This is a genomic window from Citrobacter sp. CK189 (assembly GCF_030333505.1).
In the GTDB taxonomy this organism is placed as follows: Bacteria; Pseudomonadota; Gammaproteobacteria; order Enterobacterales; family Enterobacteriaceae; genus Citrobacter_B; species Citrobacter_B koseri.
On sequence record NZ_JAOWFV010000036.1, the window covers coordinates 115,022 to 172,692 of the forward strand.

A 57,671-nucleotide genomic window follows, 5' to 3' on the forward strand; every position below is an offset into this window, starting at 1 on the left:
AAAAATGAATAAAAAATCCATATGGAAGCTAATTATTATATTAGCGATCCCGTGTATTATTGGCTTAATTCCCGCGCCAGCCGGTCTGAGTGAACTCGCCTGGGTTCTCTTTGGCATCTATCTTGCGGCAATCGTGGGGCTGGTGATAAAACCGTTTCCCGAACCCGTTGTATTATTGATTGCCGTCGCGGCATCGATGGTCGTGGTCGGAAATTTAAGTGAAGGGGCGTTTAAAACGACCAGCGTGCTCAGCGGTTATGCCTCTGGAACGACGTGGCTGGTATTTTCTGCGTTTACGTTAAGCGCCGCGTTTGTCACTACTGGCCTGGGCAAACGCATTGCGTATATTCTGATTGGTAAGATTGGGAATACCACGCTGGGGCTGGGCTACGTTACGGTTTTTCTCGATCTGGTTCTCTCTCCGGCAACGCCGTCAAACACGGCGCGCGCAGGCGGCATTGTTTTACCTATCATCAACAGTGTGGCCGTCGCGCTGGGTTCAGAGCCTGAAAAAAGCCCCCGTCGTGTCGGTCATTACTTAATGATGTCCGTGTATATGGTCACGAAAACGACCAGTTATATGTTTTTTACCGCAATGGCAGGGAACATACTGGCGCTGAAAATGATCAACGATATTTGCCATCTGCAATTAAGCTGGGGGGGATGGGCGCTGGCAGCAATGGTGCCGGGTATCATTATGTTACTGGTGACGCCGCTGGTGATTTATACCATGTACCCACCGGAAATTAAAAAGGTTGATAATAAGACGATCGCGAAAGCCGGGCTTCAGGATCTCGGGCCAATGAAAGGGCGTGAGAAATTACTGCTGGGTATTTTTGTCCTCGCGCTGTCAGGCTGGATTTTCAGTAAACAACTTGGCGTGGATGAATCAACCGTTGCGATTGTGGTGATGGGCGCGATGTTGTTACTGGGCGTGGTGAGCTGGGATGATGTCGTTAAAAATAAAGGCGGCTGGAATACATTAATCTGGTACGGCGGTATCATTGGCTTAAGCTCTTTATTATCGAAAGTGAAGTTTTTTGACTGGCTGGCTGAACTGTTTAAAAACAATCTCTCTTTTGATAATCATGGTAACGTGGCGTTCTTCGTCATTTTGTTCCTGAGTATTATTGTCCGTTATTTCTTTGCCTCCGGTAGCGCTTATATTGTGGCGATGATGCCGGTATTCGCCATGCTGGCGAATGTCTCTGGCGCGCCATTAATGCTAACCGCGCTGGCCTTATTATTCTCCAACTCTTATGGCGGAATGGTCACGCACTATGGCGGTGCCGCTGGCCCGGTTATTTTCGGGGTCGGTTATAACGATATTAAGTCCTGGTGGCTCGTCGGCGCGGTTCTGACCATCTTAACGTTCCTGGTACATATCACGGTTGGTATCTGGTGGTGGAACATGTTGATTGACTGGAACATGTTGTAATCAACCGTCAGCGTTCATTTTTATTATTAATGACATGGTCTGTTGTCCGTGCATGGAAACATGCACGGCAATGTGGAGTAATGAATGATTAAGTTATATGACAAAGGGATTTATCTCTCCGGTAACAATGAGATAATTGCAGAAGAACAATATTACGGTAATGTACAAAAAGAGGAAGCCAAAAAAGGCACCATCGCATGGTCCATTCTTGCGTCTCATAATACGTCAGGAAATATGGATAAACTTAAAATCAAGTTTGATTCGTTAACCTCCCACGATATTACCTATGTAGGCATAATTCAGACCGCGAAAGCGTCCGGGATGGCGCGTTTTCCATTACCTTATGTTCTCACAAACTGTCATAACTCATTATGCGCCGTTGGTGGAACCATTAATGGCGATGATCATCTTTTTGGACTCTCCGCCGCGCAGCGCTATGGCGGTATTTATGTGCCGCCCCATATTGCGGTCATCCACCAATATATGCGCGAGATGATGGCGGGCGGTGGAAAAATGATTTTAGGCTCAGACAGCCACACGCGCTATGGCGCGCTGGGGACGATGGCCGTAGGGGAGGGCGGAGGTGAACTCGTCAAGCAACTGTTGAATGATAGCTGGGATATCGATTATCCGGGCGTCGTGGCGGTATATCTGACGGGAAAACCGGCGCCAGGCGTTGGCCCGCAGGATGTGGCGTTAGCCATCATTGGCGCCGTATTTAAAAATGGCTATGTCAAAAATAAGGTCATGGAATTTGTGGGGCCGGGCATTAGCGCAATGTCCACGGATTTCCGTAACAGTGTTGATGTCATGACCACGGAGACGACCTGCCTGAGTTCGGTGTGGCAAACGGATGATGAAACCCGTAGCTGGCTGGCGTTACATGGCCGTGAATCGGACTATCGACAGCTGAATCCGCAGCCAATGGCCTGGTACGATGGCTGTATTTATGCTGATTTGAGCACAATTAAGCCGATGATCGCGCTACCTTTCCATCCGAGCAATGTGTATGAAATCGACACGTTAAATGAGAATTTGACGGATATTCTGCACCAGGTAGAAATTGAGTCTGCACGCATTGCCCGTGGGAAAGCCAAAATCTCGCTGCTGGATAAAGTTGAGAAGGGAAAATTAAAGGTTCAGCAGGGAATTATTGCTGGATGCTCAGGCGGTAACTATGAGAACGTCATTGCGGCGGCGAATGCGTTGCGCGGTAAATCGTGTGGTAACGAGACGTTCTCACTCGCGGTTTACCCCTCTTCACAGCCTGTATTTATGGATCTGGCGAAAAAAGGCGTGGTGGCCGATTTAACTGGCGCGGGCGCAATCATCAGAACCGCTTTCTGCGGCCCATGCTTTGGCGCTGGCGATACGCCCGTTAACAACGGGCTGAGCATTCGCCACACCACCCGTAACTTCCCGAACCGTGAAGGTTCGAAACCGGGTAATGGTCAAATGTCCGCGGTTGCGCTGATGGATGCGCGTTCTATTGCGGCGACGGCAATAAATGGGGGCTATCTGACCTCCGCCGCTGAACTGGACTGCTGGGAAAACGTTCCTGACTATGCGTTTGATCCCACTCCGTACAAAAACCGTGTCTATCAGGGTTTTGTTAAAGGGGCGACGCAGCAATCGCTCATCTATGGCCCGAATATTAAAGACTGGCCGGCGCTGGGGGCGCTGACGGAAAATATTCTGCTCAAGGTGGCGTCAAAAATTCTTGATGAAGTCACAACGACGGATGAGCTGATCCCGTCCGGGGAGACCTCGTCTTTCCGCTCAAACCCGGTTGGTCTGGCGGAGTTCACCCTGTCACGCCGCGATCCAGACTATGTTGGCCGAAGCAAAGCAACCGCGACGCTGGAAAAACAGCGTCTGGCAGGCGAGGTGAGTGAGCTGGAGCCGGTCTTTGCCCGTATTCGCACTATTGCGGGCCAGGAAAACACCGATCCGTTAGCCACCGGGATTGGCAGCATGATTTATGCCGTTAAGCCGGGAGACGGTTCCGCGCGTGAACAGGCGGCAAGCTGTCAGCGCGTGATTGGCGGTCTGGCGAATATAGCTCAGGAGTATGCGACGAAACGCTACCGTTCGAATGTGATCAACTGGGGAATGTTGCCGCTGCAAATGGCGGGTGAGCCTGGGTTTGACGTCGGGGATTATATTTACATTCCTGGCGTCCGTACGGCGCTGGATCAATGCGCAACCACCTTAAAAGGCTATGTGATTCATGACGATGAAATCACGGAAATCAGTCTGTATCTGGAAAGCCTGACCGCCGAGGAACGTGAAATTATCAAAGCGGGAAGTCTGATTAATTTCAATAAAAACCGTCAGATGTAAAAAAAGGTCGTCACGCCCGGCGTGACGACCTTTTCTCTTTTATCTGGCCTGAAGAATAATCGTCAGCAGATATTATTGCTTCGGTTCGGCAACCACTTTACTGCCTAAACCCCGGTTGTTGTATTCCCACATCCGGTTAAAGTTCGTGTCGTTCAGGTTACGCTGTACCTCGTCTTTATCATCCTTCGCGCCAGTATTCCCGGCAAAAGGACGTTTGGAGATAACGGCGTCAGCCCACGGTTTCGCCATATTGAACCCTTCGTTAATCACGCTATCGCGGATAACGACCTGACCGTTGGTGTTGGCATCCACATCCAGCGAACGCCCCAGTTGTGCGACGCCATCACCTGCGGCGGTAAAGCGGCTGTTGGTGGCGAGGAAACCGTAATAAATATTCGACAGCGTTGCCGGAGCGAAAACATACGCTTCCTGCTGGGTACGGGAGTTCACCACGCGGAAATCGGTGTTATCGAACACCACTGCGCCGCGACCGGAAACCATATCCACATCCCCTTCAATGTAACTGTTCGTCACCAGCGTGCGTGGTTGGCGATCGTTTTGCAGGCGGTTCTGTACGCCGCTGTTGGTCACGAAGAAGGTATTCTGGCGACCCAGAATGTTCACTTTATTAATCTGCACTTTGTCGCCGTCAGTGCGTAAGGCCACTGCCGGATGGTTGCCGGCGTCAACGCTGTCACCGAGATTGTTTTCGATGGTCAGATTTTGTAACTGCAAGCCGTCATTCTGTGACCAGACCACCGCAGAACACATCACGCCAATGCTGGCGCCGCGTTTGCTCTGGCAGTTATCAAACATATACCACGCAGGTTTGCCCGGCATGTATTTACCGCCCGGGTTCACTGAACGACGCCAGTCGGTCGTGCTCATTTCGCCGTCAATCGCCTGGCCGATTTTCACATCAATCGCGTTCTCGCCCGTACCGTACAGCGTCAGGCTGCCAGGCGCCGCCGGGATATACACGGTTCCCTGATACTCGCCCGGCATAATGGCGATGTACAGACGCTTGCTGCTGCGCTGCGTAATTGCTGCATCTACCGCCGCCTGAATGGTGGTGTGCGTCACGCCTGGCGTGCCAGCCGGGCCGACAACGAAGTCAGGTTGCGCAGGCAGCGTAATGGCGGAAGGCGTCCACGGCGCCGTATTCGGCGTCAGTGACGAGAAATAGTGTGCAGCAACGAAATTCTGCGCTTCGTTCGCCGACAGGATCGGACGCGAGGAGGTGCCTGGCGCGGTCTGATCGGATGGGATTTGATCGGGCGGCGTAGAGCTACAGGCGGTCAGCGTCACGCCAAAAGCCAGTGCCAGCGCCAGACGGGAAACCGAAAATGTGTTCACAGGTTGCTCCGGGCTTTGAAAGTTAAATTAATTCCATTGAAGCCTGCTTTTTTATACTAAGTTGAGCGAAACGGGAAGGTGAAAAGGTAAAAAGTTCTTTTTTAGACGCCGCGCACCCGATGTTCCAGGCAAGTACATCACAAATAAATAACATTCATGGCCTGTAAGATTGACAACCCCGGCAGAATAAAAAATAAATGTATAGACAACCCATGACAAGTGATGAACCCAATGGCGCAACTTTTACCTGATGACACGATCTGGCGGAATGGCCGACTGGCGACGATGGATACTGAACGCGGTAGCCCTTATGGGATGGTGGACGATCATGCGCTTGTCGTCCGCCAGGGCCGGATTCTGGATATTGTGCCTGCGTCGTCGCTCAACGCCGCGCACCGCAATACCGTGGATCTGCAAGGCCGACTGGTCACGCCCGGATTGATTGACTGTCACACCCACCTGATTTTTGGCGGCACGCGCGCCGGGGAGTGGGAGCAGCGGCTTAACGGCGTGTCGTACCAGCAGATCAGCGCGCAGGGCGGCGGTATCAACGCGACTGTCGCCGCGACCCGGACGGCCTCTGAAGATGAACTTTTAACTGTTGCGCGCGCGCGGATGGCGCGATTGCTGCAAGAAGGCGTTACGTTGCTGGAGGTGAAATCCGGCTATGGCCTGAATTTCGCCACGGAAGAGAAAATGTTGCGCGTTGCCGCTGCGCTGGCGCATGAAAACAGGGTGGAAATCAGTCCTACCCTGCTGGCGGCACACGCGACGCCAGCAGAATACCGTGACGATCCCGACGGCTATATCACGCTGGTTTGCGAAAGTATTCTGCCCGGATTATGGGCAAAAGGGCTGTTTGAGTCGGTGGATCTTTTCTGTGAAAGCGTGGGGTTTAACCTGGCGCAGAGTGAGCGGGTATTTCAGGCCGCTCAGGCGTTGGGCATTCCGGTAAAAGGGCACGTTGAGCAGCTCTCCTTGCTGGGGGGCGCACAACTGGTGAGTCGTTATCAGGGGTTATCCGCCGACCATATTGAGTATCTGGATGAGGCTGGCGTGGCGGCGATGAGTCGCAGCGGCACCGTGGGCGTTCTGCTGCCGGGGGCGTTTTATTTTCTCAAAGAGACGCAGCGCCCACCGGTGGCGTTGCTCCGCCACTATGGCGTGCCAATGGCGGTTGCAACGGACTTTAACCCCGGCACCAGTCCGTTTATCAGTTTGCATCTGGCGATGAACATGGCCTGCGTACAGTTTGGCTTAACGCCGGAAGAGGCGTGGGCGGGCGTGACGCGGCATGCTGCGCGCGCGCTGGGGCGGCAGACGACGCATGGGCAATTGAAAGCGGGATATGTCGCTGACTTTGCCGTATGGGACGCTGAGCTTCCGGTTGAAATCCTTTATGAACCGGGGCGTAACCCGCTCTGTCACCGTGTATTCAGAGGTGAAGTAACATGACGCAATGGCAACCCGCATCCCCCACGCTCTGGCAGGGGCGTGATGACAGCGCCGAGGCGGCTAACGCGCTGCGTCTCTTTCAGACGGTGACGCGCAGCCCGACGTTTTCTCCCGAAATGTATCGTGAAAAAATTGCCTTACTCGGCTTTGCCTGTGACGAAGGCGTGAAGCGAAACCAGGGGCGGCCTGGCGCTGCTGGCGCGCCGGATGCCCTGCGCCGGGCGCTGGCGAACCTGGCCTCTCACCACGGCCACGATCGGCTGGTGGATTTAGGCAACATTATTGCGCAAGCCCCCGATCTGGAAGGCGCGCAGCAGGCGCTTCGCGATGCGGTACGGCGCTGCCAGCAGGCGGATATGCGCACGTTTGTGCTAGGCGGCGGACATGAAACGGCGTTTGGGCATGGCGCGGGGCTGCTTGATGCGCTCCCGCATGCCAGAGTCGGCATTATTAATCTTGATGCGCATCTGGATCTGCGCCGGGCTGACCACGCCACCTCCGGTACGCCGTTTCGCCAGTTGGCGCAATTATGCGATGAACAACAGCGTGAGTTTCATTACGCCTGTTTTGGCGTCAGTCGGGCGGCAAATACGCAGGCGTTATGGGATGAGGCGCAACAACGCGGAGTGACCATCGTAGAAGACGTGGATTGTGATACCGCTCAGGCGCCGTTGGCGCAGGTTATCGACAGCGTGGATAAGATCTACCTGACCATCGATCTTGATGTGCTGCCCGCCTGGGAGATGCCCGCAGTGTCTGCGCCCGCAGCGCTCGGTGTGCCGTTGGCGACGGTGATGCGGCTTGTTGATGCCGTTTGTCGCAGCGGTAAGCTACAGGCGGTGGATATGGTTGAATTTAATCCGCGCTTTGACGATGATGGCAACGCAGCGCGTGTTGCGGCACGCCTCGGCTGGCAAATCGCACACGGGTGGCGTTAATCGCGATGTTTGTCCGGCACAAAATCGCGTTACAGGCCGGATAATGCCATCCGGCAAATAAAATCATACGCTTAAGGAAGGCTTACGCATGCTCCCATCCCGTTCTGCCCCTGTGCCTTTCTATGAAAAGGTCAAACAGACGATCAGCGACAACATCGCCAGCGGCGTCTGGCGCCCGCATGACCGTATTCCCTCGGAAGCGGAACTGGTGGCGCAATTTGGCTTCAGCCGGATGACAATCAACCGGGCGTTGCGGGAATTAACGGATGAAGGGCTGCTGGTGCGTTTACAGGGCGTCGGCACATTTGTGGCGGAACCGAAAGGGCAGTCCGCGCTGTTTGAAATTCGCAGCATCGCCGATGAAATCGCCGCCCGTCACCATCAGCACCGCTGTGAGGTGCTGACGCTGGAACAGACGCAGGCGAATGCGCTTCAGGCCACTGCCCTGAATGTGCGTGAAGGCACGCTGATTTTTCATTCGGTGATGGTGCACTATGAAAACGATCTGCCGGTGCAGATTGAGGATCGCTGTGTGAATGCCGGCGTTGTACCGGATTATCTGGCGCAGGATTACAGCCAGACCACGCCTCATGCATACCTGTCGCTGATCGCCCCGCTAACGGAAGGGGAGCACATTGTGGAAGCCGTGCGCGCCACGGCGGAAGAGTGCGCGCTGCTGAACATTAAGGAGCACGATCCCTGCCTGTTAATTCATCGACGCACCTGGTCTGCGTCGCACATTGTTTCTCACGCTCGCCTGCTTTTCCCCGGTTCTCGCTACCGGTTGCAGGGCCATTTTATGTCCTGAATGACGGCGCGATAAAAAGCGTGATTGCTGACGCAATATAACAAAAATGTATCTCAGTTGTTAAAATCAGCCTTGCGACAAGTTGTATAGACAAGTATATGTTACTTATCTGTCCGATCATCGTAAGGAGTCTGGTGTCATGCCTCAAAGCAAGTATCGTCAGCAGGATATCCGCGCCCCGAGGGGAACAACCCTGACGGCAAAAAGCTGGTTAACCGAAGCGCCGCTGCGCATGTTAATGAACAACCTCGATCCCGATGTTGCCGAGAATCCGCATGAACTGGTGGTTTATGGCGGCATTGGCCGCGCAGCGCGCGACTGGGAGAGCTATGACGCCATCATCAATGCGCTGACCAAACTGGAGGCCGATGAAACCCTGCTGGTGCAGTCCGGTAAACCGGTCGGCGTGTTTAAGACCCACGAAAACGCGCCGCGTGTCCTGATCGCTAACTCCAACCTGGTGCCGCACTGGGCGACCTGGGAACATTTCAATGAGCTGGACGCCAAAGGGCTGGCGATGTACGGCCAGATGACCGCCGGAAGCTGGATCTACATCGGCAGTCAGGGCATCGTGCAGGGCACCTATGAAACCTTCGTTGAAGCAGGACGGCAGCACTATCAGGGGAATTTGTCCGGGCGCTGGGTGCTGACCGCCGGGCTTGGCGGTATGGGCGGCGCGCAGCCGCTGGCCGCGACGCTGGCGGGGGCGTGCTCGCTGAATATCGAATGCCAGCAAAGCCGTATCGATTTCCGTCTGCGTACCCGCTACGTCGATGAACAGGCCACCTCGCTGGACGACGCGCTGGCGCGAATTGAAAAATATACCCGCGAAGGTAAAGCCGTCTCCGTTGCGCTGTGCGCCAACGCGGCGGACGTCGTGCCGGAACTGGTAAAACGCGGCGTTCGCCCGGATCTGGTGACCGACCAGACCAGCGCGCACGATCCGCTGCACGGTTATCTGCCCTCTGGCTGGCGTTGGGAGGAGTATCAGGCGAAAGCGGCGTCAGATCCACAGGGCACGGTACAGGCGGCGAAACGCTCAATGGCGAAGCACGTACAGGCGATGCTGGCGTTCAGTGAAATGGGCGTCCCGACCTTCGATTACGGCAACAATATCCGCCAGATGGCGAAAGAGATGGGCGTAGAGAACGCCTTTGATTTTCCTGGGTTCGTTCCGGCCTATATCCGCCCGCTTTTTTGTCGGGGGATCGGCCCATTCCGTTGGGTGGCGCTTTCCGGCGATCCAGAAGATATTTATAAAACTGATGCCAAAGTCAAAGAGATTGTGGCGGATGACAAACATCTGCATCACTGGCTGGATATGGCGCGCGAACGTATTAACTTCCAGGGCTTACCGGCGCGTATTTGCTGGGTGGGGCTGGCGTGGCGGCAAAAGCTGGGTCTGGCGTTTAACGAAATGGTACGCCGTGGAGAGGTCTCCGCGCCGATCGTCATTGGCCGCGACCATCTGGATTCCGGCTCCGTCGCCAGTCCAAACCGGGAGACGGAAGCGATGCGCGACGGCTCTGATGCGGTATCCGACTGGCCGTTACTGAACGCGCTGCTCAATACCGCCAGCGGTGCGACCTGGGTTTCGCTGCATCATGGCGGCGGCGTCGGCATGGGGTTCTCGCAACATGCCGGAATGGTGATTGTCTGCGACGGCACCGACGAGGCGGCAGCGCGTATCGCCAGAGTGCTGCATAACGATCCGGCGACAGGCGTGATGCGTCATGCTGACGCCGGGTATGAGATTGCGGTTGAATGCGCCGCAGAACAAGGGCTGAACTTGCCGATGATCGCGGCTACTCAAGGAAAACGCTGATATGAATACGCTTACGTTAACGCCGGGTCATCTGAGTTTTGCGCAGCTTCGCGCCGTCTGGCAGCAGCCAGTGCAACTGCGTCTTGATAGCAGCGCGGTTGACGGTATTAATGCCAGCGTCGACTGCGTGAACAATATCGTCGCCGAGGGGCGCACGGCCTACGGTATCAATACCGGTTTTGGTCTGCTGGCGCAGACGCGCATCGCCACGGAGGATCTGCAAAACCTGCAACGTTCGCTGGTGCTCTCCCACGCGGCGGGTATTGGCGAGCCGCTGGACGACGCGATGGTGCGTCTGATCATGGTGCTGAAAATCAATAGCCTGGCGCGTGGTTTCTCGGGCATTCGCCTGAGCGTGATTGAAGCGCTGATTGCGCTGGTCAACGCAGAAGTCTGGCCGCTGATCCCGGCGAAAGGTTCTGTAGGGGCATCGGGCGATCTGGCGCCGCTGGCGCATATGTCGTTGACGCTGCTTGGCGAAGGGAAAGCCCGCTGGCAGGGGGAGTGGCTTCCGGCGAAAGAGGCGTTGAAAAAGGCCGGACTGGAACCGATCACGCTGGCGGCAAAAGAGGGACTGGCGCTGCTGAATGGCACCCAGGCCTCCACCGCCTTTGCGCTGCGTGGGCTGTTCGAAGCGCAGGCGTTGTTCGCCTCTGCGGTGGTCTGCGGGGCGTTAACCACCGAAGCCGTTCTGGGGTCGCGCCGACCGTTTGATGCGCGCATTCATGCCGCGCGCGGTCAGCGTGGGCAGATTGACGCCGCCGGGCTGTTCCGCCACGTTCTGACGGAGACCAGCGCGATAGCACAGTCGCACCATAACTGTGAAAAGGTGCAGGACCCGTACTCGCTGCGCTGTCAGCCACAGGTGATGGGCGCGTGCCTCACACAACTGCGTCAGGCGATGGAGGTGCTGCTCGTTGAAGCCAACGCCGTTTCGGATAACCCACTGGTGTTTGCCGAAGAGGGGGATGTGATTTCCGGCGGTAACTTCCATGCCGAACCGGTGGCGATGGCGGCGGATAATCTGGCGCTGGCGATTGCGGAAATCGGCGCGTTGTCGGAAAGGCGCATCGCGCTGATGATGGATAAACATATGTCGCAGTTGCCGCCTTTCCTGGTGAAAAACGGCGGCGTCAACTCCGGTTTTATGATTGCGCAGGTGACCGCTGCGGCGCTGGCCAGCGAGAACAAAGCGCTGGCGCATCCGCACAGCGTGGACAGCCTGCCGACGTCGGCCAATCAGGAAGATCATGTGTCGATGGCGCCCGCTGCGGGTCGGCGACTATGGGAAATGGCGGCAAACACGCGTGGGGTCATTGCGGTAGAGTGGCTGGCGGCCTGTCAGGGGATCGACCTCCGGGAAGGATTAACCTCAAGCCCGCTGCTGGAGCAGGCGCGAAAAGCGCTGCGCGAGCAGGTGCCGCATTATACTCAGGACCGTTTCTTCGCGCCGGATATTGAGTGCGCGACCGAACTGCTGGCGCGCGGGGACTTGTTCCGGTTATTACCTGATTTCTTGTAAAAAAATGCCGGATGGCGCTGACGCTTATCCGGCCTACGGCGCTGGGTGTCAGGTGCCGCAGGCCGGATAAGACGCTTTAGCGTCGCCATCAGGCAACAACGGCACTTAGCTGAACATTGCGGTAATCGACGCGCTGGCGAGCGAATGGAAATGGACGTTAAAGCCCACCATCGCGCCGCTGGCGCCTGCATCGACATCAATGCGCTCCACATCCAGCGCGTGAACGGTAAAGATGTAGCGGTGCGTTTCCCCTTTCGGCGGAGCTGCGCCGCCGTAGCCTGCTTTACCAAAATCGGTGCGTGTCTGGAGAGTCCCTTCCGGCATCGCCACCAGGCCGGAACCAAACCCTTGCGGCAGTACGCGGGTATCGGCTGGCAGGTTGGCGACAATCCAGTGCCACCAGCCTGAGCCGGTTGGCGCATCGGGATCGTAGCAGGTCACGACAAAGCTTTTCGTACCGGCGGGCACCTCGTCCCAGGCCAGATGCGGAGAGATGTTGTCCCCATCATAGCCCATGCCGTTAAACACATGGCGATGGGGCAGTTTTTCCCCGTCGCGCAGGTCGTTGCTGATAAGTTTCATACCGCCTCCATTAATCTACTGATTAGCAAGGAAGTGTAGCCAGAACCGCTACAGCTTACCGCTGATTAATGGATAAAAAATGTTTCATTGCGCACAGCGTCGTTCACCGCCTGCGTCAGACGATGCAATTGTTCCGGCTGGATGATATAGGGCGGCATCAGGTAGATCAGTTTACCGAACGGGCGCACCCAGACGCCTTGCCCGACAAAGAAACGCTGTAACGCCGCCATATTGACCGGGTGCGTGGTTTCCACGACGCCGATGGCGCCGAGTACGCGCACGTCAGCGACCCAGGACGATGCGCGCGCGGGCGCTAATTCCTGGCGTAACTGCGTTTCAATCATCGCCACCTGCTGCTGCCACTCGCCCGTTTCCAGCAGGGAAAGACTGGCGCAAGCCACGGCGCATGCCAGCGGATTGCCCATAAAGGTCGGGCCATGCATAAAGCAACCGGCTTCACCGTTGCTGATGGTTTCAGCGACCAGACGGGTGGTTAACGTGGCGGAAAGCGTCATCGTACCGCCGGTGATGGCCTTACCGAGACACAAAATATCCGGCGTAATGTCTGCATGTTCGCAGGCAAACAGTTTACCTGTGCGGCCAAATCCGGTGGCGATCTCATCGGCAATCAGCAGAATCCCTTCGCGATCGCACATCTTGCGGATGCGGCGAAGCCACTCCGGGTGATATATCCGCATCCCGCCTGCGCCCTGGACAATGGGCTCCAGAATCACCGCCGCAATCTCATGCCGGTGCGCCGCCATCAGGTGGGCAAAGGCCACCATATCCCGCTCGTCCCATTCGCCATCCATCCGGCTTTGCGGGGCGGGGGCAAAGAGGTTTTCCGGCAGATAGCCCTTCCACAGGCTGTGCATTGAGTTATCTGGATCGCATACCGACATCGCGCCGAAGGTGTCTCCGTGATAGCCGTTGCGAAAGGTCAGAAAACGCTGACGAGACTCGCCTTTCGCCTGCCAGTATTGCAGCGCCATTTTCATCGCCACTTCCACCGCTACCGAACCGGAGTCCGCCAGGAACACGCACTCCAGCGCTTGCGGCGTCATCGCCACCAGCTTGCGACACAGGTTGACCGCAGGGGCATGGGTAATGCCGCCAAACATCACATGCGACATGGCGTCAATTTGCGTTTTCATCGCGGCGTTGAGCTGTGGATGGTTGTAACCGTGGATCGCCGCCCACCATGACGACATGCCGTCGATCAGACGGTCGCCGTTGGCCAAAATCAGTTCGCAACCCTCGGCGCGCGCAACCGGATAAACCGGGAGTGGGGAGGTCATGGAGGTATAGGGATGCCAGATATGGCGTTGGTCAAAGGCAAGATCGTCCGTTGTCATAATCGACTTGTAAACCAAATTAAAAACATTTAGGTTTACGAGTCTACACCGAATCAAGAATTAACAACACCCTTTGGAGAGGCCCTATGGCTCACCACCCACGCTGGACATTGTCGCAAGTTACCGAATTATTTAATAAACCGCTGCTGGATCTGCTATTTGACGCGCAGCAGATCCATCGTCAGCATTTCGATCCGCAACAGGTACAGGTCAGCACGCTGCTGTCGATTAAAACCGGCGCCTGCCCGGAAGACTGCAAATATTGCCCGCAGAGTTCTCGCTATAAGACGGGGCTGGAAGCGGAACGTCTGATGGAAGTGGAGCAGGTGCTGGACTCCGCGCGCAAAGCGAAGAACGCCGGTTCAACCCGTTTCTGCATGGGCGCGGCATGGAAAAACCCGCACGAGCGCGATATGCCGTATCTGGAACAGATGGTGCAGGGCGTGAAGGCGATGGGGCTGGAAGCCTGTATGACCCTCGGCACGCTCAATGAATCTCAGGCGCAGCGCCTCGCCAACGCCGGGCTGGATTACTACAACCACAACCTGGATACCTCCCCGGAATTTTACGGCAACATCATCACGACCCGTTCGTATCAGGAACGTCTTGATACGCTGGACAAAGTGCGTGAAGCGGGGATTAAAGTCTGCTCTGGCGGTATCGTTGGCTTAGGCGAAACGGTTAAAGATCGCGCCGGGCTGCTGTTGCAACTGGCGAATTTGCCGACCCCGCCGGAGAGCGTGCCTATCAACATGCTGGTGAAGGTCAAAGGTACGCCGCTGGCGGATAATGAGGATGTGGATGCGTTTGATTTCATCCGCACGATCGCTGTCGCGCGCATTATGATGCCAACCTCATACGTGCGTCTTTCTGCGGGTCGCGAACAGATGAACGAGCAGACGCAGGCGATGTGCTTTATGGCGGGGGCGAACTCCATCTTCTACGGCTGCAAGCTGCTGACCACGCCGAACCCGGAAGAAGACAAAGATCTCCAGCTGTTCCGCAAACTGGGGCTGAATCCGCAGCAAACGTCGGTGCTGGCTGGCGACAACGAACAGCAACAGCGTCTGGAACAGGCGCTGATGACCCCGGATACAGACGACTATTACAACGCGGCAGCAGTATGACCTGGCAGCAAAAAATCGACGATGCGCTTACGGCGCGTCGTTCTGTCGATGCGTTGCGTCGCCGCTATGCGGTGGCGCAGGGGGCAGGGCGTTGGCTGGTGGCTAACGAACGCCAGTATCTGAATTTCTCCAGCAATGACTACCTCGGTTTAAGTTACCATCCGCAGATTATTCGCGCCTGGCAACAGGGTGCGGAGCGCTTTGGCGTAGGCAGCGGCGGCTCCGGCCACGTCAGCGGCTACTCCGTGGCGCATCAGGCGCTTGAAGAGGCGCTGGCAGGCTGGCTTGGCTATTCGCGGACGCTGCTGTTTATCTCTGGCTTTGCGGCGAATCAGGCGGTTATCGCCGCGCTGATGGCGAAAGACGATCGGATTGTCGCGGACCGTCTCAGCCACGCCTCATTGCTGGAAGCGGCAAACCTCAGCCCGGCGACGCTTCGCCGCTTTACCCACAACGATCCTCAACACCTGGCGCGCCTACTGGACGCCCCGTGCGGCGGGCAGCAGCTGGTGGTGACAGAGGGCATATTCAGTATGGACGGCGACGGCGCGCCGCTGGCGGAGATCCACCGTGTCGCACGGCAGCGTAACGCCTGGCTGCTGGTGGATGATGCGCACGGTATTGGCGTTACGGGCGATGAGGGGCGCGGAAGCTGCTGGCGACAGCAGGTCAAACCTGAACTGCTGATTGTGACGTTTGGCAAAGGCTTTGGCGTCAGCGGGGCGGCGATTCTCTGCTCTGAAAGCGTTGCGGATTATCTGTTGCAGTTTGCCCGCCATCTGATCTACAGCACCAGTATGCCGCCGGCCCAGGCGCAGGCGCTGAGCGCGGCGCTGGCGGTGATCCGAAGCCCGGAAGGCGCAGATCGCCGGGAAAAACTGGCTGCGTTAATTCAGCGCTTCCGTTCGGGCGTTAAGGCCAGCGATTTTACGCTGGCAAATTCGCACAGTGCGATTCAGCCACTGATTGTCGGAGATAATGCGCGCGCGTTACGGCTGGCGGATACTCTGCGGGAGCAGGGATGCTGGGTGAGCGCGATCCGACCGCCTACCGTTCCGGCCGGTACTGCCCGGTTGCGCCTGACGCTCACTCAGGCGCACGAAGCGCAGGATATTGATCGCTTACTGGAGGTGCTGGATGGCGCAGGTTGATAAGCAGGCGATTGCGGCCGCGTTTGGGCGCGCCGCGTCGCATTATGAACAGCACGCTGAACTGCAACGCCAGAGTGCGGACGCGCTGTTGGCGCTGCTGGCAGGGCGCGAATGTGCGCACGTTCTGGACGCCGGTTGTGGGCCAGGGCGGATGAGCCGCTTCTGGCGAGAGCAGGGATGCGAGGTTACGGCGCTCGATCTCTCGGCGCAAATGCTGGATGAGGCGCGTCGTCAGCAGGCTGCTCACCATTACCTTGCGGCGGATATCGAAGCCATCCCGCTGGCGGCGGCGCGGTTTGATTTGGCATGGAGCAACCTGGCGGTGCAGTGGTGCGGCGACTTGCGCGGCGCGCTAAGCGAACTGTATCGCGTGGTGCGTCCTGGCGGCGTGGTGGCGTTTACCTCGCTGGCGCACGGATCGCTGCCGGAACTGCGTCAGGCCTGGCAGGCGGTAGATAACCGGGGGCATGCCAACCACTTTTTGTCGCCGGAGACGATCGGCAATGCAATGCGCGGCTGGCGCGTCCGTCAGCAGATCCAGGCGATCACCCTGTGGTTTGATGATGCGCTCAGCGCGATGCGTTCGCTTAAGGGCATTGGGGCGACGCATCTGCACGAGGGGCGTGAACCGCGCGTGTTAACGCGTTCGCAGTTGCGACAGTTGCAGTTGGCCTGGCCGCAGCAGCAGGGGAAATATCCGCTGACGTATCAGCTTTTTTTGGGAGTCATTGAACGTGATTAAACGGTATTTTGTCACCGGGACGGACACTGAAGTCGGAAAAACGGTCGCCAGTTGCGCCCTGTTACAGGCTGCCGCGCAGAGCGGCTTTCGGACGGCAGGCTACAAGCCCGTGGCGTCGGGCAGCGAGATGACGGCGCAGGGGCTGCGCAATAGCGATGCCCTGGCGTTACAGCGCAACAGCACGCTGACGCTGGCCTATGAAGCGATCAATCCCTACACCTTTGCGGAACCGACCTCGCCGCACATTGTGAGCGCAGAGGAGGGGAGACCCGTTCAGGCCTCGGTGATGTCCGCCGGTTTACGCACGCTGGAACGGCAGGCCGACTGGGTGTTAGTGGAAGGGGCGGGCGGCTGGTTTACTCCGCTTGGCGAAACGCTGACGTTTGCCGACTGGGTTGCGGCGGAGCACCTGCCGGTGATTCTGGTGGTGGGCGTGAAGCTTGGGTGTATCAATCATGCCATGCTGACGGCGCAGGCCGTGCAGCAAGCCGGGCTGACGCTTGCCGGGTGGGTAGCCAATGACGTGACGCCGCCCGGAAAGCGCCATGCGGAATACATGGCGACGCTAACGCGGGTGATTACGGCTCCTCTGCTGGGCGAAATCCCCTGGCTTTCCGGGAAGGCGGAAAGTGCATCAACAGGACAATATCTCGACCTGACGCGCCTGAAGGCGGTGTAAAACAGGTGAAAATGCGAGCAGGATCTCGCCTGCCGCCCGCGTTTCGTTAGCTGATAAAAATCAAAAAAAAGCGATAATTTTTTTTTAGCCCCTCATCAAGGGGCGTCCGCGCGATTTTGCCAGGCGGCAGTCCATACGGGCTGGACGCAGTTATCCACCATTCCTGTGGATAACCTTGTGTATTAGAGTTAGAAAACACAACGTAAGCGAGAGAAGACGCGGCCTGCGACTAAATTGATGCGAAAGGCGTCTTAAGTAAATAGTGCTTATGAAACAATTTGTTAGATAAAAGCAATGGCTGTAAGGAAAGTGTCACGGGTTGCCACAAATCTTTCATCACACATCTTGACAAGTGTTAAAAAAGTCTTTGGTTTGGGGATAACCGCATCTCACTGGTTTTTTATCTCGTCAGGGTCTACATTTTACGTCGCAATGCCGGGTGTTATCCCTTATTTGAGTAATACCTTAAGTCACTACTGTTTTTTCATCCAGTATATTTTGCTGGCAATATTAGCGGCTCCGGGTAAAATTAGTGTCCTGCCCGCCCATTCCTTCAGGTAGCTGCCCATGAGTAAACCGTTCAAACTGAATTCCGCTTTTAAACCTTCAGGCGATCAGCCGGAGGCGATACGTCGTCTGGAGGAAGGTCTTGAAGATGGTCTGGCGCACCAGACGCTGTTGGGCGTAACGGGATCAGGGAAAACGTTCACCATCGCCAATGTGATTGCCGATTTACAGCGCCCGACGATGGTGCTTGCGCCCAATAAAACGCTGGCGGCCCAGTTATACGGCGAAATGAAAGAGTTCTTCCCTGACAACGCGGTGGAATATTTCGTCTCTTACTATGACTACTATCAGCCAGAGGCGTATGTGCCCAGCTCCGACACCTTTATCGAAAAAGATGCGTCGGTGAACGAACACATAGAACAGATGCGACTGTCGGCGACCAAGGCGCTGCTTGAGCGGCGGGACGTTGTGGTCGTGGCTTCGGTTTCCGCTATCTACGGTCTGGGCGATCCCGACTTATACCTGAAGATGATGTTGCACCTGACGGTGGGGATGATCATCGATCAGCGCGCTATCCTGCGCCGTCTGGCGGAGTTGCAATATACCCGCAACGATCAGGCCTTCCAGCGCGGCACTTTCCGCGTACGCGGCGAGGTCATCGACATCTTCCCGGCGGAGTCTGACGATATTGCGCTGCGGGTTGAGCTGTTTGACGAAGAGGTTGAACGTCTGTCGCTGTTTGACCCGCTGACCGGGCAGGTTGAATCGACTATCCAGCGCTACACCATCTACCCGAAAACGCACTACGTTACGCCGCGCGAGCGCATCGTACAGGCGATGGAGGAGATCAAAGACGAACTGGTGGACAGACGCAGGATCATGCTGGAAAACAATAAGTTGCTGGAAGAACAGCGCTTAACCCAGCGTACGCAGTTCGATCTGGAAATGATGAACGAGCTGGGATATTGCTCGGGGATTGAAAACTACTCCCGCTACCTTTCCGGGCGCGGGCCTGGCGAGCCGCCGCCGACGCTGTTTGATTATCTGCCTGCCGATGGCCTGTTAGTCGTGGATGAATCTCACGTCACGATTCCGCAAATCGGCGGGATGTTTCGTGGGGACAGGGCGCGCAAAGAGACGCTGGTGGAGTACGGTTTCCGTCTGCCGTCAGCGCTGGATAACCGTCCGCTAAAATTTGAAGAGTTTGAAGCGCTGGCCCCGCAAACCATCTACGTTTCCGCCACGCCGGGCAACTATGAGCTGGAGAAATCCGGCGGCGAGGTGGTGGATCAGGTGGTGCGTCCCACCGGGCTGCTGGACCCGATCATTGAAGTTCGGCCGGTGGCGACGCAGGTTGATGATCTGCTCTCTGAGATCCGCCTGCGGGCGGCGATTAACGAACGTGTGCTGGTGACGACGCTGACCAAGCGAATGGCGGAAGATCTTACCGAATATCTCGAAGAACACGGCGAGCGCGTACGTTACCTGCACTCGGACATCGATACCGTTGAGCGTATGGAAATCATTCGTGATTTGCGTCTGGGCGAGTTTGACGTGCTGGTGGGGATCAACCTGTTGCGAGAAGGGCTGGACATGCCTGAGGTCTCGCTGGTGGCGATTCTGGACGCAGACAAAGAAGGGTTCCTGCGCTCAGAGCGTTCGCTGATTCAGACCATCGGCCGTGCGGCGCGTAACGTCAACGGGAAGGCGATCCTCTATGGCGATAAGATCACCCCGTCGATGGCGAAAGCGATAGGCGAAACCGAACGTCGTCGCGAGAAACAGCAGTTATACAACGAAGAGCACGGTATCGTTCCGCAGGGGCTGAATAAGAAAGTGGTCGATATTCTGGCGCTGGGTCAGAACATCGCGAAAACCAAAGCGAAGGGCAAAGGGAAGTCCCGCGCAGCGGCGAAATCGGGTGTGGTTGAGATGGATATGACGCCGAAAGCGTTGCAGCAGAAAATTCATGAGCTGGAAGGTCAGATGATGCAGCATGCGCAAAACCTGGAGTTTGAAGAAGCCGCAGAGATCCGCGACCAGTTGCATCAGCTACGTGAGCTGTTTATCGCGGCGTCCTGACGATGCCGGATGGCGACGTAAAGCGTCTTATCCGGCCTACGGTTGTGCCGCCTGTTGTGTGTAGGCCCGGTAAGCGAAGCGCCACCGGGCAAATCTGAACGCTTACCCCAACGCCTGTATCGCTTTCTCCAGCGCGTTATGCAGCAGCTGTCGGTCATGGCGATACGGAATATCGCTGGCTTCCAGCACTTCCTGAATCACAATCCGGCCCGTCACCGCCGAGGCATCTACTTTCGGGCCAACCACAATGGCGTCGATAACCTGTTTCCCGACGTATTGCTCCATAATCGCCAGTTTGTCGACAAGCGTTAAGCTGGCGGCGGGCAGACTCAATTCGCGCCCCAGATTACCGATATAGACCATCGGCGCCGGAGTACGGCGCAGCGCCTGCGCCAGCTCATCAAGCAGCAGAATCGGCATCAAACTGGTGTAGAAACTTCCGGGGCCAATCAGAATCAAATCGGCTTCGCTAATGGCCTGCACCGCTTCCCGGGTGGTGGGGACTTTCGGTGACAGCATCAGCTCCTGCGGCGGCGTCGCCAGTTGATCGATATTCACTTCGCCGTATACTTCATGCCCCTGATCGTCGATGGCCATCAGGTCTACCGGCAGCTCCGACATAGGGATTAAATGCGCATCCACCTTCAACAAATTGCGAATTAAATTTATCGCTTCGAGAGGCCGCACGCTCAGGTGATCCAGCGCCTTTAACATCAGATTTCCGAGGTTATGGCCGGAAAGTTCACCATTACCGCCAAAACGGTACTCAAACATCGCCGACGCGACGCTGGGTTCGGTAATTAACTGGTTCAGACAGTTGCGCATATCGCCCCAGGCGATGCCCCCTTCAGAGCGGCGAATACGGCCTGTGGAACCCCCGTTATCGGTAGTGGTGACAATACCGGTCAGGCGTGAGCCTAATGAAGAAAGTGAAGAGAGAACGCGTCCTAATCCATGCCCTCCGCCGAGAGCGACAACACGATCCAGGTCTGCCAGCGTACGATTGCGCATACAAATTCCTAATATCAGAGATACTGCGCTACAGTAGCGCAAATAGCGCCTTTTCAGCAATTAGCCAACGAACAACGATGGAAAATAAATCCATCCCCTCTACCTCTTTCGGATAGGGTTAGCCTGATGGCTAACTGATGTATATCAATGCAAAAGTGTGATTTTTGCTTATTCTGTAGCGAAATAGCACGATCATGACGCTATATACATGATTATATAGCGTAAAGTGGGAATGGCAAAAATGCTATTTACACGCTAGTATCGGCATAACCACCTTTTTAAGCGATGCTTAAAAAGACACTCTAGCCTCTACGCCTGTGTCAAATTGATATGGTGTTTTGGCCGTGACAAGCCTCGAAAGAGTTTGCCACCAGGGCGCAGGAAGAAATGACTCCGCCTCCCGTATTTGGAAAGGTGTACATGGCCTCACAACTTACCGATGCTTTCGCACGTAAGTTTTATTACTTACGTCTGTCGATTACTGATGTGTGTAACTTTCGTTGCACATACTGCCTGCCGGATGGCTACAAGCCTGGCGGTGTCACCAATAACGGCTTTCTGACCGTCGATGAAATTCGCCGTGTGACGCGCGCGTTTGCCAGTCTGGGCACCGAAAAAGTGCGCCTTACCGGCGGTGAACCGTCGCTGCGTCGCGACTTTACCGACATCATTGCCGCCGTGCGTGAAAACGACGCGATTCGCCAGATTGCGGTGACCACTAATGGGTATCGTCTGGCGCGTGATGCGGCGAACTGGCGCGACGCGGGTCTGACGGGAATCAACGTCAGCGTCGATAGCCTCGACGCCCGTCAGTTTCACGCCATTACCGGGCAGGATAAATTCCAGCAGGTGATGGCGGGCATTGACGCCGCGTTTGACGCCGGTTTCGCAAAGGTCAAAGTGAACACCGTGTTGATGCGCGATGTGAACCATCATCAACTGGACACCTTTCTCGCCTGGATTCAGGCACGCCCCATTCAACTGCGCTTCATTGAACTGATGGAGACGGGAGAGGGGAGCGAACTCTTTCGTAAACACCATATTTCTGGACAGGTGCTGCGTGATGAACTGCTGCGTCGCGGTTGGATTCATCAGCTGCGCCAGCGCAGCGACGGCCCGGCGCAGGTTTTTTGTCATCCTGACTATGCCGGTGAAATCGGTCTCATCATGCCGTATGAAAAAGATTTCTGCGCCACCTGCAACCGTCTGCGCGTTTCCTCGGTCGGTAAACTCCATCTTTGCCTGTTTGGCGAAGGCGGCGTAAGCCTGCGCGACCTGCTGGAAGACGATGCACAGCAACATGCGCTGGAAGAACGCATTTCAGCCGCGCTGCTGGAGAAAAAGCAGACCCACTTCCTGCACCAGAACAATACCGGTATTACGCAAAATCTATCGTACATAGGCGGTTAACGCCTTAACGGACAAGGAGTTTTTATGAGTCAGGTAAGCGCTGAGTTTATCCCTACCCGCATTGCTATTCTTACGGTTTCCAGTCGTCGCGGCGAAGAAGACGACACTTCCGGTCATTTTCTGCGCGACGCCGCGCTGGAAGCGGGGCATCAGGTCGTGGACAAAGCCATCGTTAAAGAGAACCGCTACGCTATTCGCGCGCAGGTTTCCGCGTGGATCGCCAGCGATGACGTTCAGGTGGTGCTCATCACCGGCGGCACCGGGCTGACCGATGGCGATCAGGCGCCGGAAGCGTTACTGCCGCTCTTTGATCGCGAAGTCGAAGGGTTTGGCGAAGTGTTCCGCATGTTGTCGTTTGAAGAGATTGGCACATCGACCCTGCAATCGCGCGCGGTGGCCGGCGTTGCCAACAAGACGCTGATTTTTGCGATGCCGGGCTCCACAAAAGCGTGCCGCACCGCCTGGGACAACATCATCGCGCCGCAGCTTGATGCTCGCACACGCCCGTGTAACTTCCACCCACATTTGAAGAAATAAGTATGTCGCAACTGACCCATATTAATGCCGCTGGCGAAGCGCACATGGTGGACGTCTCCGCCAAAGCGGAAACCGTACGTGAGGCGCGCGCCGAAGCGTTTGTGACGATGCGCAGTGAAACGCTGGCGATGATTATCGACGGCAGTCACCATAAGGGCGATGTTTTCGCGACCGCGCGTATCGCCGGTATTCAGGCGGCTAAACGTACCTGGGAGCTGATCCCGCTGTGCCATCCGCTGTTGTTGAGTAAGGTCGAAGTGCAATTGCAGGCGGAACCCGAACACAACCGGGTACGCATTGAATCGCTGTGTCGCCTGACGGGGAAAACCGGCGTGGAGATGGAAGCGCTGACTGCCGCTTCCGTGGCGGCATTGACGATCTACGACATGTGCAAAGCGGTGCAAAAAGATATGGTGATTGGCCCGGTGCGCTTGCTGGCGAAAAGCGGCGGTAAGTCTGGTGATTTTAAGGTGGATGCGCATGATTAAGGTTCTGTTTTTCGCTCAGGTGCGTGAACTGGTGGGAACGGATGCGTTAGAGGTCGCCGCCGATTTCCCAACCGTAGAAGCGCTGCGTCAGCATCTGGCGGCGCAAAGCGATCGCTGGGCGCTGGCGCTGGAAGACGGCAAGCTGCTGGCCGCCGTCAATCAGACGCTGGTCAGTTTTGAACATCCGCTGACGGTGGGTGATGAAGTGGCCTTTTTCCCACCGGTGACAGGAGGCTGAGATGGCTGAAACGCGAGTGATCGTTGGCCATGCGCCGTTCAGCGTCGGGGAGGAGTACCCCTGGCTGGCGGAGCGTGATGAAGATGGCGCGGTCGTAACCTTTACCGGTAAAGTCCGTAATCATAATCTGGGCGACAGCGTTAAAGCGCTGACGCTGGAACATTACCCGGGGATGACGGAAAAAGCGCTGGCGGATATCGTGGACGAGGCGCGCTCGCGCTGGCCGCTGGGGCGCGTGACGGTGATCCATCGCATTGGTGAACTGTGGCCGGGCGATGAGATTGTCTTTGTCGGCGTAACCAGCGCGCACCGCAGCAGCGCGTTCGAGGCCGGGCAATTCATTATGGATTATCTGAAAACCCGCGCGCCGTTCTGGAAGCGTGAAGCGACGCCGGAAGGCGAGCGCTGGGTGGAAGCGCGCGATAGCGATCGGCAGGCGGCAAAACGCTGGTAGCAGAATGTGATACCCTTATTCAGGGGTATCACTTTTAATCAGGAGATCATCATGGACCGATTCCCACGATCCGATTCTATCGTACAGACCCGTTCCGGCCTGCAAACGTATATGGCGCAGGTATATGGCTGGATGACGGTTGGGCTGCTGCTGACCGCATTTATCGCCTGGTATGCGGCGAATACGCCTGCGGTGATGATGTTTGTCTTTTCCAGCAAAATCACCTTCTTTGGCTTGATTATCGCCCAGCTTGCGCTGGTTATTGCGCTGTCGGCAATGGTGCAAAAACTTAGCGCCGGGATGGCGACCACGCTGTTTATGCTCTATTCGGCGCTGACGGGCCTGACGCTGTCGAGCATTTTTATCGTTTATACCTATTCGTCTATCGCCAGCACGTTTGTCGTGACCGGCGGGATGTTTGGCGTGATGAGCCTGTATGGCTACACCACGAAACGCGATCTCAGCGGCTGGGGCAGCATGCTGTTTATGGCGCTGATCGGTATCATTCTGGCATCGTTGGTCAACTTCTGGCTCAAAAGCGAAGCGTTGATGTGGGCGGTGACCTATATCGGGGTGGTTGTCTTTGTCGGCCTGACCGCCTATGACACGCAGAAGCTGAAAAACATTGGCGAGCAGATTGATGTTCGTGATAGCTCGACGCTGCGGAAATACTCGATTCTCGGCGCGTTAACGCTGTATCTGGACTTCATCAACCTGTTCCTGATGCTGCTGCGTATTTTCGGTAATCGCCGTTAATTGGCGTGAACGCTGTATCCGGCCTACAGGTTAGGCCGGTAATACACCTGATAAGCAGCAAATAACCCGTCACTTCGCTAAGGCTTTCTCGTTTTTCGCCCACAGCTTCTTTGCCCGACTTTCCAGCAGCAGATAGCAAATCAACGCCAGCAATAGCGGAATAAAATAATAGAGCACACGCCAGGCGAGCAGGGCGGCGATAATGGTGCCTTGCGACGTATGCTCACCCGCCAGCAGCGCCATAAACACGGCTTCCAGAACGCCGATCCCGGCCGGGATATGCACGATCACTCCGGCAATACTGCTCACCAGAAGCACGCCAAGTACAAAGAAATAATTAACGTCTTGCCCCATCAGCAGCCAGATAATGGCGCCCATCACCATCCAGTTAGCGCTGGAAATCCCCATCTGCGCGAGGGCGAATTTCCATGACGGAAGCATCAACTTTTGGCCTTTAATCGTGATATGACGCCGTTTCGCAAAGGCGCAAAACCACAGGTAGACGGCAATCACCAGCAACAACACAATACCGAGAATGCGCAGCGTATTTTCATCGATATACCAGTGGGCCGGGAGTTGCACGACGCCGAAAGTAAAAATAATTCCGCCCAGCAGAATATAGCCCAGCCAGTTGGTGGTAATGCTCAGCGAAAAAATACGCGTGATGGTGCTCCCCGGTAAGCCGAGGCGGGAGTACAGACGGTAGCGCATACCGATTCCGCCGACCCAGGTGCTTAACGTCAGATTGAAGGCGTAACAGATAAACGACACCAGCATGACCTGCCGCTTCGCCAGCTTGTGGCCGCAGTAAAAGCGTCCCAGCAGATCGTAGCAGCCGTAAAGAAGGTAGCTGACAACCACCAGCCCAACCGCGCTCAACAGCGCAATCCGGTTGTAATCCCGGATCACCGTCCAGACATCTTCCCAGTTGACCTTTCCGGCATAAATGACCAGCAGGACAATCACCGCGATAAAAAACAGCCAGGTGAGGATCTTTTTCGCCAGCCGCCATCGCGGGTGTGATGTTGACATCAGGGCTTCACCCCCGTGTTTTCCGCTTCGACCCGATCCTGTGTTTCCATCGTCGGTTGAGCGGGCGGTTCAACCTGCGCCAGATGCGGCGTGTGCGCCGGTAGCCAACCGACCAGCGCCGGGAAGTGGCGCAGGAAGTGGAACGCCAGCACGCTTTTGCTCAGATTCCACCAGGTGCGCTTCGGCAGCATAGACTCGTCCACCTGCTTGCAATCATTGGCGATAATGGCGTTCAGGTTGTCGCGCAGCGTCTGGTTAAACGTGCGGTCATGAATAATGACGTTTGCTTCAAGGTTAAGCGACAGACTGAGCGGATCGAGGTTGCTGGAGCCGACGGTCGCCCAGTGATCGTCCATCAACGCCACTTTGCCGTGCAGCGGGCGACGGCGATATTCATAGACATGGACGCCGCCTTTCACCAGATAGTTGTACAGCAGACGCGCGCCGACTTTGACGATGGGCATATCGGGTTCCCCCTGGATCACCAGTTTTACCCGCACGCCGCGTCGGGCGGCTTTGCGCATGGCATGCAGCAGGCGATAGCCGGGAAAGAAATAGGCATTGGCGATAATCACTTCACGTTTCGCCTGCGTAAGCATCTTCAGATAGTGACGTTCAATATCGTTGCGATGTTCATCATTATCGCGCCAGATAAACAGCACCTGCGCTTCGCCGGGTTTCCGGTTTTCTTCGGCGCGATGATGGCGTCGCCACCAGCGGCGCGCGGCGCTTTGCCCCGGCAGGTTTTCCAGCTCAAACTGCAAAATATCCTCCACGACCGGCCCTTCGACACGAACGGCGTAATCCTGTTTGGCTTCCGGGCCGTAATCGGACATATGTTCTGCGGAGTAATTCAGCCCGCCGACAAATGCGACCCGATCGTCAATAACCACGATTTTACGGTGCATACGGCGAAAGAGGTTGGTGCGCATGCCGAACAGGGGAGGACGCGGATCGTAATAGCGGAAGATTATCCCCGCTGCGGTCAGCTCCCCGACGAACGCCTCGCTGAGGTCGGGTGAGCCGTAGCCGTCTAACAGCACTTCCGCTTTTACGCCGCGTCTGGCCGCTTTAAGCAGCGCCGCGTGTAGCTGCTTACCTACGTCATCTTCAAACCAGATGAAGGTTTCCAGGATGATCCTCTGCTGTGCCTGCGCGATGGCGTCAAACACAGCGGGATAGAACTGGTCGCCGTTTTCCAGTAGCTGAATCTGATTGCCTTCACGCCATCCGCATTTCATAGATGTATCTCCGCGCTAAGAGGGGCATGGTCAGATAAATGTCGCCAGTTACGCAACGGCAACGCCGCAGGAGAGCTGGCATTGGCATTCTTGACGTATATACGATCGAGTCGCAGTATCGGCAGCCTGACCGGAAAGGTGCGCGCCGGGCGGCCATGCGCGCGGGTGAAGATCTCCTCCAGCCCCGCAGACGCTTTTAACGGATAGTTGGCTTTCTGCCGCCAGTCGTTGAAATCCCCGGCGACCACCACGGGTTCGGATTCGGGAAGGGCGTTAACCCATTCAACCAGCATATCCAGCTGCGCCTGGCGGTGGCCTTCCCGTAAGCCGAGATGCACGCACATCACATGAATTGGCTGAGCCAGCACCGGCGGAACAATACGGCAATACAGCACGCCGCGTTTTTCACTGCCGCCGACGGAGACATCGCGATTTTCATAGTGTTCAATCGGATAGCGCGACAGTACCGCGTTGCCGTGATGTCCTTCCGGGTAGACGGCATTACGACCATAGGCGAAATCGCTCCACATGGTGTCGGCAAGAAATTCGTAATGGGTGGTATCAGGCCAGTTCTCGACGTGCAGCGGATGAACTTCATGCGCGCCCATCACTTCCTGGAGGCAGACAATATCCGCGCTGACGGTTCTGACGGCGTCGCGCAGCTCCGGCAGAATAAAGCGCTTATTAAAGGCGGTAAAACCCTTATGCGTGTTAATTGTGAGCACTTTGAATGAAAAATTTCGCGTTTGTTGGATCATTTTCTTCCTGTCCGCGTCACTATCCTGATTGAAATAGTGTAGTCGTCGTCACAAAAAGATGCGGTCTTACGGAATTTTCCGTAAAGTTCGGTACTCTGAATAATTAGATAAAAATCCTTCAGGAGAAAAAGCCATGAGGTGGCAACAACGTGTTCGTGTCGCAACGGGTCTTAGTTGCTGGCAGATAATGTTGCATTTACTGGTAGTGGCGCTGCTGGTAATGGGCTGGATGAGCGGCGCTTTAGTCCGCGTCGGCCTGGGATTATGCGTGCTTTATGGCGTGACGGTGCTGCTGATGCTGGCGTTACAACGCCACCACGAACAGCGCTGGCGCGACGTTGCGGATGTGCTGGAAGAGCTGACGACCACCTGGTATTTCGGCGCCGCGATGATTGCTCTGTGGCTGCTGTCCCGCGTACTGCACAACAACCTGCTGCTGGCGCTGGCTGGGCTGGCGATCCTTGCCGGGCCTGCTGTGGTTTCGCTGCTGGCGAAGGAGAAAAAGCTACATCACTTTGCGTCTAAACATCGCATACGCCGCTGACCCCGTTGTGGCCGTGATCACCAGTAGCGGCCACAAACTCCCCCAGACGATCTTCAGACTCGCATCTTTCAAATAAATCTGCTTGGTGATGTCCGTAAAATGGCGGATAGGGTTTATCCACGTCAGATTTTGTAGCCATACCGGCATGTTCTCGACCGGAGAAACGTATCCCGATAGCAGGATAGCAGGCATCATAAAGACGAATACGCCGATGAAAGCCTGCTGTTGGGTGGAGCAGAGCGACGAGATTAACAAGCCAAATCCAACCAGCGACAGCCCGTAAATCACCATTGTGAAGTAGAACAGCGCCAGCGAACCGGCAAAGGGGATGTGGTACGCCCAGATGCCAATAGCCAGTACGATCGTGGCCTGAAAAGTGGCGACAATCAGCGCGGGCACCGCTTTACCGATGAAAATTTGCCAGGTAGTGAGAGGGGAAACCAGCAGTTGATCCAGCGTACCCTGTTCACGCTCGCGGGCAACGGAGAGCGAGGTGACGATCATGACGCCTATCGTGGTGATCATGGCGATCAGGGACGGCACCACAAACCACTTATAGTCCAGATTCGGGTTGTACCAGTTGCGCACCACCAGCTCACTGTTGTTGGGCTTGGGTTTGCCCTCTATCAGCTCCTGCTGATAATCCTTGACGATCTGCTGGAGATAATTGGCGGCGATTTGCGCGCTGTTGGAGTTACGGCCATCAAGAATGAGCTGTAGCGGCGCGGGCTGGAGGTTATCCAGGTGACGGGAAAAATCGGCCGGAAAGCGCACCAGCAGCAACGCTTTTTGCGTGTCGATCGTCGGCTGGATTTCCTGCGGGCTTTTTAGCAGCAGGATATGGGTAAACGCTTTGGCGCGCGCGAACCGTTGTGTCAGCTCGACGGCATGTTTGCCATTATCTTCGTTATAAATGGCAATGGTGGCATTGGTCACTTCCAGCGTGGCGGCAAAGGGAAACAGCAGCACCTGGATCAGCACCGGTAAGATCAGGATCGCGCGGGTCTGCGGCTCGCGTAACAGCGATTGCAGCTCTTTGCGGATTAATGTCCACAGGCGATGAAACATGTTTCTCTCCCTTATGCATGCCATGCCGGATGGCGGCTTCGCCTTATCCGGCCTACAAACTTAATGTCTTTGTCGGATGGCGGCGTAAATGCCTTATCCGGCCTACAAACTAATGTCTTTGCCGGATGGCGGCGTAAACGCCTTATCCGGCCTACAAACTTAAGGTCTTCGCCGGATGGTGGCGTAAATGCCTTATCCGGCCTACAAACTTAATGTCTTTGTCGGATGGCGGCGTAAACGCCTTATCCGGCCTACAAACTTAATGTCTTTGTCGGATGGCGGCGTAAATGCCTTATCCGGCCTACAAACTTAATGTCTTTGCCGGATGGCGGCGTAAATGCCTTATCCGGCCTACAAACTTAACGTCTTTGCCGGATGGCGGCGTAAACGCCTTATCTGGCCTACAAAATATGTGGTCGTAGGCCTGATAAGCGAAGCGCCATCAGGCAGAAAATTTAATCCAGCCGGCGTTTGGTCTTCATCCACGTCAGGCCGATAAACATGGCTGCCGAAGCGATTAAAAATAACGTATTAACGATCAACACAATGGGGATGTTCCCCGCCAGAAACAGGCTTTGCAGGGTGCTGACGAAATAGCGCGCCGGAATAATGTAAGTCACCGCGCGGATGACGGCAGGCATACTGTCTATCTGGAAGATAAAGCCTGACAGCATAATCGACGGTAAAAAAGCGGCGTTCAGCGCGACCTGCGCGGCGTTAAACTGGTTACGGGTAATGGTGGAAATCAGCAATCCCATTCCCAGCGTACTGAGCAGAAACAGGCTGGTGATAAGAAACAGAATCACCAGCGAGCCGCGCCAGGGCACGCCAAGAATAAACACCGACACCAGCATACACAGCAGCATCGCCAGCATGCCGAGGAAGTAGTAGGGGATCAGTTTGCACAGCAACAACTCTGCGCGCGTCACCTCGGTCGAGAGCAGGGCCTCCATCGTTCCGCGCTCCCACTCGCGCGCAACCACCAGCGAAGTGAGAATGGCGCCAATCACCGTCATGATAATGGTGACCGCGCCGGGAATGATAAAGTGCTGGCTGATGGCCGCCGGGTTAAACCAGTAGCGGGTCTGCACGTCGATCAGCGGTTCAAATTCCTCCCCACGATCTTCAGCTCGCTGCATTTGCCAGATCTGCCAGACCCCCTCCACGTAACCCTGCACGAAGTTGGCGGTGTTCGGTTCGCTGCCGTCGGTGATAACCTGTATCGGCGCGGTGTCATTCTCTCGCGCCATTTTTTGCGCAAAATCGACCGGGATCACCACCAGCCCGCGAATGCGCCCGGCCTGCATTTTCTCAATAAGCTCATGGCGGCTATCGCTGATGGTGGCGTCGATATACGGCGAACCGGTCATGGCGTGGGTGAAATCCAGCGCCTCCTCGCTCTGTTGTTCGAGCAGAATGCCGACCCGCAGCTTGCTGGAGTCAAGGTTAATCCCGTAGCCAAAAATAAACAGCAACAGCAGCGGGATCACCACGGCGATCAGCCAGCTACTGGGATCGCGGATAATCTGACGCGTCTCTTTCACGCACAGCGCGCGTACGCGCCGCCAGGAGAGCAGGGCGTTACTCATGAGCATGCTCCTTATCCCAGTCGTGAATGAGCGTGATAAAGGCCTGCTCCATCGTCGGGTCCGGCGTGTCGTCGTCTGCCGCCTGCGCTTTCAGATCGTCCGGCGTCCCGCTGGCGATCAGCTTGCCGCGATAAACCAGCCCGATACGGTCGCAGTATTCCGCTTCGTCCATAAAGTGGGTGGTGACCATCACCGTGACCCCTTTTTCTACCATGCTGTTGATGTGCAGCCAGAACTCACGGCGGGTGAGGGGATCGACGCCGGAGGTGGGTTCGTCGAGAAACAGAATGTCGGGCTCATGCATCAGCGAACAGGCCAGCGCCAGACGCTGTTTAAAACCGAGCGGCAGCGCATCCGTCGCATGAGAGGCGATGCTTTTCAGGCCGAAGGCTTCGCTCATACGGGTGATTTTTTCGTTTTGCGCCCGGCCTCGCAGGCCATAAACCCCGGAAAAAAAACGCAGGTTTTGCTCTACCGTCAGGTTGCCGTACAGGGAAAATTTTTGCGCCATATACCCTAAATGCTGGCGTGCCTTGCCGGAGCTGACTTTCAAATCCATATCCAGCACCAGCGCTTTGCCGGAAGTTGGCACCAGCAGACCGCACATCATCTTGAACGTGGTGGATTTCCCCGCGCCGTTGGGGCCGAGCAGACCGAAGATTTCTCCGCGCTCAACGGCGAAGTTAACGTGGTCGGTGGCGGCGAAGTCGCCGAATTTTTTGGTCAGTTCTTTGGCCTCAATGACCGTCTCACCCGGCGTGCCGTCAACGGTATGCAGGATCGCGCCGAGCGGAGACTCCGACGTACCCGCGCCGCCAAGCAGGTCGATAAAGGCATCTTCAAAGCGCGGCGTGGTGTCGTTAATCGTTATCTCCGGCATCCCTTCGGCCCGGCGGATATCCTCTGCGGTAGCCTCTTTTTTCAGGATCAGCCGTACCGATTTCCCCTGAATCATACCGTCGCTGACCTGCGGCAGTTTCAACGCGCGTTGCAGGAGCTTGCGGTTATTCTCCTGCGGGCTGCTCATTAAGAAACTGCGTCCTGCCATGGTCTGCGTTAGCTTAGTCGGTTCGCCCTGATACAGCAGCTCTCCTTCGTTCATCAGTAGCACGTCGCGACACTGTTCGGCTTCGTCCAGGTATGACGTACTCCACAGGATAAGCATGCCGTCACCCGCCAGTTCATGCACCATTTGCCACAGCTCGCGACGGGAGATGGGGTCAACGCCGACGCCCGGTTCGTCAAGCAGCAGCACTTTCGGCTCGCCGACCAGCGTACAGGCCAGCCCAAGTTTTTGTTTCATCCCGCCCGAGAGCTTGCCTGCCAGCCGTTTGGTGAAGGGGCCGAGGGCGGTAAATTCCAGCAGACGGGCAAACGTTTTTTGCCGCTCCTCGCCCGTTACGCTGCGTAAGTCCGCATAGAGATTGAGATTCTCCATCACGGTCAGATCTTCATACAGACCAAATTTTTGCGGCATGTAACCGAGTACCGCATGCAATTCACTGTCGTTTTTGATCGGATCGAACCCGATCACCGACGCGCTGCCGCTATCGGGCTTGAGCAGCCCTGCCAGCATCCGCATCAGCGTGGTTTTGCCTGCTCCGTCCGGCCCGACCAGACCCGTGACATAACCGGCGTGGATCGTACAGTCGAGCGGGGCGACCGCCGGTTTTTCCATTCCGGCGAAGCGCTTCACCAGGCCGTTTAACGTAATGACGGCGTCATTCATGCCGCGCCTCGTCGCTGAACGTCAGCGTCACCGGCATTCCCTGGCGCAGCGCATCGTCCGCGTCAGTCACCACAATGCGCAGTCGATAGACCAGGTCTGTGCGCAGATCCGGCGTTTCAACGGTTTTTGGGGTGAATTCAGCGGTCGGCGATACGAAGCCGATTTTGCCGTGGTAAGGCTTGTCAGGGCGGCCATCGGTGTAGAGTAAAATTTCGCGGCCGGGCTGCGCCTGGCTGAGGTTGCGTTCATCCACGTAGGCGCGAACCCATACCGGACGAGTCAGCGACAGCGTCAGCACGGTGCTGCCTGCGTTGAGCATACTGCCGGGCTCTACCGCGCGGGTTAACAGCGTACCGTCAGAGGGGGCGATCAGCGTTGTATCCTGTAAATCGAGTTCTGATTGCGCCAGCTGTGCCTGCGCCTGTTCGAGGCTGGCTTTTGCCTGGGCGATATCCTGCTGGCGGTTACCGGTACGGTACTGGCTCAATTTGTCCTGTGCGGATTTCAGTTGCGCCTGCGCCTGATCGCGGGATGAGCGAGCGTTTTCCAGGTCGTTGGCGGAAATCGTGCGGCTTTTCCACAATCCCTGCTGGCGCTGATAAAAGTTCTGCGCATAATCAAATGCGGCCTGCGCCTGTTTCACGGCGGCAGCGGCCTGGGCTATCTCTTCATCGCGATACCCCGCGAGCATCAGATCATACTGCGCCTGGGCGACGGAGACGCCTGCTTTAGCCTGCATCAACGCGTTCTCGTACGGGGCTTTATCCAGCACGCCCAATACCTGCCCGGACGTAATGGCGTCGCCTTCGTCAACGGCCAGCGAAGCCAGCCGGCCTCCGACGCGAAAACTCATATTGACGGTGCGAATATCCACATTGCCGTAGAGCGTCAGCCCGTTATCCTGCCGACTCTGATACCACCATGTACCACCGGCAAGCACGGCGACCAGCGCCGCGACAGCCAGTGCGATAACGACAGGTTTTTTCATTGCTCCTGACTCCTTTGCGTTAAGCCTTGCAGAATGAGATCGATATGACAGGTGATCGTCTGGTAAATCTGTTCTGTTTTCTCTTCATCAAACGTTGACCAGCCGGTACGCAGCAAAATGGTTTCTTTTCCCAGGCGGAAGGCCAGCACTTCGCCCAGCAGCGCGTGCGTGTGGAGAATGGTTTGCGTATCTCCCGGATCGCGGCCGGTATACCCCGCAATCAGGCGCGTCAGATGCGTGTGAAGGGGGTTGAGAACCTGATCGTGTACCCGTTGATAAGCCGCCGTCGGGGAGAGCTGCTCGCGCGAAATAAATTTGCTCAGGTTGACCGTGTCGTCCTGGGTTAACAGCATGATCATATTTTTGCAGGCGCGCAGGATCAGCTCGCGCATTGCGGCGCGATCGGGCTGCGGCTGGGCGAACAGTCGTTCCGCTTCCTCGGCATGAGGGCGAAACTGGGCGCCGATGAAATCGGCTATCCACTGAGCGCAGGCGAGGTATAAATCCTCTTTGGAGCCAAAATAGTAAGTGATGGCGGCGATATTTTGTCCGGCCTGGGCGGCAATGTCGCGCGTGGTGGCATGGAGGCCGTATTCGCCAAACTGCGCCAGCGCAGCGGCGATAAGCTGGCTTTTGGCCTGTTCGCCTTTCGTCGTCATGGTTGGGGTATTCATCGCGCAACCCAATTCTTAATCAATCGATTGATTAAGATTATGACCGATAATTGTTCTTGTCCAGTGTGGTGGTTTATTTTGTTTTTTCCAGTCACGGGGATAATTTATGCGGTATGTCACAAAAACTGCTACACTCCGCCCCTTCATGACATTGTGGTTTTTGTCATCCCTCTTGTGAGTATCTCCCTGAAAACTACACCGGTAACGGTCGGGGCGGTTCGGAGTAGTTATGTCTTTTGATTCCCTTGGGTTGAATCCTGATATTTTGCGCGCGATTGCCGAGCAGGGTTACCGTGAACCTACCCCTATTCAGCAGCAGGCGATCCCTGCGGTGCTGGAAGGCCGCGACCTGATGGCCAGCGCCCAGACGGGGACGGGTAAAACAGCCGGTTTTACGCTGCCGCTGTTACAACATCTGATCACGCAGCAGCCGCACGCGAAGGGCCGTCGCCCGGTACGCGCGTTGATTCTGACGCCGACCCGTGAGCTGGCGGCGCAAATTGGTGAGAACGTCCGGGATTACAGTAAATACCTGAACATTCGCTCTCTGGTCGTGTTTGGCGGCGTCAGCATTAACCCGCAGATGATGAAACTGCGCGGCGGCGTTGACGTGCTGGTGGCAACGCCGGGGCGTTTGCTCGACCTGGAACATCAAAACGCGGTGAAGCTGGATCAGATTGAGATTCTGGTGCTGGATGAAGCTGACCGTATGCTCGACATGGGCTTTATCCACGATATTCGCCGCGTGCTGGCAAAACTGCCGCCGAAGCGCCAGAACCTGCTGTTCTCCGCCACATTCTCCGATGACATTAAAGCGCTTGCTGAGAAGCTGTTGCATAACCCGCTGGAAATTGAAGTGGCGCGCCGTAATACCGCTTCTGAGCAGGTGACCCAGCACGTTCATTTCGTGGATAAAAAACGCAAGCGTGAACTGTTGTCGCAGATGATTGGCAAAGGCAACTGGCAGCAGGTGCTGGTCTTTACCCGTACCAAACACGGCGCTAACCATCTGGCGGAACAGCTGAATAAAGACGGCATTCGCAGTGCGGCGATCCACGGTAATAAATCTCAGGGCGCGCGTACCCGCGCACTGGCTGATTTCAAATCCGGCGATATCCGCGTCCTGGTGGCGACCGACATCGCGGCGCGCGGGCTGGATATCGAAGAGCTGCCGCATGTGGTGAACTATGAGCTGCCAAACGTCCCGGAAGATTACGTGCACCGTATCGGCCGTACCGGCCGTGCCGCCGCGACCGGCGAAGCGTTATCGCTGGTCTGCGTTGATGAACACAAACTGCTGCGTGATATCGAGAAGCTGCTGAAAAAAGAGATCCCGCGCATCACCACGCCGGGTTATGAACCGGACCCGTCAATTAAAGCGGAGCCGATTCAGAACGGTCGCCAGCAGCAGCGTAGCGGCGGTGGTCGCGGCCGAGGCCAGGGACAGGGACAGGGCGGAGCAGGCCGTGCCCAGCAACCGCGTCGCAATGATGGCGGGGCGCCAAAAGCCAAACCGCGCAGCGGAGAAGGTAAGCCAGGCGGCGATAAACCGCGTCCGCCGCGCCGCCCGCGCAGACTGGCGGATTAATTGCGAGCCCGGCCGAAAGGTCGGGCTTTTCTTTTTGCGACCCGCGCCAGAAAGTGCCACAATAGTGGCTGTTTATACAGTATTTCAGGTTTTCTCATGGCATTGACCGCTGCGCTTAAAGCGCAAATCGCCGCCTGGTATAAGGCGCTTCAGGAGCAGATCCCCGACTTTATCCCCCGTGCGCCGCAGCGGCAGATGATTGCCGATGTCGCCAAAACGCTGGCGGGTGAAGAAGGGCGTCATCTGGCGATTGAGGCGCCGACCGGGGTCGGGAAAACCCTCTCTTACCTTATTCCCGGTATTGCCATCGCCCGCGAAGAACAAAAAACGCTGGTGGTGAGCACCGCCAACGTGGCGTTGCAGGATCAGATCTACAGCAAAGATCTCCCGCTGCTGCGCAAAATCATTCCTGACTTGCGGTTTACCGCCGCGTTTGGTCGTGGGCGCTACGTTTGCCCGCGTAATCTGGCGGCGCTGGCCAGCAGCGAACCGAATCAACAGGATCTGCTCGCGTTTCTGGATGACGAACTGACGCCGAATAATCAGGAAGAGCAAAAGCGCTGCGCCAGGCTAAAGGGCGATCTTGACAGCTACAAGTGGGACGGGTTGCGCGATCATACCGATATCGCCATTGACGACGCGCTCTGGAAGCGCCTGAGCACCGATAAAGCCAGTTGCCTGAACCGCAATTGCCATTACTACCGTGAATGCCCTTTTTTTGTCGCCCGACGGGAAATTCAGGAAGCTGAAGTGGTGGTGGCAAACCATGCGCTGGTGATGGCGGCGATGGAGAGTGAAGCGGTGCTGCCGGAGCCGAAAAATCTTCTGCTGGTGCTGGACGAAGGCCACCATCTGCCGGATGTCGCGCGCGACGCGCTGGAGATGAGCGCTGAGATCTCCGCCCCCTGGTATCGCCTGCAACTGGATCTGTTCACTAAGCTGGTGGCGACCTGCCTGGAACAGTTCCGCCCGAAAACCACGCCGCCGCTGGCGAATCCTGAGCGCCTGAATGCGCACTGCGAAGAGTTGTACGAGCTGATTGCCTCGCTCAACAACACCCTGAATCTGTATATGCCCGCGACGCAGGATGCTGAGCACCGCTTTGCGATGGGCGAGTTACCGGATGAGATCATGGCGATCTGCCAGCGACTGGCGAAGCTGACGGAAATGCTGCGTGGGCTGGCGGAGCTGTTCCTTAACGATCTCAGCGAGAAAACCGGCTCGCACGATATTGTGCGCCTGCACCGGGTGATTTTGCAGATGAACCGCGCGCTGGGCATGTTTGAGGCGCAAAGCAAGCTCTGGCGGCTGGCGTCGCTGGCGCAGTCTTCCGGTGCGCCGGTCTCGAAGTGGGCCACGCGGGAGGCGCGCGATGGGCAGATACACGTCTGGTTCCACTGTGTGGGCATTCGCGTCAGCGATCAGCTTGAAAGGCTGCTCTGGCGCAGCGTGCCGCATATTATTGTAACGTCGGCGACCCTGCGTTCGCTTAACAGCTTCTCGCGCTTGCAGGAGATGAGCGGCCTGAAGGAGAAAGCGGGCGATCGCTTTGTGGCGCTTGACTCCCCTTTTAATCATGTGGAGCAGGGTAAAATTGTTATTCCGCAAATGCGCTATGAACCGTTGATTGATAACGAAGAGCAGCATATTGCGGAGATGGCGGCCTATTTCCGTCAGGCGCTGGAAAGCAAAAAACACCACGGCATGCTGGTTTTGTTTGCCAGCGGACGGGCGATGCAGCGCTTTCTGGAGCATGTGACCGATTTGCGTCTTTTGCTGCTGGTTCAGGGCGATCAGCCGCGCTATCGCCTGGTGGAACTGCACCGTAAGCGGGTGGCGAACGGCGAGCGCAGCGTGCTGATTGGCCTGCAATCTTTTGCCGAGGGGTTGGATCTGAAAGGCGACCTGCTGACTCAGGTGCATATTCACAAGATTGCGTTTCCTCCCATCGACAGCCCGGTGGTGATCACCGAAGGCGAGTGGCTGAAAAGCCTGAATCGCTACCCGTTTGAAGTGCAGAGCCTGCCAAACGCGTCGTTTAACCTGATCCAGCAGGTGGGCCGTTTGATTCGTAGCCACGGCTGCTGGGGAGAGGTGGTGATTTACGACAAGCGTCTGTTAACCAAAAGCTACGGGCAGCGTTTGCTGAATGCGCTCCCGGTATTTCCGATTGAACGCCCGGAAGTGCCGGAGGTAAAAAAACGCCCGACAAAAGTGGTTGCCGGGCGTAAAAAAAGCATCCGTGCGAAGAGGCGCGCTCCTACTGATAGGTAAACGTGACCTGTATAACGCTATCGAACGAGCCCGCGCTGACGGGCATGGACGTGGCGTAATAGCGGGCGGCTAACGGGAAAGTGGCCGTGTGATCGCTTTGGTTTATCAGCACGTTAAAGCTTGCCTGCGGGGCGATGAGAATATTGTCCTGCCGATCGGCCAGCTCCAGCGCAAGCCCTTTCGCGCTGCCGCTGTTGGCAAATTTGGTCGGGTGTACGCTATCGGCCTGTCCGTAAAAAAACGCGTTGGCCAGCGTGAGTGTTTTTGGGCAATGCGTTACTTCCAGGGAAAACGCTTTCCATTCGCCGGTATCGCCTACGTCTTTGAAATCACTCGATGACGCCTGCCCTAAATCGACGGTTAAATCTTTACTGGCGCTGTCCACGGAGCAGGTGTTGGCATAGATGTTACCCACCATTTGCACCTGGATATCATCTGCGCAGGCATATGCCATCAGACCTGCGGTGAGTAAGAAAATAATTTTTTTCATCGCGATCACTTATAGGCCAGCGTAATCGTGGCGACGGTATTTGCCGGGCCTGGTGTAACGTCGCCGCTGATTTGCTCATAGCGGACCTGGAACGGAATATCCAGCGTTTCGTTGGCTTTTGCCTCGCTTTGCGTGTTGACGTAGTTGTCGAAGGTGGTGATATTGCCATCAAACAGCATTCTGACGCCGACGCCGGTCGCCATCCCGCTTTGCTGAGTCAGTTTCATCACGCCGGCAAAACCCGATTCGTAGCCATTCGCACTGGTGATCTTCACTTCAGGCTGTACGGTGGAATTACAATTGACCGTAACGTTAAAATTCTGTGCTGGCATCGAGAGGGTGCCTACTCCCATAAAATCACTGATCGGAAAGTCGCCCAGATTGACGGTCAGGTTTTTCGGTAACACGGAGCAGGTTACGGTTTCGAGATCCACATTGCCGGCATAGGCAATGTGGTTAGGACTCCCGATACCTTCGTGACCAAACACGCCAATCCCAAACTCTGTTTGCGCCTGCACCAGTGTACCGGAGGTCACGTCACTGCCGGTTTTCACCAGTTCAAGCGTGACGTTGAAGTTAAATGACTGCTGCCCATCGCTGGATACATAACCGATCGGCGTGCCGCGTGAATCGCACTGTACGCCGCCTGCGCCGCTGATCCGCTGGCCTTGCTCGTTCATCAGCGCGATGCCAACGCCGGGCACCCCGGAGTCGTACACCCCTCTCAGGCCTGGTATCTCAGCGCCTGTTCCGTAATAGCAGGAGACAATTTCCAGACCGCTATCAATACTTTGATCGCACTGTCCGGCAACGTGTACGGTTTGCTCTGTTCCTGGAATGGTCTCACCAATCGCCAGCGTCGTCGGTACGGAAACAGATGCCACGTTGATCATCTTGGGCATATCCGGCGTTGTGCAGGCCGCCTTTGCATGCGGCATAAACAAGGCTGCGCTGGCCAAAATCAGGAGGAAAAAACACTGTTTAATCATTTGCATAATGTTGAGTCTGCATGGTGAATCAATGACACTGCGCGGCAGCGTTAATGATGCTGGTTTTATGTCTCTCATCCGTTAGCGTGTACTCTGCGACGCAGTGTTCGCTGGCATCCTGACCCCACGACACGAAGAGCGTTCCGTGCTGAGGTAAACCGGAGAGATAAGTCTGACCGCCGTTGCCAACAATAAACTCGCTGTCTTTATCGTCGGTGGTGACGGTTGCGCCAAAGGGCAGCGGCTTACCGTTTTGCGTGAGCATCATTAAAACCCTGCTGCCCACGCGGGTGTTAAAGCTGGCGCGGACTACCGCGCCGCGCGTTGGGGTTACTATTCGCGCGGCATGGGTTACGTCGGCATCGTCTGGCAGTGTTTCTGTGTCCAGGGCAATCGTGTTGTGGCGGTAGGCTGATACAAATGGCACAACGGTATAGCCGCGAAAATCGGTTTTGACGCCGGTCTGATTGGTAATGTGCGTGCCATGTGTTCCCGGTGCTTTTACCAGCGCGATGGTTTCACCGAGCGGTTGCGTCAGAGTGATGCCGTTGGCGTGCGCCACAACGCCGCCTTGCAGACCCATATTAACGCTCCGTTGATGGCTGTCCTGGCTGACGCCGCCGCTCACTTCGCCATAGGTTCCTTTGTAATCGACATTCGTACTGGTTGAGTTGCCGCTTCCGGTATTGCTCACGCCTTCCTGGATATTCCAGTTCAGGTTGTCTTCGGCCAGAGCAGTACCGTTAAGGCCAATGTTTTGCGTGGCGCCGTCTTGACTGTTGTTCAGGTTGTACGTCGCCCAGGTGTTGTGCATCCAGTGGTCGAGTGGAACCGAAACGCTCAGCGCGAACTGGTTGTCATGGGTAACGGACTCACCGTTTTCATCGCTGTCGCTGGTGTTTTTGTTCATGCTGTAACTCAGGCTATAGCTCACGCCATGCCAGCTGTTGTTGTAGCTGAGGCTCATGGAGGTCATATCCTGGCGCTGGCTCCAGTAGGTCTCTTTGACCAGACTCAGCGTAAAAGACCCCCAGCTTTCGCCGAGCGTCTGATCGACAGTGGCTTCGGTACGCGCGCGGCGCTGCTGCGGGGCGGACCAGTCGCTGGCGCGGGTATAGGACTCCATTGTGTCTTCCAGGGTGTAAAAACCCTTACTGTTATAGCGATACCCGGCCAGGGAAAAGTTGGTGCCTGCGCCTGCAAAATCTTTGCTGTAACGCATGCGCCATGACTGCCCCGTGCTGGCCTGCTGCTGTTTCAGCAATGCTTTGGCCCGCGTGACGTCGACAGAAAACGCGCCTAAATCCCCCAGGTTTTTCCCTGTGCCGATCGCCTGCGACTGGTAATGGCGGCTTTGCTGTACGCCGCCATAGGCGGTAAAACCATAAGGTAGGCCATAGATTGCGCTCCCCTGAGCAAATGGAGTTTGTTCGACGTCTTTGTCATAGGCGCGATAGCGACCGGCAGTCACGCTGTAGCGCAGGTTTTTTTCACGCTGCAACACGGGTACGGAGGCGTAGGGCACCACGAAATGGCTTTCGCTGCCGTCCGTCTCTTTGACGGTGACCTGCAAGTCGCCGCTGCTGCCCGTCGGGTAGAGATCGTTAATTTCAAATGCGCCTGGCGCTACGGTGTTCTGATAAATGACGTAGCCGTTCTGACGAACCATCACCAGGGCGTTACTGTGTGCGGTGCCACGGATAATCGGCGCATAGCCTTTTTCGCTATCCGGCAGCATGTCGCTGTCGGAATTGAGTTGTACGCCGGTATAAGGCACGCTGTCGAACACGTCCGCCGGAGAGGCGCTTTGCCCTACCGTGAGATCGCTTTTCATCGCCACGATATCGCGCTGCGCGTAGGTATAAACCGACGAGAATTTCTGCTGTTCGTCATGGCCCGTGACGTTACGATTCCAGGTTGAGTAATTGCGCACGCGCCAGGCGCCGATGTTGAACCCGGGACGCAGGTTGACATACTGGCTGCTGTTATCCTGTTCACCCTGTCGGCGGGCGTCGCTCTGACTGGCGTTGGCGCTGTAGTTCAGTAGACCGGCAGTAATGCCTTCATCGAACGTTTTTGGGTCGATATAACCGCGCGGAATCTGGCCCAGCGCTGACTGGGGAATACTGAGCAATAGCTGCTGGTTGCGTACGCGAAACGTGGCGGAGGCGGCGGGAATGGCGCTTAAATCTGCGCATTTCCCTTGTGCCATGAGCCTCGGAAACGCCTTCGTTTTAATGCCGAGACTCTTTAAATCATCCAGGATGAAACAGGGCTGGAGTGAACGGTTGCCCTTAACATCTTTCTGTAATTTAAATGTGACATCGCGGGTGTCGACTTTATTATTATCAATAAAGATTGATACCTGGTATTTTCCTGGTGCTTGTCCTGGACCTTTTTCATATACCGATAAATCGGTTTTTTCCTGTCGGGGATTATCAATATCCAGGAGCGCCGGGTTAAAATAATCATCTGCCCGCGTTTGCTGCGCAAAACAGAACACTGCCAGGCCACATAACAGGGGCAGCAGTGTGAATAATTTGCAGGAAAACGGCTTTTTATCGCGGTACATGATTATTTTAGTTGCCTGTGCGCCGTTATCTTAATGGACAGGCTTAGACCAGGTTCGGCTGATGCTGCCGTAATCAGTAATAATGGAATAGGTCACGGTGTTACCGTCAGTATTGGCGGGCAGAGCCATGTGGGTTGCCGTTTCAGGTACTGCCCAGGTCGCTTTACTGATTTTATGACCATTAATCATCACGCTCTGGAAATTCATATAAAACGGCGTCGGGTTATTGACGACCAGATCGTGACCTTCACGATGCCATTCCAGTTTGTCAGCAACCTCTTCTGGCTTACCTTTCACGGAGGATGGGCGATACAATAATTTAATACGCGTGTTGATCGCGATTTGCAGGGTATTTACCCCCTCAACGTGTTTTGACGATGGAATAGCCTTGATATTCAGCCAGTACAGCGATTCACGATCCTCAGGCAGATTGCCGCCTGTGCGAATAACCCGCAGAGCGTTGTCTTCTTTCGCATTCAGGCGAAACAGTGGCGGCGTAATCAGAAAGGGGGTGTTGCCCGGATTTTTACTGCCGGAATCGACCCAGGATTGTACCAGATAGTCCGTTGAATCTGGGTTTGAAAGACCAAGCGAGGATTCCTTTTTGTCTCCCTGGTAAACAAGACGGGTGCCGTTAATAATAACGCCAGCATGCGCTGTCGCTGCTACCAGAAAAAGAGTGCTCAGTAAATAACCGTGACGCATAAATATTTCTCAGCATGAATAAAAGATATTAGCCCTGAAGAAAGGGCTAATATCTTCGGATGGATAATATCAGTTATAGATAACGGTAAAGGTGGATACGGAATTTGCCGGGCCGGCCGTAACGGCAGCCTGAGTCTGAATATAACGCGCTGCAAATTCCAGATCGTTTACCGTGCTTCCTGCCGTCAGTGGATATTGACGGGAAGGGGTATATAAGCTGACGGGTTGCTCTGACGAGTCGAGCAACTGAATTGCCACACCGGTAGCCGTCTCCGTGTCTGGCGTTAATGCCAGGGTCGTGCTGTTATCCGTATCCGGCGTACCGCCAAAATTAATGGCGGCAGAGGTCACCGTTTCCGGGCAGTCTTTTAGCTGAATATCGAATTTCGTTGGTGTGCTGGTAGAGCCTGCGCCAGAAAATACGGTTTTAGACACTCTGCCCAACTCGACATTTAGCGGGTTACTTAACCCATTAACGACCTGACAAGCGGAGTCAATGATTTCACCCGTAAAGTTAATCTGACCTTCGCCATTTGTTGCCGCAAATGCGGATGCGGAACATCCTACTGTTGCAGCGATGAATAAACCTAAAGCAACCTTGTTCATCATAAATCCTGGTGTATAAGTGGTGAAAACCAGCCTGGACGTTTTCACCGTGGACCCTCAATAACTCTTCGCCAGATATTTAATCAGATTGTTTACGGATTAGAATCGTGTATAAAAATCACAAATATTTGAACTAATGCTTGCGTTTTAATAATTACTACAAAAACAGGTGATTGATGACTGAGATAAAAAACTAACGGCCGGGTCTCCAGAGGGGCTATATTGTTAAAAAAATGTCGCAGTGGAGAATGTCATGGATTATCGCAAAATCATCAAAGAGGTCGGTCGAGGTAAAAATCACGCCCGCGACCTGGATCAGGATACCGCGCGCGGCCTGTATACCCATATGTTGAATGGCGATGTGCCCGAACTGGAAATGGGCGGCGTGTTGATCGCGTTGCGTATTAAAGGGGAAGGCGAAGCGGAGATGCTGGGCTTTTATGAAGCCATGCAGAACCACACGATTACGCTTACGCCGCCGGTCGCCAAACCGATGCCGATTGTCATCCCCAGCTACAACGGGGCGCGCAAACAGGCGAACCTGACGCCGTTGCTGGCGATTCTGCTGCATAAACTGGGCTTTCCGGTGGTGGTACATGGCGTAAGCGAAGATCCGACGCGCGTACTGACGGAGACCATTTTCGAACTGATGGGGATTGCGCCGACGCTGCACGCCGGTCAGGCCCAGGCGAAACTGGATGGGCACGAGCCGGTGTTTATTCCTGTTGGTACGCTGTGCCCGCCGCTGGAAAAACAGCTGGCAATGCGCTGGCGGTTGGGCGTGCGTAACAGCGCGCACACGCTGGCGAAGTTAGCGACGCCGTTTGCGGAAGATGCCGCCTTGCGGTTGTCCAGCGTCTCGCACCCGGAGTACGTTCCGCGCGTCGCGAAATTTTTTGCCGACATCGGTGGGCGCGGTTTGCTGATGCACGGCACGGAAGGGGAGGTGTATGCCAATCCACAGCGTTGCCCGCAAATCAGCCTGATCGACCATTCCGGTGTGCAAGTGCTTCAGGATCGCCAGAGCGAGATGCCCGACGAGCCGGTGCCGCTGCCTGCGGCAAAAGACCCGGAAACCACCGCCCGCTGGATTGAGCGCTGCCTGGCGGGAAGCGAGCCGATCCCGGCTTCCCTGAAAATTCAGATGGCGTGCTGCCTGGTGGCTACGGGAGAAGCGGCGACGTTAACGGAAGGGCTTGCGCGGGTAGCGCAGCATTTTTAAACGTCAGGCAAAAAAAAGCCCGTCCAGTGGCGGACGGGCGAACAAGGGTAACACAGGTTCAATGAGGGTTGGAGCAGTGTGTCTGTCGGCAAACAGACGGGTATAACAGAAACGCGTGAAATTATTTGTAGATAACAGCAGTGCCGCTCATTTTGTTGTTGTTGGTTGCGGAAGTGATGCTATAACCGGTTGCGCCGGCAGCTGCCGCTTTCTCAGCCAGTTTCGCTTCCAGGCCATCCAGAGTGGTGGCGCCTTCCGCAGAAACAACACCGATTTTATTCATGCTTTGCGCCTGGGAAGCCGTTACCGGCTCGGCAGCGAAAACGCCAAATGACAGGGTAGACAGAGCGATAGCAGCAACAGCATATTTGATATTTTTCATGATTAATCTCTCGCAGGTTATTCTTGTGTAGTAAGACGTTGTTCCGTCGATGTGATAAGTATCACGGTTTTTTGCGGGAGATAAAATCGAATAGAATTGACGCCATCCATCAAATAATTTGAATGACAAATAACTTATTGATTATTAATAAATTCAAAACATGGATTTACGCTTCTTGCCGTTTCACTTTACAGAAGAGAGAGTAACGGCACATTTTGCCACGCAGAAGGTGAAAAAGCATGAGAGTAAAAGAACATGCTTACGCTGTTGTTTTACGTAAAGAAAAGTTAGCGTAACTGGCTGTCTTTCGATCCTCTGCGATTATATCCTGAGAATGTTGCGTTATGTAAATCTTTCTCCTGCTGGCAGGCAATGCATAGCCTTACTCCCGGAACGGCTTTACGCCGCGCTTCCGGGATAGGATCGCCGCACTCTTCACACTCATACAGGCTTTCGCCTTGAGGAATTTCGCCGCGAGCGCGGGCGACAGCATCTTCAATAGTATTGTTGATTTGTTCATTAACGGCGTCGTCGTTCGCCCACCCGGATGCCATATACCGGTTCCTCCCCCTTTATTCCACACGGTAAGTGTAGTGAATATGGGGTCAAAAATCGTACAGTCAATAGCGCAGAAGCAGGCCGGTACATCAGTCAGCGAAAAACACCAGTGAATGAAAAAGACGGGGGGACGTTTTCCATGCTAAGGAAAACTGCATTCGGTGGGAATGCAGTTACCTGGTAGGGGGTTATTTGTAGATAGTGGCAGTGCCATACATTTGGTTATCGCCACCAGCAGAATTGACGACAAAACCTTTGGCGCCTTGTTCACGCGCTTTTTCTGCCAGTTTATTTTCAAGTTCGCTCAGCGTCGTCGCGCCCGTTGCTGAGACGGTCCCGGCGGGTCTGAGCTGGCCTGCTTCTGAGCTGCTAAGCGGCTGCGCGGCGAATGCACTAAAACTCATGCCAGTGAGCAGAGCAGCAGCCAGTACGGTGAGGCATTTTTTCATAACGGCATCCTCTTAGAAACAACAGGTGGTGCCTCATAAGTTTAGGACGTTGATGACGCAAAATTAACGCAAAAAATTGATTATGATGTGCTTGTTTTTTGAACGATATTTTTTGACGAATATTGACAAATCAATGACATACAGATTGTTGATTTTCCAGGGTTTTGCCGCTAAGCGCTGCGGAGCGACCCGTGTTCGTCTGCGGTATAAGCGGGCTTTCTCCGTCAGGTTTGTTTACCGCGTTGCGTTATGCGAGTATCTTACGCCGCTGCTAAAAGGAGAATGCCATGTCTGCCCAGAAACCGGGATTGCACCCACGTAATCGCCATCATCATCGTTACGATCTCGCGACGTTATGCCAGGTCACGCCAGAACTGGCGCAATTTCTTACCCGTACGCCTGCGGGTGAGCAAAGCGTTGATTTCGCGAATCCTCTGGCAGTTAAGGCGCTCAATAAAGCGCTGCTGGCGTATTTTTATCAGGTGGCAAACTGGGATATTCCCGAAGGCTTTCTGTGCCCGCCGGTGCCAGGCCGCGCTGATTATATTCACCATCTGGCGGATCTGCTGGGCGAAACCACAGGCGCGATTCCGGCGGATGCGAGCGTGCTGGATGTGGGGACTGGAGCGAACTGCATTTACCCGCTTATCGGCGTGCATGAATACGGCTGGCGCTTTACCGGTAGCGAAGTCCATGCGCAGGCGCTGGCCAGCGCCCAGGCGATCATCAGCGGCAACCCAGGATTAACCCGATCGATTCGTCTGCGTCGGCAGAAAGATCCTGCGGCAATCTTTAACGGCATCATTCATAAGAATGAACAGTATGACGCCACGCTGTGCAATCCGCCGTTCCACGATTCGGCGGCTTCTGCCCGTGCGGGAAGCGAGCGCAAACGTCGCAATCTGGGGCAGGATAAAAACGATGCCCTGAATTTTGGCGGCCAGCAGCAGGAACTCTGGTGCGAAGGCGGGGAAGTGGCGTTTATCAAAACGATGATCGCGGAAAGCCAGGCCTTTGGCCGCCAGGTGATGTGGTTCACCACGTTAGTGTCGCGCGGCGAAAATTTGCCGCCGTTGTACCGTGCGCTGACGGACGTCGGGGCGGTAAAAGTGGTCAAAAAGGAGATGGCCCAGGGGCAAAAGCAGAGTCGCTTTATTGCCTGGACCTTTATGGATGACGATCAGCGTCGCCGCTTTATGGCGCGTAAGCGCTAAAGCGTGGGTTCGCTCGGCGGCAGGGGGTCTGTCGCTGGCGCCTGACCGATCGTCGGTGCGGGCAGTACCTGATACGTTTGCACCGGCGCGCGAACGCCCGCCAGATCGAAGTGTTTTTTCACCTGGCTGTCGAGCGCGAAGCGTACCGTCCACTGTTTTAAGGGCAAGGTGGTAAAGGAGACCCGCAGCGTAAAAGCGGTATTGGTCAGCCCGACGATCCCGGAGAATGACGGTTCTCCGATAATCAACCCGCGAATATCTTCCGTCTCCATCACCGCAGCCACCGCGTCCTTCAATGCCTGATTGGCTTTATCCGCATCTTCATGGCGATCCACGTCATAGTTAGCCACGACCGAACCAATGCCGCGCACAAAGTTCGCGAAGGTGGTAATCGAAGACCACGGAATAATGTGGTACGCCCCGGTATCCTGACGCACGCCTACCGAGCGAATCGACATTCGCTCCACCGTACCGGTCAGCGGGCCGATAGTCACCAGATCGCCGGTATTCATCCCGTTTTCAAACTGGATGAATACGCCGGTAATAATATCTTTCACCAGCGTTTGCGAACCGAACGAAATCGCCAGCCCCAGCGCCCCGGCGCCGGCCAGTAAGGGGGCAATGTTCACGCCAATCTCCGACAGCACGATCATGATAGTGATTGTACTGATGATCACCGCCAGGGCGTTACGAAACAGCGTAAGCAGGGTTCGGGTACGCGCGCTGGGCAAGGGGCGGCCGTGAATATCTGATGCCAGGCGGTTCTCGATCAGGCTGGCGAGGATGGTCCATCCGACCGCAGAGAAAAAGAGGATCAGCGCAATGCGGATCAGAATATCGACGGTTTTTTCTCCCGCGCCGTTGTGCAGCCAGTTCCAGAAGTCGAATAACCCCCAGGCGTTGAGCAACAGCATGATCGCCACGCAAACCGTCAGGATTCGCGCGGCTTTCAGGGCGGTTGACAGCCAGCCGTTCAGCCGTTTTTGCAGCTCAGGATAGTTGCGTTGCGTAGGGGGCGACAGCGTAATGGTTTTGGCTATCCAGCGTGAGAACATGCCGGAAACAAACGCGGCGACACCGATAATGAGCAGGCTACGTACCGTCGCGCCCATCATAAACTTCAGGCTGTTGCCCGGGTCGAACAATGAGAAGAAAAACAGCACGATAAAATAGGCGCTGGCCAGCCAGTGCCACACCAGCGCGAAGGCGCGAATAAACAGACTGAAAAAGGCCAGCGACCGTTCCGCGAGATTCAGCAGATGCTGGGTGATCTCTTTTTTGTTTTTGAAGATCAGATACAGCGCCCACAGCGTAATGCACAACATGATGATGACGTTCGCCATCGCGCCGACCTGGACGTTGACCTGGTTGGAGATAATTGGCACGGCGACGATCAGACCATAGCCTATCAGGCTACTGAGCGAACTCAGACGGCGATTCCAGTAGCGTGCGCTGGCGTCCTGAATCGTGAACGGACGCAACTCCGCTACGTTAGGGCAAAAGATCAGACGCAGAATGGCTTTGAAAAACTCAATCAGGGCAAACGCGTTCAGGAACAGACTTTGTTGAAAGGCGATGGTTCGGCTGCCGGCGTTCATTCTGTCGCTCAGTATCTGCCCGACAAACAGGGTCAGCGCCAGCAGGAGCAGATCGATGATAAATGCGCCGATAATCATTGCGGGAAGCTGTAGCCAGTTGCTGCGGTCGCGATTTTTTTTGCGCGCCCACTGACCCATTTTGCGATACAGCGGCAGTGCGCAAAGTCGTATCAGCCAGTAAAAGACAAACACCGAGGCCGCCAGCATCAGGAAGTGGGTCAGGGCATTGGTAAATGCCTGCGTGTTAAACGGCTTATGCGGCGAGTCGGTGATGTTACGATAAAGCTGGGCAAAGCGCCCGGAGAGGGCTTCTCCGTAATGCCGGCTGATGTCGGTTACGTTCTCCAGTACCGTTTTTTCTTCCGTAACCGTGGGTGGCGTTATCGTAGGGACGGGCTCTGGCGGCGGCGTGGCGGCGACTTTTCGTAGCTGGTCGATGAGCTCCTTGCGAGAGGTCTCGTTCTCCAGCACATCCGCCAGCGCTGCGTAGGCGGCTTTCTTTTGTTCGACATCGGGTTCAGCCGCAGGCGCGGCCTCCTGACTGCCTGAGGCGTCCGTTGTGACGCCGGGGATCGCGACCGCATGCGCGGGGGCGCCCAGCAGTAAAAAGAGGATGAACAGGATCCGCCGCATGACTCCTCCTGTGAGAAATATAAGCAAAAAGATAAGTATAGATGCTTAAAGGGGAGGGATTTGAAATGGGAGGATTCCGGGGAAACCCTCCCTTCCGGGCGGAAGGGAGGGGCATGCCTCAGGAAACGTGCTGCAAGAACTCCTGCAAACGCTGGCTGGGCGGATTTTCAATCAGGGTTTGCGGATTACCGTCTTCCGCAATGCGCCCTTTGTCGATGAAAATCAGACGGGAGGCCACTTTCTCGGCAAAGCCGATTTCGTGGGTCACAATGACCATTGTCATCCCTTCTTCCGCCAGATCCTGCATGACTTTCAGCACTTCGTGACGCAGTTCCGGGTCCAGCGCGGAGGTCGGTTCGTCAAACAGCATCATTTTCGGCTTCACCGCCAGCGCGCGGGCAATCGCCACACGCTGCTGCTGACCGCCGGAAAGTTCGGAAGGGTAGTGATGCGCGCGCTCTGCCAGCCCGACTTTCGCTAATAACTCTTTGGCCTGCTTTTCGGCATCTTCTTTCTTCGCGCCGCGCACGCGCAGCGGCCCGAACATGACGTTTTCCAGCGCCGTCAGATGCGGGAAGAGATAGAACTGCTGGAACACCATGCCGGCTTCCTGACGGATTAACCGCTCATCCACTTTCGGATCGTTCACTTTCAGACCATCAACAATCAACTCGCCGGACGTGATCTCTTCCAGTTTGTTGATGCAGCGCAGCAGAGTGGACTTCCCGGAGCCGGATGGCCCGATGATGACCACCACTTCACCCTGTTTGATGTTCAGATCAATATTGTGCAGCACCTGGGTTGGCCCAAAATGCTTGGAGACGTTTTTAAATTCAATCACAGGATTTTCATCCTTCTTTCCAGACGACGCAGAATGAAGCTCAGCACCAGCGTAATGATCAGATAGAACACCGCAACGGCACTCCAGATTTCCAGCGCGCGGAAGTTACCGGCGATGATTTCCTGCCCCTGACGAGTCAGTTCAGCGACGCCGATAACAATAAACAGCGAGGTATCTTTGATGCTGATAATCCACTGATTACCGAGCGGCGGCAGCATACGGCGCAGCGCGAGCGGTAAAATAACGTGGCGAATGGTTTCGCCGCGAGACAGCCCTAACGCCAGGCCCGCTTCGCGAAAACCTTTGTGGATAGACAGCACCGCACCGCGCGTGATTTCTGCAATGTACGCGCCCGAGTTAATCATGATGGTGACAACGGCGGCGCTGAAGGGATCAATTCGCAGATCGTTAAACGCCATCGGCAACGCGAAGTAGATAAACATCACCTGCACAACGATAGGCGTACCGCGAATCACTTCGATAAAGACCAGCGCAACGTGGTTGGCGATCCAACCACCAAAGGTGCGCGCAAAACCCGCAAGCAGCCCGATGACCAGGCCGCCAGCCAGACCAAGGATTGAAATCCACAGGGTCATTTTGGCGCCTTCAATCAATAGCGGGATGGCGGGCCAGATGGCACTCCAGTCAAACTCCATAAATTGTTCCTGTTACCGTGGTGAAAATACTCAAAGGCCTGTACGCCCGGTAAGCGCAAGCGCCACCGGGCGTAACGAGCTAAAATACAGCGTTATTATTTAGGTTCAGTACCGAACCATTTTTTGTAGATTTCGTTATAGGTGCCGTTTTCACGCAGCGTTTTCAGCGCGCCGTTCACTTTCTCACGCAGTTCGTCGCTGCCTTTCGGGAAGGCGATGCCGTATTGCTGCGCTTCCAGAGACTCACCTACCGCTTTAAACTGACCATTGCCCGCGGTTTTGATGAAATAGAGGATGTTTGGCGTATCGTGCAGAACGGCGTCTGCGCGGTTGGTGCCCAGTTCCATGTAGGCGTTATCGATGTTCGGGAACTGACGCAGATCTTTGGTTTTGATGTTTGCTTTCGCGTAATCGACAGAACCGGTGCCGCTCTTCACCGCAACCACTTTGCCGTCGAGGTCTTTCACGCTTTTCACATCGTTGTTATTGGCTTTCACCATGACCAACAGACCGCTTTTGTAATAGCCGTCAGAGAAGTCGATCGCTTTTTTACGTTCGTCGGTGATCGTGATGCCTGCCAGCGCCAGGTCGACGTTTTTGGTTTGCAACGCCGGGATGATGCCGCTGAAATCCATCGGTTTCAGGGTGTAGTCCAGATTCAGCTCTTTCGCGACAGCGGCCCACAGATCCACATCAAAGCCAACGTATTTGTCGCCCTGTTTGAATTCAAACGGAACGAACGCCGTGTCGGTTGCCACGACGAGTTTCTTATCCGCGGCGTGAGAAGACACCGCAAAAGCCAGGGTAAGTGCAGCCAGTGAAACTTTTAATACAGACTTCATAGCATTTCCTTTTATATCCACGGGGCGATCCCCTGCGAGAACATATGGCGTAATGAAAGAATCGTGCCAATTATGCAACTCATTGTTTTAAAAAGAAGGCGTTTCATTTTAATGCACAATAAGCGTGGCAAAACTGACGGATTGCACCGTTTTGGGGCACTGATTTAGTGCAGACCGAATCAGGTGCAAACGGTATGACTATTTAGCGCAAAAATTGTTGCTAAAACAATCTCTCGTTAACGATTGTGTGAGGTGATTATTACAAATATTTTACTTTACGGCAGGGCGGAAGAAATTTGATGCACTATAAAAGTGCAAAACCCCCGCCGAAGCGAGGGTTCATAGGTCTTACTTATCATGCTGCTTATTCGATGTTGGCTTCGATGAACCACAGGAATTTATCGAGGTCGCGGGAAGCAGCGGTAAAGATATCAGCAGTGTCTTCGTCTTTGGCTTCGCTGATGGCTTTACGGACGTCATTGGCGACAACAGAGTAACGATCCGCCAGCTCTTTCAGGTGATCCTGAACGCTATGGATATCCAGCGGATAGCTTTTCAGCGGTGTTTTGCTGTTAATCACTTGCGTTGTCCCTAATGCCACGCCACCCAGCTGTACGGCACGTTCTGCCATGGTATCAAGGTGGTCGGTCAGCGCTGTACGGAAGCCATCCAGCATCTCATGTACGGCAATAAAGTTAGCACCGCGCATATTCCAGTGAGCCTGCTTAGTGATCAGTGACAGGTCAATGAACTGGATCACCTGACGATTCAGCAACTCAACCGTCGCTTTCTTATCGCTGTCTGATACATCGTTGCGGGTATAAAGCAGATTAGACGCTTTCGTTTTTACCAGTTTAGCGGTACTCATAATCTCATATCCTCTTGATGTTTTGTGTCCCAGGTAATTAACGAAACTAAGTATAGCACCGGTTTTTCATTTTGCTTTTCTGTCTGTGCCTATCACTTTAATAGTGCAGAAAGTGTTTAATATTGAAAATGATTAAAAATCAATATGTTATTAAATTAAGCGTCAGCATGTTAATAATTCTCATTCACTATGAGCGATAAACATAAATAGGTTTGCAGGCAGCAGAAAAATAGCGGAGATAATAATAATGAGAAGGATAAAAGCAATATTCTGCATGATTATGCAAATCATGCAGAATTGTAACGTTAATTAATGTCGACTTGCTGAATTTTCGTTTCTCGCCGGATGGTGAGCGTGGACCCCATCGAGGCGGCAATGATGGCGGCTAATGCCAGAAGCTGCACCAGCGTCAGCGTTTCTCCCAGGAAAATCATCCCCGAAACGGCAGCCAGCGCGGGCTCCATGCTCATCAGCGTCCCAAACGTTCGCGTGGGCAGTCGCGTCAGCGCGATCATTTCCAGCGAGTAGGGCAGCGCCGTTGACAGCACGGCGACAGCCAGACCCAGCGGGAGAATCGACCAGTGCCATAATGCCTCTCCCGCCTGTAGCGCGCCAACCGGAACGAAAACGATCGCCGCAATGAGCGAGCCTACCGCCACGGTCGCGGGGCCGTGTTCTTCACCCGCCCGCTGCCCGGTCAGAATATAGATAGCCCAGCAGGCGCCTGCGCCGAGCGCCAGCGCGGCACCCGTTAAATCAACATGCGATACGCCCTGACCAAGCGGTAACAGGAACCAGAGTCCAAGCACGGCCAGCACAACCCAGATGAAATCGACAGGCCGTCTGGACGAGAACAGCGCGACCGCCAGCGGCCCGGTGAACTCCAGCGCAACGGCGATGCCGAGCGGCACCGTCTCAATCGACAGGTAAAACAGGTAGTTCATCCCGCCAAGCGACAGACCGTAAAACAGGAGCGGCAGCCGCTGTTCTCTGGCAAAGCGCAGACGCCAGGGCTTAAAGAACGCAATCAGGATTAGCGTGCCTAGTGCCAGACGCAGTGCGGTAACGCCCGGCGCCCCGACGAGAGGGAACAGCGATTTCGCCAGCGAGGCTCCGCTCTGAATAGAGGACATCGCAATGAGCAAAACCAAAATAGGCAGCCAGACTGGCTTACGTGACGACCCCGGCATCCTTTCTCCTGTCAATTAATGTCAATCGAAGTAAAAAAGGCAGTGTAATAGAAATAACCTCTGACGGTTGAGTATTCGTTGAAAAAAAATCCCGGAGAATCCGTAAAATATCGATGAATTGATGGATTAATAAACTGCGTAATTAGGAATTATCTGGATGAATGTACCATATTGTGCGCGTAATAATGGTGCGCTTCACCGGAAAAGTGATGTTATTTGAAAGAGATAGCGGGTTATGGAAATGTTCTGTTACACGAAAAGACCCGTTAGACATCGCGAATCGCAAAGAGTTTCTCATCAATTTTTGATATATTTATAACTTAGGATTTACTTGAAGCACATTTGAGGTGGTTATGAAAAAAATTGCATGTCTTTCAGCACTGGCCGCTGTTCTGGCTATTTCCGCAGGTACTGCTGTAGCTGCTACTTCTACCGTTACGGGTGGTTACGCTCAGAGCGATGCTCAGGGCGCAGCGAACAAAATGAACGGTTTTAACCTGAAGTATCGCTACGAGCAGGACAACAACCCGCTGGGCGTAATCGGTTCCTTCACCTACACAGAAAAAGATCGTACTAACGGTGCTGGCGATTACAACAAAACTCAGTACTACGGCCTCACCGCCGGCCCTGCTTACCGTCTGAACGACTGGGCAAGCATCTACGGTGTTGTTGGTGTGGGTTACGGTAAATTCCAGACTGCTGCCACTCCGGCTGACAAACACGACACCAGCGACTACGGTTTCTCCTACGGTGCCGGTTTGCAGTTCAACCCGATCGAAAACGTTGCGCTGGACTTCTCTTATGAGCAGAGCCGTATCCGTAACGTGGACGTCGGCACCTGGATCGCCGGTGTTGGTTACCGCTTCTAATCACTTCGGTGATATGAAAAATCCGCCCCGAGGGGCGGATTTTTTTTGTCTGATGTGTAGGCCGGATAAGGTATTTATGCCGCCATCCGGCAATGCCTGATGGCGACGCTGAGGCGTCTTATCAGGCCTACAACATTATCAGGACTACAGGTTAGCGCTGTTTGGTACTAAAAATATCCGTACCCAGATGGTTGTAATCCACCTTCTGCAACTTGAAGTTGGTGATGAAGACCGGTCCGGCTTTCTGCTCAGAGATAAAACGGTATTTGGTTTTAATCTCTTTCGCGCTGATCCCCGTCCATTGCGAGAAAAAGCCTAAGAAATCATTTGCCGAGCGGCGCGCTTTAATCACGCGATGCGCTTTGTCATCGCTGGAAAGTACCATAAACGGCACCTGAAAATTCTGCTGATACCTGTCGTCATGCGCCAGATACTGCACCTCTTTCCCGCGCTCTTTAAATGCGAGGCCATGATCCGAGAAGTAGACCATAGAGAAGCTGTCGCCGCTGTTACGCAACTGCGCGTACAGTTTTCCCAGCAACGCGTCCGTTTGGGTCATGGTGTACAGGTAGCAAGAGGTCTCTTTCGACTGCACGAAAACGTCGTATTTTCCCTGCGTGCGATCGCAGGCCTGCGGGTGCGAGCCCATCAGGTGCAGCACGATTAACTGCGGCTGCGTGCGTTCTGTCTCCAGTACCTGAGCGGTCATTTTTAACAGCGCATCGTCACGCGTATTCTTGTCAGCTTCGAAGTCTCCGCTTTTCAGGAAGTGCGCTTCATCGGCACGTTTCGCGATGCTGGCGATAGCCGTATCGTATTCGCCGATTTGCCCCTGATTCGAGAACCACCAGGTCTGGAAACCGGCACGGTTGGCCAGCGTCACAAAGTTATCCTGGAATTGCGGCTTGTTGTCGACCACGCGGTTGAGCGTTAAACCGAGCGATTTTTGCGTTGAGCCGCTGGCGGCAACGTAATCCATGAAAAAATAACCGTTGGCGGTACTGGCGAACGGGGTGTTATCCCAGTGACCGCCGAATGCGCCCATTGCGTCACGCCGCGCGCTTTCACCGATCACCACCACGTAGGTATGGTATCGGGGCTTAACCGCAGTGACCGTCCAGGTATCTTTCATCCCGGACAGCTTCGCCATCCGCTCTTGCTCCTCAATCACCTCATTGTTGTTGACGATGACATCCTTCACGAAGCGAAAAACCGGGTAGCCGGTGTCTTTTAATTTAAACACGCCGCCCCACGCCAGGTTTTGCACCGGCGCGACAAAGAAGGCGATGACGCTGAACAGCAGACACACGCTGTCCACAATGCGCCAGGCTTTTTTCTCCGTCTCTTGCTTACGGCGAACGGCAATCACGCCCAGCGCAAAGATAAAGAGGCCTACCAGATAGTTGTACCACGGGAAGATGGTCAGGATTTCGGTGGACTCTTCCACATTGGTCGAATGCAGCGCCAGCAGCGTATTAAAGTTTGGCGAGCCGTAGGCCTGGCCGAACGGAAAATACATGGCGGCGATCAGCGAGCATAGCCCGAACAACACCTTTTGCGCGCGCGGCGCGGTGCGCCAGAGCAACAGCAATAGGCAGGTAAAGGCCGCTGTATAGAACAGGCTAAACGGGTAGCCCGACGCGAGGTTAATCAGCAGCGACTGTAAAAAGTAGAAGCCAGTCCACGGGCTAATGGCCCTGCTGCGGGCAATAAGCGAGTCTTTGAGGGTTAAATTCATATGCCACTATTGCAAAAACGCCATGTGCTCACCCTGGCGTTAAGGGTCAATACCTGCCGGAAAGTGCGTGAAGAGGGGATGGGGTCCGCATCTGCGAGCCGCAATATATGCAGGGCTGCGCAACGATAGAGCGTGTGTATAAGAAGGTCAACTACTACAAGGAAAATGTTTTGCGAAGGGGGCAGCAAAACCGACAAAAAGAAAGGGTATTGAGATAAAACACAGCGCAGAGCGCGCCTTGATGGCCGAGAAGATGGCGTCAAAATGGAGCGGCGTACCGCGACGCCGCGTTATTTTGACGAGGGCTGATCCTGCTCGGGTTTGCCGTTGATCATGTCACACAGCATGGACAGCAGCATTAACCGTACTTTAAAGGGAGAGTGGCTAAACACGCGCATACACCTCTTAAATTCGTTCATAGAAACCTCCTGACTTTACGATCCCATCGATCCGTGAGGGATGCCTGCATTACATACAGATATAGCACAGGCTATATTATATAGCTATTGCTAAAACGTTAAATTTTTGAGCCTGTGCAACTCTGGTTTACAATGGGCCCACTCCAGCCAGATGCAATTAACGCGTCACAGTAACGAGGAAGCAGAATGAGTCGTCGCGCAGGTACGCCAACAACAAAAAAAGTGACGCAATTAGTGAATGTCGAAGAACACGTCGAAGGGTTCCGCCAGGTCAGGGAAGCGCATCGCCGTGAACTGATTGATGACTACGTTGAGCTGATTTCCGATTTAATTATCGAGGTCGGTGAAGCGCGCCAGGTTGATATGGCGGCGCGACTTGGCGTTTCCCAGCCGACGGTCGCCAAGATGCTCAAGCGTCTGGCGTCGGTAGGGCTTATCGAAATGATCCCCTGGCGCGGGGTATTCCTGACCGCAGAAGGAGAGAAGCTGGCGCAGGAAAGCCGTGAACGCCACCAGATCGTGGAAAACTTTTTACTGGTGC

Annotated in this window: 53 protein-coding genes and 1 riboswitch (1 of these 54 cut by a window edge); of the genes, 25 read left to right on the plus strand and 28 right to left on the minus strand. The window is 55.2% G+C overall.

Annotated elements, in window-relative coordinates; translation table 11 throughout:
* Nucleotides 1-4 precede the first annotated feature (4 nt).
* Nucleotides 5-1,438, plus strand: a complete 1,434-nt coding sequence (locus OGV83_RS06990; RefSeq protein ID WP_071259654.1) for an anion permease — start codon at nt 5-7, stop codon at nt 1,436-1,438.
* Between the two features lie 84 nt (nt 1,439-1,522).
* The gene (locus tag OGV83_RS06995; RefSeq protein WP_286463329.1) at nt 1,523-3,781 is read left to right on the plus strand and encodes a hydratase; all 2,259 of its coding nucleotides are present in this window, start codon (nt 1,523-1,525) and stop codon (nt 3,779-3,781) included.
* A gap of 72 nt (nt 3,782-3,853) precedes the next feature.
* On the opposite strand, the gene OGV83_RS07000 is transcribed toward OGV83_RS06995, so the two are convergent.
* Nucleotides 3,854-5,137: a putative acyl-CoA thioester hydrolase gene (locus OGV83_RS07000; RefSeq protein ID WP_012133211.1), complete on the minus strand. Its 1,284-nt coding sequence runs from the start codon at nt 5,135-5,137 to the stop codon at nt 3,854-3,856.
* Nucleotides 5,138-5,368: 231 nt separating this feature from the next.
* Between OGV83_RS07000 and hutI the strand changes: the two genes are divergently transcribed.
* From hutI to hutH, 5 genes are all read left to right on the plus strand, one after another.
* A complete protein-coding gene (hutI, locus tag OGV83_RS07005; protein ID WP_047463727.1) occupies nt 5,369-6,592 on the plus strand; it encodes an imidazolonepropionase in 1,224 nt (407 codons plus the stop codon).
* A complete protein-coding gene (gene hutG / locus OGV83_RS07010) occupies nt 6,589-7,530 on the plus strand; it encodes a formimidoylglutamase (protein ID WP_275148023.1) in 942 nt (313 codons plus the stop codon). Before hutI ends, hutG begins: the two co-directional genes overlap by 4 nt.
* Before the next feature lie 88 nt (nt 7,531-7,618).
* Entirely contained in the window at nt 7,619-8,338 is a 720-nt protein-coding gene (locus OGV83_RS07015) for a histidine utilization repressor (protein ID WP_012133207.1), read from the plus strand.
* Between the two features lie 139 nt (nt 8,339-8,477).
* Nucleotides 8,478-10,163, plus strand: coding sequence for a urocanate hydratase (gene hutU / locus OGV83_RS07020; protein ID WP_286463330.1), 1,686 nt, complete (start codon nt 8,478-8,480; stop codon nt 10,161-10,163).
* A gap of 1 nt (nt 10,164) precedes the next feature.
* Nucleotides 10,165-11,685 (plus strand): histidine ammonia-lyase, encoded by a 1,521-nt coding sequence (hutH, locus tag OGV83_RS07025; protein WP_012133205.1) that lies wholly within the window; start codon nt 10,165-10,167, stop codon nt 11,683-11,685.
* A 105-nt stretch (nt 11,686-11,790) separates the two neighbouring features.
* Here hutH and OGV83_RS07030 read toward each other — a convergent pair whose 3' ends face one another.
* Together OGV83_RS07030 and bioA are read right to left on the minus strand one after the other, a co-directional pair.
* Nucleotides 11,791-12,267 (minus strand): kinase inhibitor, encoded by a 477-nt coding sequence (locus OGV83_RS07030; protein ID WP_049010068.1) that lies wholly within the window; start codon nt 12,265-12,267, stop codon nt 11,791-11,793.
* A 65-nt stretch (nt 12,268-12,332) separates the two neighbouring features.
* On the minus strand, nt 12,333-13,622 hold the full coding sequence (bioA, locus tag OGV83_RS07035) for an adenosylmethionine--8-amino-7-oxononanoate transaminase (protein WP_286463332.1): 1,290 nt from the start codon (nt 13,620-13,622) through the stop codon (nt 12,333-12,335).
* Nucleotides 13,623-13,708: 86 nt separating this feature from the next.
* Between bioA and bioB the strand changes: the two genes are divergently transcribed.
* From bioB to uvrB, 5 genes are all read left to right on the plus strand, one after another.
* Nucleotides 13,709-14,749, plus strand: a complete 1,041-nt coding sequence (gene bioB, locus OGV83_RS07040) for a biotin synthase BioB (RefSeq protein ID WP_012133202.1) — start codon at nt 13,709-13,711, stop codon at nt 14,747-14,749.
* Nucleotides 14,746-15,900 (plus strand): 8-amino-7-oxononanoate synthase, encoded by a 1,155-nt coding sequence (gene bioF, locus OGV83_RS07045; protein WP_286463333.1) that lies wholly within the window; start codon nt 14,746-14,748, stop codon nt 15,898-15,900. Before bioB ends, bioF begins: the two co-directional genes overlap by 4 nt.
* Nucleotides 15,887-16,642 carry a malonyl-ACP O-methyltransferase BioC gene (gene bioC / locus OGV83_RS07050; protein ID WP_153258246.1) on the plus strand — a complete coding sequence of 252 codons (756 nt, stop codon included), beginning with the start codon at nt 15,887-15,889 and terminating at the stop codon, nt 16,640-16,642. The genes bioF and bioC overlap by 14 nt, the downstream gene beginning before the upstream one ends.
* Entirely contained in the window at nt 16,635-17,321 is a 687-nt protein-coding gene (bioD, locus tag OGV83_RS07055) for a dethiobiotin synthase (protein WP_049008951.1), read from the plus strand. The genes bioC and bioD overlap by 8 nt, the downstream gene beginning before the upstream one ends.
* Before the next feature lie 567 nt (nt 17,322-17,888).
* The gene (gene uvrB, locus OGV83_RS07060; RefSeq protein WP_047457991.1) at nt 17,889-19,910 is read left to right on the plus strand and encodes an excinuclease ABC subunit UvrB; all 2,022 of its coding nucleotides are present in this window, start codon (nt 17,889-17,891) and stop codon (nt 19,908-19,910) included.
* A gap of 102 nt (nt 19,911-20,012) precedes the next feature.
* Here uvrB and yvcK read toward each other — a convergent pair whose 3' ends face one another.
* Nucleotides 20,013-20,921 (minus strand): uridine diphosphate-N-acetylglucosamine-binding protein YvcK, encoded by a 909-nt coding sequence (gene yvcK / locus OGV83_RS07065; protein WP_024130513.1) that lies wholly within the window; start codon nt 20,919-20,921, stop codon nt 20,013-20,015.
* Between the two features lie 286 nt (nt 20,922-21,207).
* A riboswitch (molybdenum cofactor riboswitch) is annotated at nt 21,208-21,354 on the plus strand.
* Between yvcK and moaA the strand changes: the two genes are divergently transcribed.
* From moaA to OGV83_RS07095, 6 genes are all read left to right on the plus strand, one after another.
* Complete coding sequence (moaA, locus tag OGV83_RS07070) at nt 21,342-22,331, plus strand: GTP 3',8-cyclase MoaA (protein ID WP_024130512.1); 990 nt, start codon at nt 21,342-21,344, stop codon at nt 22,329-22,331. It overlaps the preceding riboswitch by 13 nt.
* 24 nt (nt 22,332-22,355) lie before the next feature.
* A complete protein-coding gene (gene moaB / locus OGV83_RS07075; protein ID WP_047457988.1) occupies nt 22,356-22,868 on the plus strand; it encodes a molybdenum cofactor biosynthesis protein B in 513 nt (170 codons plus the stop codon).
* A 2-nt stretch (nt 22,869-22,870) separates the two neighbouring features.
* Nucleotides 22,871-23,356 (plus strand): cyclic pyranopterin monophosphate synthase MoaC, encoded by a 486-nt coding sequence (gene moaC / locus OGV83_RS07080; protein ID WP_012133192.1) that lies wholly within the window; start codon nt 22,871-22,873, stop codon nt 23,354-23,356.
* Nucleotides 23,349-23,594 carry a molybdopterin synthase sulfur carrier subunit gene (moaD, locus tag OGV83_RS07085; protein WP_286463334.1) on the plus strand — a complete coding sequence of 82 codons (246 nt, stop codon included), beginning with the start codon at nt 23,349-23,351 and terminating at the stop codon, nt 23,592-23,594. Before moaC ends, moaD begins: the two co-directional genes overlap by 8 nt.
* A 1-nt stretch (nt 23,595) precedes the next feature.
* Entirely contained in the window at nt 23,596-24,048 is a 453-nt protein-coding gene (gene moaE / locus OGV83_RS07090; protein WP_058668823.1) for a molybdopterin synthase catalytic subunit MoaE, read from the plus strand.
* 51 nt (nt 24,049-24,099) lie between these two features.
* Nucleotides 24,100-24,804 (plus strand): Bax inhibitor-1/YccA family protein, encoded by a 705-nt coding sequence (locus OGV83_RS07095; RefSeq protein WP_024130511.1) that lies wholly within the window; start codon nt 24,100-24,102, stop codon nt 24,802-24,804.
* A 69-nt stretch (nt 24,805-24,873) separates the two neighbouring features.
* Here the strand turns inward: OGV83_RS07095 and OGV83_RS07100 are convergent, their stop codons facing one another.
* Genes OGV83_RS07100 through OGV83_RS07110 form a run of 3 tightly spaced genes read right to left on the minus strand, consistent with a single transcriptional unit; the run spans nt 24,874 to nt 27,835 of the window.
* The gene (locus tag OGV83_RS07100) at nt 24,874-25,836 is read right to left on the minus strand and encodes a lysylphosphatidylglycerol synthase domain-containing protein (protein ID WP_286463335.1); all 963 of its coding nucleotides are present in this window, start codon (nt 25,834-25,836) and stop codon (nt 24,874-24,876) included.
* Nucleotides 25,836-27,077: a cardiolipin synthase ClsB gene (gene clsB, locus OGV83_RS07105; RefSeq protein ID WP_012133187.1), complete on the minus strand. Its 1,242-nt coding sequence runs from the start codon at nt 27,075-27,077 to the stop codon at nt 25,836-25,838. Before clsB ends, OGV83_RS07100 begins: the two co-directional genes overlap by 1 nt.
* Nucleotides 27,074-27,835, minus strand: a complete 762-nt coding sequence (locus OGV83_RS07110; RefSeq protein WP_049011126.1) for an endonuclease/exonuclease/phosphatase family protein — start codon at nt 27,833-27,835, stop codon at nt 27,074-27,076. Before OGV83_RS07110 ends, clsB begins: the two co-directional genes overlap by 4 nt.
* Nucleotides 27,836-27,968: 133 nt before the next feature.
* Here OGV83_RS07110 and OGV83_RS07115 point away from each other — a divergent pair, with 133 nt between their 5' ends.
* Entirely contained in the window at nt 27,969-28,379 is a 411-nt protein-coding gene (locus OGV83_RS07115) for a YbhQ family protein (RefSeq protein ID WP_024130510.1), read from the plus strand.
* Here OGV83_RS07115 and OGV83_RS07120 read toward each other — a convergent pair.
* The 5 genes from OGV83_RS07120 to cecR form a co-directional block, all read right to left on the minus strand.
* Nucleotides 28,341-29,447, minus strand: a complete 1,107-nt coding sequence (locus OGV83_RS07120; protein ID WP_012133184.1) for an ABC transporter permease — start codon at nt 29,445-29,447, stop codon at nt 28,341-28,343. The two genes, OGV83_RS07115 and OGV83_RS07120, sit on opposite strands and share 39 nt — an antisense overlap.
* Before the next feature lie 455 nt (nt 29,448-29,902).
* Nucleotides 29,903-31,036 carry an ABC transporter permease gene (locus OGV83_RS07125; protein WP_012133183.1) on the minus strand — a complete coding sequence of 378 codons (1,134 nt, stop codon included), beginning with the start codon at nt 31,034-31,036 and terminating at the stop codon, nt 29,903-29,905.
* On the minus strand, nt 31,029-32,765 hold the full coding sequence (locus tag OGV83_RS07130) for an ATP-binding cassette domain-containing protein (RefSeq protein ID WP_112002203.1): 1,737 nt from the start codon (nt 32,763-32,765) through the stop codon (nt 31,029-31,031). The genes OGV83_RS07125 and OGV83_RS07130 overlap by 8 nt, the downstream gene beginning before the upstream one ends.
* On the minus strand, nt 32,758-33,753 hold the full coding sequence (gene hlyD, locus OGV83_RS07135; RefSeq protein WP_112002204.1) for a secretion protein HlyD: 996 nt from the start codon (nt 33,751-33,753) through the stop codon (nt 32,758-32,760). The genes OGV83_RS07130 and hlyD overlap by 8 nt, the downstream gene beginning before the upstream one ends.
* The gene (gene cecR / locus OGV83_RS07140; RefSeq protein WP_071259642.1) at nt 33,750-34,427 is read right to left on the minus strand and encodes a transcriptional regulator CecR; all 678 of its coding nucleotides are present in this window, start codon (nt 34,425-34,427) and stop codon (nt 33,750-33,752) included. The genes hlyD and cecR overlap by 4 nt, the downstream gene beginning before the upstream one ends.
* 229 nt (nt 34,428-34,656) lie before the next feature.
* On the opposite strand from cecR, the gene rhlE reads away from it, so the two are divergent.
* Nucleotides 34,657-36,015 (plus strand): ATP-dependent RNA helicase RhlE, encoded by a 1,359-nt coding sequence (rhlE, locus tag OGV83_RS07145; RefSeq protein WP_115181812.1) that lies wholly within the window; start codon nt 34,657-34,659, stop codon nt 36,013-36,015.
* Nucleotides 36,016-36,111: 96 nt separating this feature from the next.
* A complete protein-coding gene (gene dinG / locus OGV83_RS07150; RefSeq protein WP_286463336.1) occupies nt 36,112-38,289 on the plus strand; it encodes an ATP-dependent DNA helicase DinG in 2,178 nt (725 codons plus the stop codon).
* Here the strand turns inward: dinG and OGV83_RS07155 are convergent.
* From OGV83_RS07155 to OGV83_RS07175, 5 genes are all read right to left on the minus strand, one after another.
* Nucleotides 38,276-38,779, minus strand: coding sequence for a fimbrial protein (locus OGV83_RS07155; RefSeq protein WP_115609869.1), 504 nt, complete (start codon nt 38,777-38,779; stop codon nt 38,276-38,278). The two genes, dinG and OGV83_RS07155, sit on opposite strands and share 14 nt — an antisense overlap.
* A 5-nt stretch (nt 38,780-38,784) precedes the next feature.
* Complete coding sequence (locus OGV83_RS07160) at nt 38,785-39,774, minus strand: fimbrial protein (protein WP_115609464.1); 990 nt, start codon at nt 39,772-39,774, stop codon at nt 38,785-38,787.
* Nucleotides 39,775-39,796: 22 nt separating this feature from the next.
* A complete protein-coding gene (locus OGV83_RS07165; RefSeq protein WP_286463337.1) occupies nt 39,797-42,340 on the minus strand; it encodes a fimbria/pilus outer membrane usher protein in 2,544 nt (847 codons plus the stop codon).
* A gap of 30 nt (nt 42,341-42,370) precedes the next feature.
* Nucleotides 42,371-43,045: a fimbrial biogenesis chaperone gene (locus tag OGV83_RS07170; protein WP_286463339.1), complete on the minus strand. Its 675-nt coding sequence runs from the start codon at nt 43,043-43,045 to the stop codon at nt 42,371-42,373.
* 69 nt (nt 43,046-43,114) lie between these two features.
* Nucleotides 43,115-43,651: a fimbrial protein gene (locus OGV83_RS07175; protein ID WP_047457960.1), complete on the minus strand. Its 537-nt coding sequence runs from the start codon at nt 43,649-43,651 to the stop codon at nt 43,115-43,117.
* A gap of 253 nt (nt 43,652-43,904) precedes the next feature.
* Between OGV83_RS07175 and ybiB the strand changes: the two genes are divergently transcribed.
* The gene (gene ybiB / locus OGV83_RS07180) at nt 43,905-44,873 is read left to right on the plus strand and encodes a DNA-binding protein YbiB (protein WP_286463340.1); all 969 of its coding nucleotides are present in this window, start codon (nt 43,905-43,907) and stop codon (nt 44,871-44,873) included.
* A gap of 121 nt (nt 44,874-44,994) precedes the next feature.
* On the opposite strand, the gene ybiJ is transcribed toward ybiB, so the two are convergent.
* From ybiJ to mcbA, 3 genes are all read right to left on the minus strand, one after another.
* Nucleotides 44,995-45,255, minus strand: coding sequence for a DUF1471 family protein YbiJ (gene ybiJ, locus OGV83_RS07185; protein WP_012133170.1), 261 nt, complete (start codon nt 45,253-45,255; stop codon nt 44,995-44,997).
* Nucleotides 45,256-45,542: 287 nt separating this feature from the next.
* Nucleotides 45,543-45,809 carry a DksA/TraR family C4-type zinc finger protein gene (locus OGV83_RS07190; protein ID WP_047457957.1) on the minus strand — a complete coding sequence of 89 codons (267 nt, stop codon included), beginning with the start codon at nt 45,807-45,809 and terminating at the stop codon, nt 45,543-45,545.
* Between the two features lie 192 nt (nt 45,810-46,001).
* On the minus strand, nt 46,002-46,262 hold the full coding sequence (gene mcbA, locus OGV83_RS07195) for a DUF1471 family periplasmic protein McbA (protein WP_012133167.1): 261 nt from the start codon (nt 46,260-46,262) through the stop codon (nt 46,002-46,004).
* A 287-nt stretch (nt 46,263-46,549) separates the two neighbouring features.
* On the opposite strand from mcbA, the gene rlmF reads away from it, so the two are divergent.
* The gene (gene rlmF / locus OGV83_RS07200) at nt 46,550-47,476 is read left to right on the plus strand and encodes a 23S rRNA (adenine(1618)-N(6))-methyltransferase RlmF (RefSeq protein WP_047457955.1); all 927 of its coding nucleotides are present in this window, start codon (nt 46,550-46,552) and stop codon (nt 47,474-47,476) included.
* Here rlmF and ybiO read toward each other — a convergent pair.
* From ybiO to rhtA, 6 genes are all read right to left on the minus strand, one after another.
* Nucleotides 47,473-49,707 (minus strand): mechanosensitive channel protein, encoded by a 2,235-nt coding sequence (gene ybiO / locus OGV83_RS07205; protein ID WP_286463341.1) that lies wholly within the window; start codon nt 49,705-49,707, stop codon nt 47,473-47,475. The two genes, rlmF and ybiO, sit on opposite strands and share 4 nt — an antisense overlap.
* A 118-nt stretch (nt 49,708-49,825) precedes the next feature.
* The gene (glnQ, locus tag OGV83_RS07210; RefSeq protein ID WP_012133163.1) at nt 49,826-50,548 is read right to left on the minus strand and encodes a glutamine ABC transporter ATP-binding protein GlnQ; all 723 of its coding nucleotides are present in this window, start codon (nt 50,546-50,548) and stop codon (nt 49,826-49,828) included.
* Entirely contained in the window at nt 50,545-51,204 is a 660-nt protein-coding gene (glnP, locus tag OGV83_RS07215) for a glutamine ABC transporter permease GlnP (RefSeq protein WP_012133162.1), read from the minus strand. Before glnP ends, glnQ begins: the two co-directional genes overlap by 4 nt.
* Before the next feature lie 95 nt (nt 51,205-51,299).
* A complete protein-coding gene (gene glnH, locus OGV83_RS07220; RefSeq protein ID WP_012133160.1) occupies nt 51,300-52,046 on the minus strand; it encodes a glutamine ABC transporter substrate-binding protein GlnH in 747 nt (248 codons plus the stop codon).
* Between the two features lie 364 nt (nt 52,047-52,410).
* The gene (gene dps / locus OGV83_RS07225) at nt 52,411-52,914 is read right to left on the minus strand and encodes a DNA starvation/stationary phase protection protein Dps (protein WP_012133159.1); all 504 of its coding nucleotides are present in this window, start codon (nt 52,912-52,914) and stop codon (nt 52,411-52,413) included.
* 305 nt (nt 52,915-53,219) lie between these two features.
* Nucleotides 53,220-54,104: a threonine/homoserine exporter RhtA gene (rhtA, locus tag OGV83_RS07230; RefSeq protein WP_286463342.1), complete on the minus strand. Its 885-nt coding sequence runs from the start codon at nt 54,102-54,104 to the stop codon at nt 53,220-53,222.
* A 353-nt stretch (nt 54,105-54,457) separates the two neighbouring features.
* Between rhtA and ompX the strand changes: the two genes are divergently transcribed.
* Nucleotides 54,458-54,973, plus strand: a complete 516-nt coding sequence (gene ompX / locus OGV83_RS07235; protein WP_012133153.1) for an outer membrane protein OmpX — start codon at nt 54,458-54,460, stop codon at nt 54,971-54,973.
* A gap of 151 nt (nt 54,974-55,124) precedes the next feature.
* Here the strand turns inward: ompX and OGV83_RS07240 are convergent, their stop codons facing one another.
* Together OGV83_RS07240 and mntS are read right to left on the minus strand one after the other, a co-directional pair.
* Nucleotides 55,125-56,711: a phosphoethanolamine transferase gene (locus OGV83_RS07240; protein WP_104868881.1), complete on the minus strand. Its 1,587-nt coding sequence runs from the start codon at nt 56,709-56,711 to the stop codon at nt 55,125-55,127.
* A gap of 290 nt (nt 56,712-57,001) precedes the next feature.
* Nucleotides 57,002-57,130, minus strand: coding sequence for a manganase accumulation protein MntS (gene mntS, locus OGV83_RS07245; RefSeq protein WP_047457949.1), 129 nt, complete (start codon nt 57,128-57,130; stop codon nt 57,002-57,004).
* Nucleotides 57,131-57,316: 186 nt separating this feature from the next.
* On the opposite strand from mntS, the gene mntR reads away from it, so the two are divergent.
* Nucleotides 57,317-57,671, plus strand: the 5' portion of a protein-coding gene (gene mntR / locus OGV83_RS07250; RefSeq protein ID WP_012133150.1) for a manganese-binding transcriptional regulator MntR. It continues 119 nt past the right edge of the window; the window shows 355 of its 474 coding nt (coding positions 1-355); the start codon lies at nt 57,317-57,319; the stop codon falls past the right edge of the window.

Bases quoted from the DNA above. Each gene is read 5' to 3' on its own strand.
- OGV83_RS07165 (WP_286463337.1), bottom strand. From the start codon at position 42,340: ATGTACCGCGATAAAAAGCCGTTTTCCTGCAAATTATTCACACTGCTG.
- OGV83_RS07115 (WP_024130510.1), top strand. From the start codon at position 27,969: ATGAGGTGGCAACAACGTGTTCGTGTCGCAACGGGTCTTAGTTGCTGG.
- rlmF (WP_047457955.1), top strand. From the start codon at position 46,550: ATGTCTGCCCAGAAACCGGGATTGCACCCACGTAATCGCCATCATCAT.
- bioF (WP_286463333.1), top strand. From the start codon at position 14,746: ATGACCTGGCAGCAAAAAATCGACGATGCGCTTACGGCGCGTCGTTCT.
- bioC (WP_153258246.1), top strand. From the start codon at position 15,887: ATGGCGCAGGTTGATAAGCAGGCGATTGCGGCCGCGTTTGGGCGCGCC.
- OGV83_RS07130 (WP_112002203.1), bottom strand. From the start codon at position 32,765: ATGAATGACGCCGTCATTACGTTAAACGGCCTGGTGAAGCGCTTCGCC.
- OGV83_RS07160 (WP_115609464.1), bottom strand. From the start codon at position 39,774: ATGCAAATGATTAAACAGTGTTTTTTCCTCCTGATTTTGGCCAGCGCA.
- OGV83_RS06990 (WP_071259654.1), top strand. From the start codon at position 5: ATGAATAAAAAATCCATATGGAAGCTAATTATTATATTAGCGATCCCG.
- OGV83_RS07030 (WP_049010068.1), bottom strand. From the start codon at position 12,267: ATGAAACTTATCAGCAACGACCTGCGCGACGGGGAAAAACTGCCCCAT.
- OGV83_RS07110 (WP_049011126.1), bottom strand. From the start codon at position 27,835: ATGATCCAACAAACGCGAAATTTTTCATTCAAAGTGCTCACAATTAAC.
- bioA (WP_286463332.1), bottom strand. From the start codon at position 13,622: ATGACAACGGACGATCTTGCCTTTGACCAACGCCATATCTGGCATCCC.
- OGV83_RS07190 (WP_047457957.1), bottom strand. From the start codon at position 45,809: ATGGCATCCGGGTGGGCGAACGACGACGCCGTTAATGAACAAATCAAC.
- yvcK (WP_024130513.1), bottom strand. From the start codon at position 20,921: ATGCGCAATCGTACGCTGGCAGACCTGGATCGTGTTGTCGCTCTCGGC.
- dinG (WP_286463336.1), top strand. From the start codon at position 36,112: ATGGCATTGACCGCTGCGCTTAAAGCGCAAATCGCCGCCTGGTATAAG.
- OGV83_RS07175 (WP_047457960.1), bottom strand. From the start codon at position 43,651: ATGAACAAGGTTGCTTTAGGTTTATTCATCGCTGCAACAGTAGGATGT.
- ompX (WP_012133153.1), top strand. From the start codon at position 54,458: ATGAAAAAAATTGCATGTCTTTCAGCACTGGCCGCTGTTCTGGCTATT.
- OGV83_RS06995 (WP_286463329.1), top strand. From the start codon at position 1,523: ATGATTAAGTTATATGACAAAGGGATTTATCTCTCCGGTAACAATGAG.
- moaC (WP_012133192.1), top strand. From the start codon at position 22,871: ATGTCGCAACTGACCCATATTAATGCCGCTGGCGAAGCGCACATGGTG.
- mcbA (WP_012133167.1), bottom strand. From the start codon at position 46,262: ATGAAAAAATGCCTCACCGTACTGGCTGCTGCTCTGCTCACTGGCATG.
- OGV83_RS07015 (WP_012133207.1), top strand. From the start codon at position 7,619: ATGCTCCCATCCCGTTCTGCCCCTGTGCCTTTCTATGAAAAGGTCAAA.
- ybiO (WP_286463341.1), bottom strand. From the start codon at position 49,707: ATGCGGCGGATCCTGTTCATCCTCTTTTTACTGCTGGGCGCCCCCGCG.
- hutI (WP_047463727.1), top strand. From the start codon at position 5,369: ATGGCGCAACTTTTACCTGATGACACGATCTGGCGGAATGGCCGACTG.
- moaD (WP_286463334.1), top strand. From the start codon at position 23,349: ATGATTAAGGTTCTGTTTTTCGCTCAGGTGCGTGAACTGGTGGGAACG.
- moaE (WP_058668823.1), top strand. From the start codon at position 23,596: ATGGCTGAAACGCGAGTGATCGTTGGCCATGCGCCGTTCAGCGTCGGG.
- hlyD (WP_112002204.1), bottom strand. From the start codon at position 33,753: ATGAAAAAACCTGTCGTTATCGCACTGGCTGTCGCGGCGCTGGTCGCC.
- ybiB (WP_286463340.1), top strand. From the start codon at position 43,905: ATGGATTATCGCAAAATCATCAAAGAGGTCGGTCGAGGTAAAAATCAC.
- OGV83_RS07095 (WP_024130511.1), top strand. From the start codon at position 24,100: ATGGACCGATTCCCACGATCCGATTCTATCGTACAGACCCGTTCCGGC.
- ybiJ (WP_012133170.1), bottom strand. From the start codon at position 45,255: ATGAAAAATATCAAATATGCTGTTGCTGCTATCGCTCTGTCTACCCTG.
- dps (WP_012133159.1), bottom strand. From the start codon at position 52,914: ATGAGTACCGCTAAACTGGTAAAAACGAAAGCGTCTAATCTGCTTTAT.
- rhtA (WP_286463342.1), bottom strand. From the start codon at position 54,104: ATGCCGGGGTCGTCACGTAAGCCAGTCTGGCTGCCTATTTTGGTTTTG.
- OGV83_RS07155 (WP_115609869.1), bottom strand. From the start codon at position 38,779: ATGAAAAAAATTATTTTCTTACTCACCGCAGGTCTGATGGCATATGCC.
- uvrB (WP_047457991.1), top strand. From the start codon at position 17,889: ATGAGTAAACCGTTCAAACTGAATTCCGCTTTTAAACCTTCAGGCGAT.
- hutG (WP_275148023.1), top strand. From the start codon at position 6,589: ATGACGCAATGGCAACCCGCATCCCCCACGCTCTGGCAGGGGCGTGAT.
- clsB (WP_012133187.1), bottom strand. From the start codon at position 27,077: ATGAAATGCGGATGGCGTGAAGGCAATCAGATTCAGCTACTGGAAAAC.
- cecR (WP_071259642.1), bottom strand. From the start codon at position 34,427: ATGAATACCCCAACCATGACGACGAAAGGCGAACAGGCCAAAAGCCAG.
- OGV83_RS07120 (WP_012133184.1), bottom strand. From the start codon at position 29,447: ATGTTTCATCGCCTGTGGACATTAATCCGCAAAGAGCTGCAATCGCTG.
- glnH (WP_012133160.1), bottom strand. From the start codon at position 52,046: ATGAAGTCTGTATTAAAAGTTTCACTGGCTGCACTTACCCTGGCTTTT.
- OGV83_RS07100 (WP_286463335.1), bottom strand. From the start codon at position 25,836: ATGTCAACATCACACCCGCGATGGCGGCTGGCGAAAAAGATCCTCACC.
- rhlE (WP_115181812.1), top strand. From the start codon at position 34,657: ATGTCTTTTGATTCCCTTGGGTTGAATCCTGATATTTTGCGCGCGATT.
- bioB (WP_012133202.1), top strand. From the start codon at position 13,709: ATGGCTCACCACCCACGCTGGACATTGTCGCAAGTTACCGAATTATTT.
- OGV83_RS07125 (WP_012133183.1), bottom strand. From the start codon at position 31,036: ATGAGTAACGCCCTGCTCTCCTGGCGGCGCGTACGCGCGCTGTGCGTG.
- moaA (WP_024130512.1), top strand. From the start codon at position 21,342: ATGGCCTCACAACTTACCGATGCTTTCGCACGTAAGTTTTATTACTTA.
- hutU (WP_286463330.1), top strand. From the start codon at position 8,478: ATGCCTCAAAGCAAGTATCGTCAGCAGGATATCCGCGCCCCGAGGGGA.
- OGV83_RS07240 (WP_104868881.1), bottom strand. From the start codon at position 56,711: ATGAATTTAACCCTCAAAGACTCGCTTATTGCCCGCAGCAGGGCCATT.
- moaB (WP_047457988.1), top strand. From the start codon at position 22,356: ATGAGTCAGGTAAGCGCTGAGTTTATCCCTACCCGCATTGCTATTCTT.
- hutH (WP_012133205.1), top strand. From the start codon at position 10,165: ATGAATACGCTTACGTTAACGCCGGGTCATCTGAGTTTTGCGCAGCTT.
- glnP (WP_012133162.1), bottom strand. From the start codon at position 51,204: ATGGAGTTTGACTGGAGTGCCATCTGGCCCGCCATCCCGCTATTGATT.
- mntS (WP_047457949.1), bottom strand. From the start codon at position 57,130: ATGAACGAATTTAAGAGGTGTATGCGCGTGTTTAGCCACTCTCCCTTT.
- OGV83_RS07170 (WP_286463339.1), bottom strand. From the start codon at position 43,045: ATGCGTCACGGTTATTTACTGAGCACTCTTTTTCTGGTAGCAGCGACA.